46 protein-coding genes and 1 riboswitch (1 of these 47 running past the window's edge) are annotated in these 57,671 nt (G+C 70.1%); of the genes, 17 read left to right on the plus strand and 29 right to left on the minus strand.

The window, feature by feature from the left end; genetic code table 11:
* The 8 genes from E1291_RS06790 to E1291_RS06825 form a co-directional block, all read right to left on the minus strand.
* Window positions 1-201: hypothetical protein (locus E1291_RS06790; protein WP_131736867.1), on the minus strand; the 201-nt coding region annotated here is incomplete at its 3' end.
* 468 nt (window positions 202-669) lie between these two features.
* The gene (locus tag E1291_RS06795; RefSeq protein ID WP_131736868.1) at window positions 670-1,470 is read right to left on the minus strand and encodes a hypothetical protein; all 801 of its coding nucleotides are present in this window, start codon (window positions 1,468-1,470) and stop codon (window positions 670-672) included.
* Between the two features lie 237 nt (window positions 1,471-1,707).
* Window positions 1,708-2,409 (minus strand): class I SAM-dependent methyltransferase, encoded by a 702-nt coding sequence (locus E1291_RS06800; RefSeq protein WP_131736869.1) that lies wholly within the window; start codon window positions 2,407-2,409, stop codon window positions 1,708-1,710.
* A 272-nt stretch (window positions 2,410-2,681) separates the two neighbouring features.
* Window positions 2,682-3,926 carry an ABC transporter ATP-binding protein gene (locus E1291_RS06805; RefSeq protein ID WP_131736870.1) on the minus strand — a complete coding sequence of 415 codons (1,245 nt, stop codon included), beginning with the start codon at window positions 3,924-3,926 and terminating at the stop codon, window positions 2,682-2,684.
* Window positions 3,927-3,942: 16 nt separating this feature from the next.
* The gene (locus tag E1291_RS06810) at window positions 3,943-4,773 is read right to left on the minus strand and encodes a carbohydrate ABC transporter permease (RefSeq protein WP_131736871.1); all 831 of its coding nucleotides are present in this window, start codon (window positions 4,771-4,773) and stop codon (window positions 3,943-3,945) included.
* Entirely contained in the window at window positions 4,773-5,738 is a 966-nt protein-coding gene (locus E1291_RS06815) for a carbohydrate ABC transporter permease (RefSeq protein WP_131736872.1), read from the minus strand. The genes E1291_RS06810 and E1291_RS06815 overlap by 1 nt, the downstream gene beginning before the upstream one ends.
* 11 nt (window positions 5,739-5,749) lie before the next feature.
* Entirely contained in the window at window positions 5,750-7,012 is a 1,263-nt protein-coding gene (locus E1291_RS06820; protein ID WP_207400601.1) for an extracellular solute-binding protein, read from the minus strand.
* 1,094 nt (window positions 7,013-8,106) lie between these two features.
* Window positions 8,107-9,126 (minus strand): hypothetical protein, encoded by a 1,020-nt coding sequence (locus E1291_RS06825; protein WP_207400602.1) that lies wholly within the window; start codon window positions 9,124-9,126, stop codon window positions 8,107-8,109.
* A gap of 440 nt (window positions 9,127-9,566) precedes the next feature.
* Here E1291_RS06825 and E1291_RS06830 point away from each other — a divergent pair, with 440 nt between their 5' ends.
* Window positions 9,567-10,601, plus strand: coding sequence for a hypothetical protein (locus tag E1291_RS06830; RefSeq protein ID WP_131736875.1), 1,035 nt, complete (start codon window positions 9,567-9,569; stop codon window positions 10,599-10,601).
* 759 nt (window positions 10,602-11,360) lie between these two features.
* Window positions 11,361-12,512 (plus strand): quinone-dependent dihydroorotate dehydrogenase, encoded by a 1,152-nt coding sequence (locus E1291_RS06835; RefSeq protein ID WP_131736876.1) that lies wholly within the window; start codon window positions 11,361-11,363, stop codon window positions 12,510-12,512.
* Window positions 12,513-13,284: 772 nt separating this feature from the next.
* Here E1291_RS06835 and E1291_RS06840 read toward each other — a convergent pair.
* From E1291_RS06840 to E1291_RS06850, 3 genes are all read right to left on the minus strand, one after another.
* Window positions 13,285-14,121, minus strand: a complete 837-nt coding sequence (locus E1291_RS06840) for an SDR family oxidoreductase (protein WP_242613987.1) — start codon at window positions 14,119-14,121, stop codon at window positions 13,285-13,287.
* A 192-nt stretch (window positions 14,122-14,313) separates the two neighbouring features.
* Window positions 14,314-15,831 (minus strand): DUF7059 domain-containing protein, encoded by a 1,518-nt coding sequence (locus E1291_RS06845; protein ID WP_131736877.1) that lies wholly within the window; start codon window positions 15,829-15,831, stop codon window positions 14,314-14,316.
* Between the two features lie 133 nt (window positions 15,832-15,964).
* Entirely contained in the window at window positions 15,965-16,348 is a 384-nt protein-coding gene (locus E1291_RS06850) for an ArsR/SmtB family transcription factor (protein WP_131736878.1), read from the minus strand.
* 156 nt (window positions 16,349-16,504) lie between these two features.
* On the opposite strand from E1291_RS06850, the gene E1291_RS06855 reads away from it, so the two are divergent.
* Window positions 16,505-17,962 (plus strand): MFS transporter, encoded by a 1,458-nt coding sequence (locus E1291_RS06855; protein WP_131736879.1) that lies wholly within the window; start codon window positions 16,505-16,507, stop codon window positions 17,960-17,962.
* A gap of 59 nt (window positions 17,963-18,021) precedes the next feature.
* On the opposite strand, the gene E1291_RS06860 is transcribed toward E1291_RS06855, so the two are convergent.
* The 3 genes from E1291_RS06860 to E1291_RS06870 form a co-directional block, all read right to left on the minus strand.
* Entirely contained in the window at window positions 18,022-18,870 is an 849-nt protein-coding gene (locus E1291_RS06860) for an N-acetylmuramoyl-L-alanine amidase (RefSeq protein ID WP_306434449.1), read from the minus strand.
* 214 nt (window positions 18,871-19,084) lie between these two features.
* A complete protein-coding gene (locus tag E1291_RS06865) occupies window positions 19,085-19,321 on the minus strand; it encodes a hypothetical protein (RefSeq protein ID WP_067451750.1) in 237 nt (78 codons plus the stop codon).
* A gap of 554 nt (window positions 19,322-19,875) precedes the next feature.
* Window positions 19,876-20,988 carry a LacI family DNA-binding transcriptional regulator gene (locus tag E1291_RS06870; protein ID WP_370770957.1) on the minus strand — a complete coding sequence of 371 codons (1,113 nt, stop codon included), beginning with the start codon at window positions 20,986-20,988 and terminating at the stop codon, window positions 19,876-19,878.
* 281 nt (window positions 20,989-21,269) lie between these two features.
* Here E1291_RS06870 and E1291_RS06875 point away from each other — a divergent pair, with 281 nt between their 5' ends.
* Window positions 21,270-21,965: a TetR/AcrR family transcriptional regulator gene (locus E1291_RS06875; protein ID WP_131736880.1), complete on the plus strand. Its 696-nt coding sequence runs from the start codon at window positions 21,270-21,272 to the stop codon at window positions 21,963-21,965.
* Between the two features lie 915 nt (window positions 21,966-22,880).
* Here E1291_RS06875 and bldC read toward each other — a convergent pair.
* Both bldC and E1291_RS06885 read right to left on the minus strand, forming a co-directional pair.
* The gene (bldC, locus tag E1291_RS06880; RefSeq protein ID WP_012850682.1) at window positions 22,881-23,084 is read right to left on the minus strand and encodes a developmental transcriptional regulator BldC; all 204 of its coding nucleotides are present in this window, start codon (window positions 23,082-23,084) and stop codon (window positions 22,881-22,883) included.
* A gap of 273 nt (window positions 23,085-23,357) precedes the next feature.
* Entirely contained in the window at window positions 23,358-24,266 is a 909-nt protein-coding gene (locus tag E1291_RS06885) for a DUF8083 family protein (protein WP_131736881.1), read from the minus strand.
* A gap of 174 nt (window positions 24,267-24,440) precedes the next feature.
* Here E1291_RS06885 and E1291_RS06890 point away from each other — a divergent pair, with 174 nt between their 5' ends.
* On the plus strand, window positions 24,441-25,523 hold the full coding sequence (locus E1291_RS06890) for a Glu/Leu/Phe/Val family dehydrogenase (RefSeq protein ID WP_131736882.1): 1,083 nt from the start codon (window positions 24,441-24,443) through the stop codon (window positions 25,521-25,523).
* Window positions 25,524-25,824: 301 nt separating this feature from the next.
* Complete coding sequence (locus E1291_RS06895) at window positions 25,825-26,031, plus strand: DUF3073 domain-containing protein (RefSeq protein WP_131736910.1); 207 nt, start codon at window positions 25,825-25,827, stop codon at window positions 26,029-26,031.
* Window positions 26,032-26,085: 54 nt separating this feature from the next.
* Here E1291_RS06895 and E1291_RS06900 read toward each other — a convergent pair whose 3' ends face one another.
* The 4 genes from E1291_RS06900 to purF form a co-directional block, all read right to left on the minus strand.
* Entirely contained in the window at window positions 26,086-26,685 is a 600-nt protein-coding gene (locus tag E1291_RS06900) for a SanA/YdcF family protein (protein WP_242613990.1), read from the minus strand.
* Window positions 26,686-27,302: 617 nt separating this feature from the next.
* On the minus strand, window positions 27,303-27,518 hold the full coding sequence (locus E1291_RS06905; protein ID WP_131736884.1) for a hypothetical protein: 216 nt from the start codon (window positions 27,516-27,518) through the stop codon (window positions 27,303-27,305).
* A gap of 460 nt (window positions 27,519-27,978) precedes the next feature.
* The gene (purM, locus tag E1291_RS06910; protein ID WP_131736885.1) at window positions 27,979-29,004 is read right to left on the minus strand and encodes a phosphoribosylformylglycinamidine cyclo-ligase; all 1,026 of its coding nucleotides are present in this window, start codon (window positions 29,002-29,004) and stop codon (window positions 27,979-27,981) included.
* Between the two features lie 57 nt (window positions 29,005-29,061).
* Window positions 29,062-30,603, minus strand: a complete 1,542-nt coding sequence (gene purF, locus E1291_RS06915; RefSeq protein ID WP_131736886.1) for an amidophosphoribosyltransferase — start codon at window positions 30,601-30,603, stop codon at window positions 29,062-29,064.
* A gap of 82 nt (window positions 30,604-30,685) precedes the next feature.
* Here purF and E1291_RS06920 point away from each other — a divergent pair, with 82 nt between their 5' ends.
* Window positions 30,686-31,078 carry a DUF4190 domain-containing protein gene (locus tag E1291_RS06920; protein WP_131736887.1) on the plus strand — a complete coding sequence of 131 codons (393 nt, stop codon included), beginning with the start codon at window positions 30,686-30,688 and terminating at the stop codon, window positions 31,076-31,078.
* Here the strand turns inward: E1291_RS06920 and E1291_RS06925 are convergent.
* Window positions 31,075-31,320: a protein kinase domain-containing protein gene (locus tag E1291_RS06925; RefSeq protein WP_131736888.1), complete on the minus strand. Its 246-nt coding sequence runs from the start codon at window positions 31,318-31,320 to the stop codon at window positions 31,075-31,077. The genes E1291_RS06920 and E1291_RS06925 overlap by 4 nt on opposite strands.
* A 39-nt stretch (window positions 31,321-31,359) precedes the next feature.
* Here E1291_RS06925 and E1291_RS06930 point away from each other — a divergent pair, with 39 nt between their 5' ends.
* Window positions 31,360-31,665, plus strand: coding sequence for a hypothetical protein (locus tag E1291_RS06930; protein WP_131736889.1), 306 nt, complete (start codon window positions 31,360-31,362; stop codon window positions 31,663-31,665).
* A 993-nt stretch (window positions 31,666-32,658) separates the two neighbouring features.
* Here the strand turns inward: E1291_RS06930 and E1291_RS06935 are convergent.
* Window positions 32,659-33,102: a sterol carrier family protein gene (locus E1291_RS06935; RefSeq protein WP_131736890.1), complete on the minus strand. Its 444-nt coding sequence runs from the start codon at window positions 33,100-33,102 to the stop codon at window positions 32,659-32,661.
* Between the two features lie 152 nt (window positions 33,103-33,254).
* Here E1291_RS06935 and E1291_RS06940 point away from each other — a divergent pair, with 152 nt between their 5' ends.
* From E1291_RS06940 to E1291_RS06950, 3 genes are all read left to right on the plus strand, one after another.
* The gene (locus tag E1291_RS06940) at window positions 33,255-35,891 is read left to right on the plus strand and encodes a serine/threonine protein kinase (protein ID WP_131736891.1); all 2,637 of its coding nucleotides are present in this window, start codon (window positions 33,255-33,257) and stop codon (window positions 35,889-35,891) included.
* 178 nt (window positions 35,892-36,069) lie between these two features.
* Window positions 36,070-37,242, plus strand: a complete 1,173-nt coding sequence (locus E1291_RS06945; RefSeq protein ID WP_131736892.1) for a S8 family peptidase — start codon at window positions 36,070-36,072, stop codon at window positions 37,240-37,242.
* A gap of 163 nt (window positions 37,243-37,405) precedes the next feature.
* Window positions 37,406-37,575: riboswitch (cyclic di-AMP (ydaO/yuaA leader) on the plus strand.
* 78 nt (window positions 37,576-37,653) lie between these two features.
* On the plus strand, window positions 37,654-38,625 hold the full coding sequence (locus E1291_RS06950) for a coiled-coil domain-containing protein (protein ID WP_131736893.1): 972 nt from the start codon (window positions 37,654-37,656) through the stop codon (window positions 38,623-38,625).
* A gap of 97 nt (window positions 38,626-38,722) precedes the next feature.
* Here the strand turns inward: E1291_RS06950 and purL are convergent, their stop codons facing one another.
* The 4 genes from purL to purS form a co-directional block, all read right to left on the minus strand.
* A complete protein-coding gene (gene purL, locus E1291_RS06955; RefSeq protein ID WP_503108236.1) occupies window positions 38,723-40,963 on the minus strand; it encodes a phosphoribosylformylglycinamidine synthase subunit PurL in 2,241 nt (746 codons plus the stop codon).
* 1,094 nt (window positions 40,964-42,057) lie between these two features.
* Window positions 42,058-42,738: a phosphoribosylformylglycinamidine synthase subunit PurQ gene (purQ, locus tag E1291_RS06960; RefSeq protein WP_131736894.1), complete on the minus strand. Its 681-nt coding sequence runs from the start codon at window positions 42,736-42,738 to the stop codon at window positions 42,058-42,060.
* A 98-nt stretch (window positions 42,739-42,836) separates the two neighbouring features.
* Window positions 42,837-43,277: an ATP-binding protein gene (locus tag E1291_RS06965; RefSeq protein WP_242613991.1), complete on the minus strand. Its 441-nt coding sequence runs from the start codon at window positions 43,275-43,277 to the stop codon at window positions 42,837-42,839.
* 273 nt (window positions 43,278-43,550) lie between these two features.
* A complete protein-coding gene (gene purS, locus E1291_RS06970; RefSeq protein ID WP_131736896.1) occupies window positions 43,551-43,793 on the minus strand; it encodes a phosphoribosylformylglycinamidine synthase subunit PurS in 243 nt (80 codons plus the stop codon).
* 94 nt (window positions 43,794-43,887) lie between these two features.
* Here purS and E1291_RS06975 point away from each other — a divergent pair, with 94 nt between their 5' ends.
* Together E1291_RS06975 and E1291_RS06980 are read left to right on the plus strand one after the other, a co-directional pair.
* Complete coding sequence (locus E1291_RS06975) at window positions 43,888-45,507, plus strand: hypothetical protein (protein WP_131736897.1); 1,620 nt, start codon at window positions 43,888-43,890, stop codon at window positions 45,505-45,507.
* 108 nt (window positions 45,508-45,615) lie between these two features.
* Window positions 45,616-47,988 carry a hypothetical protein gene (locus E1291_RS06980; RefSeq protein ID WP_131736898.1) on the plus strand — a complete coding sequence of 791 codons (2,373 nt, stop codon included), beginning with the start codon at window positions 45,616-45,618 and terminating at the stop codon, window positions 47,986-47,988.
* A gap of 27 nt (window positions 47,989-48,015) precedes the next feature.
* Here E1291_RS06980 and E1291_RS06985 read toward each other — a convergent pair whose 3' ends face one another.
* A complete protein-coding gene (locus E1291_RS06985) occupies window positions 48,016-49,113 on the minus strand; it encodes a hypothetical protein (protein WP_131736899.1) in 1,098 nt (365 codons plus the stop codon).
* Window positions 49,114-49,547: 434 nt separating this feature from the next.
* Between E1291_RS06985 and pdhA the strand changes: the two genes are divergently transcribed.
* From pdhA to E1291_RS07000, 3 genes are read left to right on the plus strand one after another with little or no spacing between them, the layout of a single operon-like run.
* Window positions 49,548-50,681, plus strand: coding sequence for a pyruvate dehydrogenase (acetyl-transferring) E1 component subunit alpha (pdhA, locus tag E1291_RS06990; protein WP_131736900.1), 1,134 nt, complete (start codon window positions 49,548-49,550; stop codon window positions 50,679-50,681).
* Entirely contained in the window at window positions 50,678-51,655 is a 978-nt protein-coding gene (locus E1291_RS06995) for an alpha-ketoacid dehydrogenase subunit beta (protein WP_131736901.1), read from the plus strand. The genes pdhA and E1291_RS06995 overlap by 4 nt, the downstream gene beginning before the upstream one ends.
* Window positions 51,656-51,660: 5 nt before the next feature.
* Window positions 51,661-53,037 carry a dihydrolipoamide acetyltransferase family protein gene (locus E1291_RS07000; protein ID WP_131736902.1) on the plus strand — a complete coding sequence of 459 codons (1,377 nt, stop codon included), beginning with the start codon at window positions 51,661-51,663 and terminating at the stop codon, window positions 53,035-53,037.
* A 101-nt stretch (window positions 53,038-53,138) separates the two neighbouring features.
* Here E1291_RS07000 and E1291_RS07005 read toward each other — a convergent pair whose 3' ends face one another.
* Both E1291_RS07005 and E1291_RS07010 read right to left on the minus strand, forming a co-directional pair.
* Window positions 53,139-54,680, minus strand: coding sequence for an OmpA family protein (locus E1291_RS07005; RefSeq protein ID WP_131736903.1), 1,542 nt, complete (start codon window positions 54,678-54,680; stop codon window positions 53,139-53,141).
* Between the two features lie 188 nt (window positions 54,681-54,868).
* The gene (locus tag E1291_RS07010; RefSeq protein ID WP_131736904.1) at window positions 54,869-56,707 is read right to left on the minus strand and encodes an acyl-CoA dehydrogenase; all 1,839 of its coding nucleotides are present in this window, start codon (window positions 56,705-56,707) and stop codon (window positions 54,869-54,871) included.
* Window positions 56,708-57,304: 597 nt separating this feature from the next.
* Here E1291_RS07010 and E1291_RS07015 point away from each other — a divergent pair.
* Window positions 57,305-57,671 carry the beginning of a glycosyltransferase family 2 protein gene (locus E1291_RS07015; RefSeq protein ID WP_131736905.1) on the plus strand. It continues 902 nt past the right edge of the window, so 367 of the gene's 1,269 nt are visible here — the first part of the coding sequence; the start codon lies at window positions 57,305-57,307; its stop codon lies beyond the right edge, outside the window.

Raw genomic sequence — 57,671 nt, forward strand, 5'->3', positions numbered from 1 at the left:
GGTGACATCGACTCGGGCGACCAGGCCCGACAGGGCGCTCTCGCACAGATCCACCGTCCGGCCCAGACTCTCGGCCAACTCCATGCACACCGCACCACTCTCGGGCGCGTCCCGGCGGGCGAGCTCGGACGCGATCGCGACAGCCGCGTCCACCAACTCCATGGTGGACATCGACTCCACATCGACACGACTCGAACTCATACAGCTATTTTATCGAACACGCTATCGACTGTGAACACCGGTGGCGGTGACAGAATTACAGCCAGGTGGACACATCCGTGAGATCGAATGGAAGCGCGAGCCGGACAGGAAACAAAGTCCTCTTTGTCGAGCTTGTCGCGTTTTCTTTCTTGCTGATAGTTCTAGGCCAAGGGGAGCAGGAGGGGCCCAGCCGGGGCATCTGAGACTCGAACAAGGAACATCAGCCGCAAAGCCGAGCCGAAGTGGCAGCAACCGGCGGCAAGGCCCGGTTTGATCACCTGGCCGCAGTGCCACCTCATCCGTCACTTCACATCAGCCACGTATTGGCGATAGAAGAGACCGTTGAGAATCGCCGAGAGTTACCGTCGCGACAATCGTCCGTGCCGAAAGAAACGGCCGCTTAGACAGCGATGGTGATTCGCAAATTCGAGGAACAACCTAGGGCATCAGACCAATACCGCCCGGATCTCAGCGGCGCAATTCGGGGAGCAGTTCGGAAAGCACCGGGCATCGGTGCGCGTCCTCGTAGTGGTGGCTGCCTCGCAGGGCCGCGACCAGCAGCGGGCCGAGGAGACTGTGATCTCTCGCCGGCGTGGTCGGCGCGCTCGCGTCTCGCGGTGGCTGGGGCGTGGGAGGGGTGACCCAGGCCAGACAGCGAGTCTCCTTGTTCACGACGCTGATCTGCTGGAACTCGGCGGGGTCGATCAGGCCGGGGCCCCAGCTGATCACTCTCTGGTAGACGGCGTTGGAGGCGATCAGCCCTAGGTCGCCGTCCTCGAACGAGGCTCTGAACTCCGGCGCGTCCAACAGCCGGAACAGGTGGTTGAGGTCGGCGCCGACATATCCGTGCTCGTCGCGGTAGACGTCACCGGCGTGGACGGCCATGCGCAGTCTCAGCTGGTTGTCTGCGTGGAAGGTCTTGTTGAGCCGACGGAGCCCCGCGCGGATCAATGCCGCCAGCGGATCGATCAGCGTCTGCACACTGACGCGTGCCGGGGCGAGGAGGTAGAGCCCGTCCCCGCGGTCTTCGTAGTGGCATTCGTCCCACGACAGTCCCGTGGTCGCAACGGCGTCCTGGACGACCTGATACAACGTCTGCCGCATTTGCTGGAGGACGTCGGGATCGTTGTAACGAGAAAAAGAAACGATGTCGAAGGCGACCATCGCACGGTGCTGGGCCGTTCCGTGCATCGCCGAGAACGTTTCCGGCTCGGCGTAGGCGGGCACACCGTTGGGGGTGAATTGTTCAGGGGGCTTGATCTCACTCACCGTCCACTGAGATTCTCACTGTTGCGGCGCATGCCCATCGTGCCACACGTCGATACCCCCGCACCCTTCACTCCACAAAACTCTCACTTGATCATTTTTAGTGGACATTTTTGGAGCAAACAGACTCTAGCGGAACAGATCAGTCAGCCCCGATCCGCAGGACCGCATGGGCGATGAGAGCGTTCGGGGAGCCAGAGCAGGCACCGAGCGAGAGCGGATGGCGAGTGAGGGCAGCGATCAGCGGGGATCGGGGATCAGGCGAAAAGCGATGAAGGCGGGGAATTGTTCTAGTTTCGCGTAGTCCTCCGGAAAGCGGTCGGCCATCTCGGGGACGGGTCTCGGCTCGAGGAGTTCCTCTACGAGGAATCCGGCCTCGCGGAACTCCTGGAAGGTCACCGTGAGGGGACGCGTCCATGCACGGATGGGCCAGTCGGCCTCCTCGCTGAGGGACTCCTCGACGGGTTCGGTCGTGAAGTAGGAGCCGCCCAGGCGCAACCACGTCGTGCTGGGGTGCTCAGTGGACAGGGCCAGGGCGCCGCTCGGCTTCAGAATGCGGCGAAGCTCTTTGAGGAGGGCCACGCGGTCGTCGATGTAGTGCACGGCCAGGGCGAGGACGACGAGGTCGGCGGAGGCGTCGGAGACCCAGGTGAGGGGTTCGGTGAGGTCGTGGACGCGCAGGTCCGCGCGTCCGGCGGTGCGTTCGCGGGCGAGGGCGACCAGGGTCGGGGACGCGTCGCAGCCGGAGACGCGGGCGCCGCGTTCCAGCAGTTCGGCGGCGTAGAAGCCGGGGCCGCAGGCGGCGTCGAAGACGCTCTTGCCCGACACGTCGCCGACCAGGCCGAGGACGGCGGGACGGTCGTACAGGGCGTTGTAGGCACTGTTCTCGGCGTGGGCGGCGTACTCGTGGGCGAAGCGCTCGTACATGGGTCCGGCGGGCATGTCCCGATCGTGCCAGACAAGATCAAGTAACGGGGACGAGAGGGCGGCTCGACATCGCGTGCCAAGACCATTCACAAGGGCGAGACCGTGCAAAAGAGAGCAGAGTTAAGAAGCGGGTGGCGTGGTCGTGGGACTAGTCGCCGACGTGGAGGCCGGCTCCTCGTGCGGGAGAGCCGGCTGTGTGGCGCTCTGAGCAGTTCCCGGGGCCGACCCTCCGGACCGTTGGCGCCGACATCAGCGAATGGTGCGTCGGTTTCGACGGGTCCGTCCGGTCAGGGCTCGGTGGGCTGCTGGGTGCTGCGCTGGGCTGCTCGGGAGGGCTCGGCGGCGCGGGTCAGCCTCGCCGCGTGGTCCTCGTCGCGGGTCAGGTTCTCGCCGGTCGCCGGATCGAAGAGGTGAATGCGGGAGGTATCGATCCACAGGGCCGCTTCGGTGCCCTCCGCGATGAGGCTCGACGCGTCCAGTGAGACGACGGCCTGGGTGCGGAGCTGGTCGCTGTCCAGTTCCCGCGACAGTTCGCGGAGCTGGGCGGCAAGGTCGGCCGGGGCCTCGTAGGGGACGTAGGCGTACAGCTCGTTGCCCAACCACTCCGTGACGTCCACCGGTACTTGGACGATGCTGCCCCGCGCGCGCTTGTCCTCGCTGACGAGTGAGGCGTCCTCGAAGTGTTCGGGGCGGACGCCTACGAGCACCACGCCACGGTCCCCGACCGCTGCGGCCGCCTGCTCTCCGGGCATCTCGAAGCGGCCCAGAGGGGTACTCAGCGACGTGCCGTCCACGGACGCGGGCAGGAAGTTCATCGACGGGGAGCCGATGAAGCCGGCCACGAACAGGTTGACGGGCTGCTCGTACAGTTCGCGTGGGCTTCCCACCTGTTGCAGGACGCCCTTGCGGAGCACCGCGACACGGTCGCCGAGGGTCATCGCCTCCGTCTGGTCGTGCGTGACGTAGACGGTGGTGACGCCGAGGCGCCGCTGCAGGCGGGAGATCTCGGTGCGCATCTGGCCGCGGAGCTTCGCGTCCAGGTTGGAGAGCGGCTCGTCGAACAGGAACGCGTCCGCCTGCCGGACGATCGCGCGGCCCATCGCGACGCGCTGGCGTTGCCCGCCGGACAGGTTCGAGGGCTTGCGGTCCAGGTGCTCGGTCAGTTCGAGGAGCCCGGCGGTCTCGGTGACGCGGCGGCGCACCTCCTCGTCCGGGCGTTTGGCGAGGCGCAGCGGGAACGCGATGTTCTCGTACACGGTGAGGTGCGGGTAGAGCGCGTAGTTCTGGAACACCATCGACAGGTTCCGTTCGCGGGGCGCGATGCGGTTGACGATCCGCTCGCCGATGAGCATCTCGCCGGACGTGATGTCCTCCAGTCCGACGATCATTCGCAGCAGCGTCGACTTGCCGCAGCCGGACGGCCCGACCAGGATCATGAACTCGCCGTCCCGGACGTCCAGGGACACGTCGTTCACGGCCGGGAACCCGTCGCCGTACCGCTTGACGATGTTCTTCATGGTGATGGCGGCCATGTGCTCCCCTTCGGGCTCAGCCCTTGACGGCACCGGACGTCAGCCCGGCCACGATGCGGCGCTGGAACGCCAGGACGATGACGACGACGGGGACGGTCACCACGACCGCCGCCGCGCAGATCGCGGTGGTGGGCTGCTCGAACTGCGACGCCCCGGTGAAGAACGCCAGCGCCGCCGGGACCGGGCGGGCCCGGTCGGACGAGGTCAGCGAGATCCCGAAGACGAAGTCGTTCCAGCAGAAGAAGAAGGTGAGGATCGCGGCGGTGAACACGCCCGGCGCGGCCAGCGGCACGATCACCTTGCGGAACGCCTGCCAGGAGGTGGCGCCGTCGACCTGCGCGGCCTGCTCCATCTCCCAGGGGATCTCGCGGAAGAACGCCGACAGCGTCCAGATCGCGAGTGGCAGCGCGAACGAGATGTACGGGATGATCAGGCCGGGCCAGGTGTCGTACAGGCCGAGGTCGCGCCACAGGTCGAACAGCGGGCCGACCAGCGACACGACCGGGAACATCGCGATGGCCAGGGCGAACGACAGGATCAGCTTCTTGCCGGGGAACTCCAGCCGGGCGATCGCGTACGCCACGAGCGTCGCGAACACCACCCCGGCGAACGTGGCGATCATTGAGATGCCGATGGAGTTGACCAGCGCGGCGGTGAACAGGTCGGTCCGGAAGACGGTGCGGTAGTTGTCCCAGGTCCAGTGCTTGGGCAGGAACCCCTTCTGGTTGCCGACCTCGCCGGGCCTCTTGAACGACAGCATCACGATCCACAGGATCGGGAAGATCGTCCAGACGAGGATGAGCGCGGACGCGACGATCCACGGCCATTTCGGTCGGGTGCTCTCCATCACCGGTCACCTCGCACTCGGGACAGGTCCACGCGGAACCCGCGGATGAACACGACCGCGATGAGCACCACCGACAGGAACAGCAGCACGCCGACGGCGTCGCCGAGCCCGATCGCGGTCCGGGTGATCGTCTGCCGGTAGGTGAGGAACGACAGCGTCTCGGTCTTCTGCTGTCCGGCGGTCATGACGAAGACGTTGTCGAAGATCCGCCACGCGTCGAGCGTCCGGAACAGCACCGCGACGAGGATGGCGGCCTTCATGTTCGGGACGGTCACCCGCCACAGCCGCTGCCACGCCGTCGCGCCGTCCACCGTCGCGGCCTCGCCGAGGTCACGGGGGACCTGCGCCAGCCCGGCGAGCAGCAGCAGCGACACGAACGGGGTCGTCTTCCAGATCTCCGACAGGACGATCACCGACAGCGATGACCAGCGGCCGGAGAACCAGGCGTAGTCGCCGAGCCCGAGCCAGGTGTTGACGAACCCCGACTGCAGGTCGAAGGCGTACCGCCAGGCGAACGCCGAGATCACCGTGACGATCCCGTAGGGCAGCAGGATCGCGGTGCGGACGGTCCGCCGTGCGAACACCGCCCGGTGCATCACCATCGCCAGGCCGAAGCCGACGACGAGCTCCACGACGACGGTGACGGCCGTGACGATGAACGTGGTGGTCACGTCCTGCCAGAACAGGGAGTCCGTCAGCGCCGTCGCGTAGTTGCGCAGGCCGACGAAGCGGCGGTCGTCGGGGGCGGTGATCCGGTAGCTGAACAGTGACAGGTACAGCGCGTTGACCAGCGGGTACGCGGTGACCATCAGCATGACGATCACAGCGGGGGCGGACAGGAGCAGGCCGAGCCGGCGCTCGGCGCGGCCACGGTCGGACAGGTCGGCGCGTCCGGCACCGCGTCTTCCGGTACCGCGTCTCCCGGCACGGCGTCCGGCGGCCGGGGCGCTCTCCAGTGTGGTCATGGTCCCTCCCCTCAGAGCAGTGCCTGGTCGCGCAGAACGCGTCGGACGAACGACTCCGACCGGCCCGGCGTCGTATTCGGGTCGACGGACGCGGGCGGATGCCACCGGCTCTGCACGGCGCCCGACACGTCCGTGTAGTACGGGGTGATCGGACGGGGCGCGGCGACGCCGATCGAGTCGCGGATCAGCCCGGCCATCGGGAACTGCCGGACGATCTCCGGGTCGTCGAAGACCTCCGCGCGGGCCGCCGGGTTACCGGAATCGATCATGTACTTCTTCATGTTCGGTGTGGAGGTGATGCACCTGACGGCGTCGACCGCGAGCGTGTCCTTGTGCCTGCCGTACGCGCCGATGCCGACCTCGATGCCGCCGAACGGGGGCTTGGCGTCGCGGTCGGGGCTCACCCGCGGGTAGCGCGCCCAGCCGAGGTCGGACGGGATGTTCCGGGCGATGACGCCGTCCTTGGCGTCGCCGTTCTCGGCCCGCCAGATGTAGCCCCAGTTCACCATGAAGCCGCCGCGCGAGCCGTTCAACAGCGCGCGCGCCTGTTCCTCGATGTCGGTGGACAGCGTCGGGCTCGCCGCACGGGACCGCGCCAGCCTCGAAATGATCTCCGCGGCCCGCCGTCCGGCGGGCGAGTCGATCTCGATCGAGGCGTCGTCGCCGCGCTCGGCGCCACCGACGATCCTCCCTCCGGCGGACGCGACGAGGGCATTGATCCACACCATGTAGCCCTCGTACTTGCTGCCCTGCACGCCGACCGTCGTGCCCGTCCGGACGGCCGCGTCGATGAGCCGGTCCCAGGTGAAGCCGGGCGCGTTCGGGTCGATGCCGGCCTTGCGTGCGACGGACTTGCGGTACCAGAGAAGCTGCGTGTTCGCCCAGAACGGCGCCGCGTAGAGCCGGCCGTCCCACGTCGAGCTCTGCACGGCGGGCGGGAACACGCCTTGGGTGAAATGCGCGGCCTCGGCCGCGGGGAACGCGCGCAGGAACCCCGCGGCGGCGGCCTCGGCGACGAACACCGGGTCCAGGCTCATGATGTCGAGCCCCGAGTCCTTCGCGGCGAGCCGCCGGACGAGTTGCTCACGCTGCTGGGTCGCGTCGTTCGGCAGCACCGAGGTCGTGATCCGGTACCGGCCGCCGGACGCCTTCGTGCACGCCGCGGCGAGCCTGGTCTGGCCGCCGTCGTCGGGGTTGGTGTACCAGGTGAGCGTCGGCGTCCCGCCTTCGGCCGAGCAGGCACCGAGCCCCGTGGCCAGAAGCGCCAGCGCCACTAAGCCCCGAGCGGCACCCGGCGGGCCGTGCCCCCGACCGGCGCGCCCGACTCCTTTCGCGCGCCCCTGTCTTGGGAGGCTCGCTTGTCTTGGGAGGCTCGTCTGTCTTGGGAGGCTCGCCTGTCCCGGGCATTGCTTCTGTCTTAGGAGACGTGTCTTTCCTGGGAGACTCGGTTGCCTTGGGAGACTTGCCTGCCCCGGGAGGTGCGTCTGTCCTGGGAGGTGCGTCTGTCCTGTAGGGCCTGGGAGACGTGTCTCTCCGAGGGGACGTCTCCGTCTAAGGACACGTACCTGACTCAGGAGGCGTCCCAGTTCAGGTAGGCGTGCTAGTTCAGGTAGGCGTGACTGTCCCGGGCGGCGTGACTGTCCTCGGAGTCGTGTCTGTCCTGGGGGACGGCCTCGTCCACGGAGACACGCTTGTCTCAGGAGGCGGGCCAGTTCGGGTAGGCGGCCCCGTACGGCTGAGCGTTTCTGTCCGGGGCGTACTTCGCCCGGATGTGCTCGTTCGGAGCACGCTCCTTCGGGGTGGGCTGTTCTGGAACCACGTGCATGTCCGGAATTTCGCGTGCCTCTGGAACCTGGAGTGCGTCCGGAATCTGAAGTGCGTCCGGAGCCTCGTGCGCGTCCTTGACGCGGAGTGCGTCCGGCTTGTCCGACTCGCTTGACCATCGGGCCTCCCGAAGCCAGCCACCATGTGCGGGTGCGCTGTGCGGGACCGCTGTGCGGGGGCGCTGCGGGGCGCTTCGCTGGGCCGCGTCCATGGCGGATCCGCCCCCATTCGAACACCGGAACGGGTAACTGTCGAGATGCGAAGAGTGATCGGTGAGGGGAACCGAACCCGTCGGGAACAATGTTCACACCCGAACCACACGCGACCGTCCGGGCCGCGGACTCTCGGTTCGTCACGGAAGCTGAGCACGTTCGCGCAGGTGAGGAACACGCGAAGAAGGCGCGGGAGTCTCTCGGGCCCCGACCGGCCGTTGAGACTCCCGCGCCTTCGTCCAGGAGGCCGCGTCCAGGGGGCCATGTGGAGGGGCCGCGTGTAGGGGCGGCGTCTGGCCTTCCCTAGGCGACAGCGCGGGGGCGGTACCGGCTCAGTAGCCCCCGCCCGTCCCATAGCCACCGGAGCCCGAGCCATAGCCGCCTCCGCCACCGGAGCCCATGGCCTTCTTGCCTTCGGGGGTGGTGGCCCACCAGACTCCGCCGACGCCCTGGCCGTTGGTGTCGCCGGGCCGGGCGTCCTTGGCGTAGTAGTACATCGGCCAGCCGTTGATGGTGAGCTGGCAGGCGCCGTCGTCCTTGCGTTCGATGAAGCCGACGACCTTCTTGCTGACGCCCTCCAGCTTCAGGTGCGTCCAGCCATTGAAGACGGCCGGCGGCCATGCCTTCTTGCACGCGCCGAAGCAGGTGGAGGTCGGCGGCTTGCTGGTGTCCTTGTCGTAGCGGTAGAGCGTGCGGCCTTGGCCGTCGGTGAGGATGAGTCCGAGTTTGGGGTCCTGTTTGGCCTTGACGACCGTCCAGCCCTTCCACCGGCCACCATTCCCGTTTCCGGACGGATTCTTCGGCGCGGCCTCGGGTGCCTGCGGCGCGGCGAGCGCGCCCGCCTTCTTACCTGTCGGCGCGGCGGCGAACCAGGTGCCGTTCACGCCCTGCCCCTTCACGTCACCGGGGCTCTGATCCTTGGCGAACCGGTACAGCGGCCACCCACCGAGCGTCACCTGCCACTTGCCGTCCGGCCGCTTGACCTTGCCGACCAGCGACTGCTCGACGCCCTTGACGGGAGTGTCGCCGGAGCCGGCCCAGACCGGCGGCCACGTCATGGCGCAGGCTTCCAGGCAGGTTGACGCGGAGGGTCGCGCGGTGTCGTTGTCGAAGCGGTAGAGCGTCTTGCCCGCGCCGTCCGTGACGACCTTGCCGAGTTTCGTGACGCTGGCCACCTCCAGGGCGGTCGTCTCGGTGGACGGCGTGCTGGACGGCTCGGACGAGGGTTCGGCTCGGCTTCCGGCCGCGGCGTTCCGCTGCCGTCCGGCGTCCTCCTGCCCGCAGGCGGTGAGCACCAGTCCGGTCGCGGTCAGGGCGGCCGCGGCGGGGATCGCCCAGCGAGGGAAGTGCATGTCGTGTCCTCCATGTCGATCCGGTCCCGGCTCGGGGCCGGCCCGTGTGGTCGATCGAGGCGGAGCGGCCGCACCGTTCTCCCCCATCTCGGAGGGCAGTACGGTGGGCGACACGTACCGGGTTCAACCCGACCAGCACCGATCAGACTGGGTCAGTCCGGAGCCGTGGGGAACCGGCGAGGCTCGCCGCGAGTCGTACCTTGCAAGATCGACCAGCGGCCGCGAGGTATGAAGTGTCCCCCGCAGAACCCCCTACGGAATCCACGGCAGACTCCACCGGCCCCCGCCTATACGGCGTTCCGGATGCGCGCCCTGCGGTCGACCTGCGCAAGGACCGTCCGGGCTCGCCGGTGGGGTCGACCCCTCCGGGGCGGGACGCGACGGGGCCGGGCACGGTGGGACGAGAGCCGGAGCGCCCTCCGGGGCCGGCGTGGATCGTCGTGCCGGCGCGCGTCATCGCGGTGCTGGCCCTCGTGCCGCTGCGCCTCGTCCACGACCTGGTTTTGCTGGTCGGACGGGGTCTGCGCGTCCTGCTGCGGGCACCGGCGGGATTCGTCCGGTTGCTGGGGCGGTTGCTGGGCGCCGTGTGGGGCGTCCTGTACAGCGGGCTCCTGGCTCCGTTCGGACGACTGGTGGCCGCCGCCGTCCATGCGGTCGCCGACGGGATCGGATGGCTGGCGAGCGTCCTTCTTCTCCGGCCGCTGCGGTGGCTCGGGATCGTCGTGATCCTCGGCGCGCTCCGGCTGATCGGCCGTGGCACGGGACGCGTGGCGCGCTGGATCTACCGCGTTCTGCTGGCCCCCACCGGACGGTTCCTCACCATGCTCGCCCGCGGCCTGGGGGTCGTGCTCGAGATCCTTCTCCTCCACCCACTGCGCCTCCTCGGCGTTGGGCTCGCGTGGTTGGGGCACGCGGCCGCGATGATCGCCCGCGGTATGGGGGCGGGGCTCTTGTGGCTGCTGACCGTCCTCGTGGTCATGCCCGTCGTCCTGCTGTGGCGTCATGTTCTGTGGCCCTATGTCCTGCGTCCGCCGCTGCTGGTGGCTGTATGGCTGGTCCGGGGGACTGGTCGCCTAGTGGCCGCATTCTGGAACGTTCTCGCGACGTCCACAGCATGGTCGTGGCGCCTCCTAGGACGGGGGCTCGCCCTCCTTGGGAGAGCGCTCGCGCTGCTGGGACGGATCCTGTTCGTGCTCCCCGCACTTGCAGTCTGGCGCTACGCACTTGCCCCGATCGGCCGAGGCATCGCCGGGACGTGGCGGCTCACGGCCCGCGTGCTGCGCCGACTCTGGACGACCTTCGCCATCGTGCCCACCCGCTGGATCCGCAGGAGCGTCCTCGCCCCTGTTGGGCGCGGGGTCCGCGACACATGGCGCGTCGCCGTCCGGGAACCGATGCGCAGCGTCCACCGGACAATGCGCGAGACGAGCACAGAAGTCCGCCAAACGCTCCGCCGGACCTTCCGCGGCCACTGACCCGGCCCGCCCGAACACCCTGCCAACCAGAAACGCTCCCGGTCAGAGGCACCGCTGATCAGGGACGGCCACCAGCCAGAGGCACCGCCGGCCAGAGTGCAATGCCTGCCACGGGCGCTTGCCCGCTCAACGCTCTCTGCCAGCCCGCAACGCTCCCCCAGGAACGCACCACCGCCCGGCGGCACTCCGTCAGCCGGGGCCGCCGGAAGGCACGCTTGCTGAACGCCCCACCCGCAGGGAACGCCCTGCCCACTGGGAGGACACGACCCCCACTGAGAACACTCAGCCAGCCGGGAACGCACTGCCCCGGGAACGCTCAGTCTGCAGCGAACCCCCTACCCGCTGAGAACGTTGCCCGCTGGGGACGCACCGCCAACCGAACACGCACCGCTCGCTAAGACGCACTGCACCCAGGTCCCCGAGAAACGCACTGCCCACCGGGGACGCTGCCCTCAGGCACACACCGCCAACTGAACACCCATCGCGCCCTGAAGCGCACTGCATCCAGAGAACACACCGCTTCCCCAGAGAAGCGCACTGCCCGCTAGGGACGTTACCCACAAGAACGCACCACCTACCGAACGCGCACCGCCCGCTGGGACGCACTGCACCCAGGGAACACACCGCTTGCTGGGAACTCTCTGCCTCCAGGGGCGGAGCGCACCGTCCGCAGAAACACACCACCCACAGAAACGCAGCATCCTCCTGGGGACACTCCGGCTGTCGGGGGTACTTCGCCTGCTGGGATACTGGCGGGCGATGTATCGAATCCTGTTCTCAGTGGTCCTCACCCGGATGCAGGCGGAGACCGTGCACCACCTGACGTTGCGGCTGCTCCGCGCGATCCAGGCCGTGCCGGGCGCCGCCGGGTTGCTGCGCCGTGTCCTCGCGCCCCGCGACCCGGGGCTGACCGTCCGGGCGCTCGGGCTGGAGTTCCCGAGTCCTCTCGGCCTCGCCGCCGGTTTCGACAAGGACGCCGTCGCCTACGACGCGCTGGGCGCGTTCGGCTTCGGGCATGTCGAGATCGGCACGGTCACCGGACGCCCCCAGCCCGGCAACCCGCGGCCCCGGTTGTTCCGGCTCGTCGCCGACCGGGCGGTCATCAACCGGATGGGGTTCAACAACCTCGGCTCGGAGGCCGCCGCCGCCCGGCTGCGGAACCGGGACGGGAGCACGACCGGGAGCACTGGCAAGAGCACGGCCGGGAGCACGGTCGTCGGCGTCAACATCGGCAAGACCAAGGTCGTCCCTGAGGCGGAGGCCGCCGCCGACTACGTGGCGAGCGCTGAGCGGCTCGCGCCTCACGCCGACTACCTCGTGGTCAACGTCAGCTCCCCCAACACGCCGGGCCTACGCGACCTCCAGGCCGTCGAGCACCTGCGGCCGCTCCTGACCGCCGTCCGCGAAGCCGCCGACCGCGTCACCGTCGGCCGCGACACCACCGGCTGGGACAGGGCGGTCCATGGCGGTGCCCGCCGCGTCCCGCTCCTGGTCAAAATCGCACCGGACCTCGCGGACGTAGACATCGACGCCGTCGCAGACCTCGCCGTCGAACTCGGGCTGGACGGCATCATCGCCACCAACACGACCATCGGCCGGACCGGGCTGCGCAGCGCGGCGGCCCTGGCCAAGGAGACCGGCGGCCTGTCCGGCGCACCGCTCCGGGACCGCTCGGTGGAGGTGCTGCGCCGACTGCGCGCCCGCACCGGCGACCGGCTCGTGCTGATCTCCGTCGGCGGCGTCGAGACCGCCGACGACGTCTGGGAGCGCATCCGCGCGGGCGCGACCCTCGTCCAGGGGTACACGGGGATGATCTACGGCGGTCCGTTGTGGGCGCACCGCATCAACCGCGACCTGTCCCGCCGCCTGCGCGCCAGCGCCTTCCCGACCCTCGCCGCCGCCCGCCGGTAACCCCCGCCCATCGGGCGGAACCCCTGACACGATCCACCGACCGCTTCGGCCACACATTCATGGCCGTCTGGTCATGGCTCCACAACCAAAGCCCCACCTTCACGCCCCGCGCTCCCGGCCTGTGTTCATAGCTCGCGCATGTGAGCCCCTGTTCACGGCCCAGTGGCGCAACCCGTGCACACGGGTCCTTCCACGCAGCCCGGCCACGCGGGTCCATCCACGCGGCCCGTGCAGGCAACCCGCGCAGGCGGCCCGTGAGGCGTCCCGCGCACCCGGATCCACGTTCGCGGCCCGTGACACGGCCCGCACCCGGGGTCCGTGTTCGCAGCTCGTCCATGCACGCCGTGGACGCAGCCGGTTCCTACGCGTCCGTGTACGCGGCCTGGTCACGCAGCCCTTGGGCGTGGCCCGTGCCTACGGGTCCCTTTTCGCGGCTCGTACACGCGGTCCGTGGGCCCACGCACCCAACCTGTGAACGCGGCTCGTCCACGCGGCCCCTCCACGCGGGTCCGTGTTCGCGGCTCGTGTACCCAGCCCGTGGGCGCAGCCCTTGGACACGACCCGTGCACGCGGCTCGCCCACGCAACCCGCGCACCCAACCCGTGCACGCGAGTCCGTGTTCGCGGCTCCGGCACCCAGTCCGTGGACGCAGCCCATGGACGTGGTCTGTGCTCGCGGAGCCTTGGACGCGACCCGTGCACGCAACCCGTGCACGCAGCGCATGAACGCAGGCTGTGACTGCGGGGCCTGGTTGTGGTCTGTCCAGCCGGCGCTACGTCGTCCAGCGGCGGAAGCCGCCTTCGGAGTTGATGATCTGTCCGGTGATCCATGCGGCGTCGTCCGAGGCCAGCCAGCGGACCAGGCGGGCGGCGTCCGCCGGTTCGCCCCAACGGCCCGTGGGCGATGCGCGGCTCACCTGCCGGGTCAGGTCGGCATCCGCCCAGCCGGTGTCGACAGGACCGGGGTTGACGGCATTGACTGTGATGCCCCGGTCTGCGAGCGCGTCGGCGAGGCTGAGCGTCATCTGGTGAATGGCTCCCTTGCTGATCGCGTACGGCAGTTCGCCGGACATCGGGCCCAAGTGCTGGCCCGAGGTGAACAGGATGACCCGGCCGCCCGGCCGCCGATCGTCGTGCCGGGTGGCGAAAGCCTGGGTCAGCAGCACGCTCGCCCGGGTGTTGACGGCGAACGACAGGTCCAGTTCGGCCGCCGTCACCTCCGGGAGGGACTGGCCGGAACTGCGGGCGTGATTGGCCACCAGCACATCGACATGGCCGAACCGTTCACTGGCCTGTTCGACGACCTGGGCCGGCGCCTCCGGATCGGTGAAGTCCGCCTCCATGTGATGGAGGTCCTCTCCCACGCCCCCCAGCGCGTCCAGGACACCCCGCATGCCCACCGGATCGGCGCCCCAGGGCTGCCCTGCGTCGTGACGCGTCCAAGACTGCACCAGTACCCGAGCCCCGGCGGCGAGCAGTTCGCGCGCGATGGCGAAGCCGATCCCCGCTCGGCGGCTCACCCCGGTCACCACCGCGACACGATCGGCCAGCGGCCCCGCCTGCCCATCTCGACCTGCCTGCGTCACCATCCGGCAATCATCGGCGATCACGTGTTCCGCTCGCCGCCCTGTCCGAGAAGGCCTCGACCATCTACGGCGCGGCCATCTACGGCGCGACCGGCCGAGATCCCGAGTACACGTCCTACGCCGCTGCCGCGAAGCACTTTCCCGCGCGGTCCTCGCACGTGATGCCGTCCACCGCGCGGCACTTCCAGGGGTCGGCCACGGTCAATGGCTCAGGTGTCAGGCGGGTTCGAAGAAGCCGTCGGCGATCAGCTCTGGCAGGACGATGCCCGCGTGCGCCCGGACGTCCGCCGGGTCCTGGCCGGTGAGCTGCGCGATCGCGTCCAGCAGCGGGTCGAGCGGCAGGGTGCCGTCGCAGACCCCGGCGAGCGCCGCCTCGACCGTCCCGACCCCGGCGGCACGGCGCAGCCGCCCGGTCTGGCGGAGGACGATCCGCTCGGGGTCCTCGGCGCCGGGCTCTCCGATCTGTTCCTGGACTATCCCGGACGCGACCCGGAGGACTCCCTGTCCACAGGCTGTGGAAAACCCTTCGGCCGCGACCAGTCCGTCAAGGACCCGTTCGGCGTAGGCGCCGACGGGCTCTTCTACGGCGTGTCTGATCTCTTCCACGCGCACGGCGGGACGCTCCGCGCCGGAACGCCGCAACGTGATCCACCCGAATCCGACACCGGTGACGCCGTGCCGCTCGAAATGGTCGAGCCACGCCCCGTATCTGGCCCGATATTCGGGTGTCCCCATTTCGCACGAATCGCGTAGCCACAACTCCGCGTACTCGGCCGGGTCCTGGACGTCCCGCTGGACGATCCATGCCTCGCAGCCCGACGCCTCAGCCCACGCGCCGACCCGCTCCTCCCACGGCACGCCTTCGACGTGCAGCCAGTTGGCCAGCAGCTGGCAGCGGCCTCCCTCGTTCAGCAGCGCGGGCGCCTCGCTCACCAGCCGCCGACAGAAATCGTCCCCAGGGAGGCCAGACTCCCGATACGTGAACCGGCGGTCTCCGGACGGAGCGACGACGAACGGCGGATTGGACACGATCAGGTCGAACGTGCGTCCTTGCACAGGCTCCAGGAGCGACCCCTCAAGGAGCTCCGCTCCCCGCACTCCGGACAGGGCAAGGCTCATCTGGGCCAGCCGGAGCGCGCGCGGGTTGACGTCCGTGGCCGTTATCCGCGCACTGGGGTTCCGGGTCGCCAGATGGACCACCTGGACGCCGCATCCCGTCCCAACATCCAGAAAGTTATCCACAGGGCTGTGGGTAACCAGCCGAGCAAGACTCCCCGACGCTCCGCCGACACCGACCACGTGATCGTCCGGGACGGCCGCGTCCGGCCCGGGCCGCACCTTGAGATCGGACACCGCGTAACCCACATGTCCGTCACCGACCACGGCCTCCAACGGCTCCACATGAAGCAGCGGCCTGACCTCCTCGCCGGACGCCTCGACGAGCCCCGCACCGACCAAATCGTCCACGATCTCCTTGACGGCGCCCGCGTCCACCGGGACCTGCAACCAGAACAACCGCGTCAGGGCCTCGATCGGCGACCCGCCCCCGGTCGCGCGCAGCGCCGGGACGATCTCGTCACGCGCCAGCGCCCCACCCGCCACGGGGCCGAGCAGCTCCCTGACGCCCGCGACGGTGTATCCCGCCTCGTTCAGAGCGGCACGGACGCGCGGGAGGGGGTCACGAAGATCAGCCACCCGCCCATCTTCCCCTCTCCACGCACCCCCGGAACCCATCCGCGCCCCACGTTCACACGGGTCCCGCCTTGCACGCACCATCCCGTCAGTAGGGCTCTATCTCGTTCCTAGAGCTCCGTCCCACTTCCAGGGCTCTATCCCGCTTAGAGAGCCCGTCTCGGACGGGCTCAACTCACGCCAGGGGGCCGGACTCCCAGGCGGCGACGAGGTCCAGGAGGCCGGGGAAGCGGGCGTTGAGGTCGTCGATGCGCACCTCGCTGCGGCGTTCCAGTCCGTACTGGCGCTGCCGGATCAGCCCGGCGTCGCGCAGGGCCCGGAAGTGGTGGGTGAGCGACGACTTCGGCCGGTCGAGGCCGAACCAGCCGCACGGGTGGTCGAACTCCTCCCGATCGAGGAGCAGCTTGCGCACGATGAGCAGCCTCAGCGGGTCACTGAGCGCTCCGAAGACCGACTCCAGCCGCAGGTCCGCGACCGCGGGCTCGGCGAGCGGAGCGGGTGCTCCGGGCGGCTCCGGCAGCACCTTGATCACTGGCAGCGGACGCGCGGTCGAGGCCATCGCCGCACCCCTTCCTCATCCCATCCCGTCCTGTACGAGATTTATCGTACAGCATGCTATGTTCGAAAAAAGTCGTACAGCACAGGTCGTGCAAGCACAGGTGTACGGCCAGCCGTGTAGCGGTTCGGCTGTGCGACGCCTTGAAGGGAGACCTTGATGTCCGAGACCAGGACGATTCCCCTGGAAACCACCCACACCACCGATGAGCCACCGCCCCGCGGCGGAGCGCGGTGGATCTGGCCGGCCGCCTGGCCCGTCACGGCAGTGTTCGTCCTGTCGAACGCGGCGACGCCGCTGTACGTGCTCTGGCAGCGCGACCTCGGTTTCTCCCGCGGCACGCTGACCGTGATCTTCGCCTTCTACATCGTCGGGCTGCTGGGATCGCTGCTGGTGTCCGGAGTGCTGTCCGACCGGGTGGGCCGCAAGCCCGTACTGCTGCCCGCGATCGCCCTCGCGATCGTGGCCTGCGTGGTCTTCGCGACGGCCGCGAACGTGCTCGCGCTGATCGCGGCGCGGCTGCTGACGGGCATCGCGGTCGGCGCCGTCGTCTCCGCGGGCATGGCCGCCGTGACGGACGTGGCCGGTCCGGAGCGCCGGCGGCTCGCGGCCCTGGCGGCGTCGTCCGCGATGGTCTTCGGCGCCGGACTCGGCCCCTTCCTCGCCGGAATCCTGTCCGAGACGCTGCCCGCGCCCACGGTCACGGTCTTCGTCGTCGAGATCGTGCTGCTCGCCACCGCGTTTCTCGTCACGCTGCGGATGCCGGTGCCGCGCCCCGGACCCGCTCCCACGACCGGCCCTGGTTCCACGACCAGCCCTGTTTCCACGGACGGCCCTGCTTCCACGAACGGGTCCGCTCCCAAGGCCGGCTCTGCTCCCACGAACAGTTCTGCTTCCACGAACGTTTCCGCTCCCACAAACGGCTCTACTCCCGTGAACAGCCCTGCCTCCTCACGCAACGCCGACCCCGAGGACGGGGATCGGGACGGCGCGCCGGGCTCCGGCGGCTGGATCCGGGTGCCGCGCGTGCCCAAGGGCGGCGTTCTGCGGCTCGTGCTCGGGATCGCCGTGTTCGCCCCCGGGATCACCGCGACGTCCTTCGTCCTGTCGCTGGGCCCGTCGCTGCTGTCCGGCCTGCTCGACACCCGCAACCGCGCGGTCGCGGGGAGCATGGCCTTCGTGATGTTCGCCGCCGCCACCGGCGTGCAGTTCGCCGTCCAGCGGCTGCGCAGGCCCACGATCCTGCTGGCCGGGGCGGTGAGCACCACCGCCGCCATGGGCTCGCTCGTCCTGGCGGTGCACACCTCGTCCGTCCCGGCGCTCGTCACGGCGGCCGTCCTCGCGGGCGCGGGGCAGGGCATGGGCCAGCTCGGCGGACTGTCGCTGCTGAACTCCGGCGTCCCGGCACGGCGCCTGGCGGAGGCGAACGCCGCGCTCAACATCGGCGGGTACGTGCCCGCGGGGGCACTGCCGGTGGCCGCCGGCTATCTCAGCGACGCCACCGGGCTGACGACCGGCGCGACGGTCTTCGGCGCGGTCCTCGCCGGGCTCGCCTTCACCGGCGGCACCGTCGTCCTCGCCACCCGGCGGAGGATCACCGAGGGGCGGCCGGCATGATCCCGCCCTTTAATAGGGGCCGCCGGTGGGCGGACGGGCCTGGGCCCGGCGGCGGGGAGTCAGCCGAAGAAGCCGTCGAAGCCCTTCGCCAGCGACTCGGCGATGCGCTGCCGGAAGTCGCCGCTGGACAGCTTGGCCGCGTCACCGGGGTTGCGCATGTTCCCGCACTCGATGAAGACCTTCGGGATCGTCGACAGGTTCAGCCCGCCGAGGTCGCTGCGCCGATCCAGCGCCTTCTCACCGATGTAGTTCGAGTAGTCGATGCCCGTCCCGGAGTGGTAGGCGTCGCGGAGGGCGAGACCCAGCTTCAGCGACGCGGGCACCGCCTTGGCGTTGTGCCCCTTCACCGCGATCGGCTCGATGATGTGGAAGCCGTGCCCGGACGCGGACGCGCCGTCGGCGTGAACGGACAGCGCCGCGTCCGCGTTCAGCCGGTTGCCGATCGCGGCCCGCTCGGTGATGCACGGCCCGACGCTCCTGTCGTCCTTGCGCGTCAGCGTCACCTTCGCGCCCCGGTCGCGCAGCAGTCGCGCGAGGCGGTTCGAGACGTCCCAGGTGAAGGCGTGCTCGTCGTACCCGGCGTTCGTGCTCGTGCCGGTCGTGTCGCACTCCTTGCTGCCGTTGCCGATCTGCACCTGCCTGCCGATCTCGGACGGATGCGAGGCGTTGCCGCCGTTGTGCCCGGGATCGAGGACGATCACCTTGCCGCGCAGCCCGCCCCCGTCCTCGGTCTTCGGCTCGGCGGGCTCCTCCGGCGCCCCGGTGGTCCCGGTCGGCGCGCCCCCGGCCTTCGGCGGCGGCGCGAGCTCGCCCTGCCCCGCGTCCTTGGAGGACCCTCCGCATGCGGCGAGGGCGCCGACGCACAGCGCGAGACCGGCGACCGCGGGGCCGCCCCTTGGGATGCGCACAGGCCGTCCTCCGTGATGACTTCGTTACCGACCCTGACAGTCTGCACGCCGACAGGGCTTCGTCAAACGAAGTCGGAGAAATGGGGCCGGCCCCTGCGCGTCCGAACCGGTCATCACGGGCGCCCTGGCCGTCGTCCACCCGGCGGGCCGGCCGGGAGCCAAAGGGAGACGGAGCCAGAGGGGACGGAGCCAGAGAGGAGCGGGAGCCGGCGGCTCAGCGGAGGGGGTCCTCCTTGCCGAGCAGCGCGGCGAGGGCGCGTGCCTCGTCCGCGTCCAGGCCCAGCACCACGCGGGGCCGTCCCCACGGGTGGTCGATCGAATGGGCGACGTAGCTGGCGACGGACTCCGACACCTGCTCGGCCAGCCCGCGCGCGTGCCGCCACTCCGACCAGGCACGTTCCAATTCGTTCGCCGCGCGCTGCGCGCACGACACCAGTTCCGGATCACGCACGACCTGAACCCCCCTGAGTGAACCTCGCTGTGGACATCACTGTGAACCTCGTCGTGAAGCAACGCTGTGAACACCGCCGTGAGCAGCACGGTGAACACCGTCGCCAGCAGCGCTGTGGACACCGCGGCGGACACTGCGGCGGACCCGCGGCGGACATCGCGGCGACATCACGATGAAGCAGCACGGCGACCATGACACAGCGACCACGACACAGTGACCACGACACGGTGACCGACACGCCGGACCTGTCACCGACCGTGTCCGCCCGGCGTCGCCGGGCCCGGGCGGCCTCCCCCGAGACCACCCGGGCCGGGTGCCATCGGCACGCCGGACGATCGAGTGTCCATTAACCCCCCGGCGACGTCCGGGAGTCCGGCGAATGCGCGAGGCTTGGCCAGCCCCTTACTCGGCGCGCACCAGTTCGAGGAACGATCGACCCTGCCCGTACCGCGTGCGGAAGCGCGAGGCTTCGGGGACGCGGGCACGGGCCACGATTGCGGTTGGCGGGATCGGGAGCCGTGCGGGCGATCGTCCGTCTGGGAGCGGGGTGCGCGCTACAGGCTGGGGGCCGGGCCCGTCGTCGACCGCACGACCAGGTGCGGGACGACCAGGTTCTGCCGCGCGTTCCGGGCCGGATCGCCGATGCGCGCCGTCAGCAGTTCCGCCGCGACGCGTCCCATGTCCCGGCGCGGCTGGTCCACACTCGTCAGCGAGATGTGCCGGATCGCGGCGAGATGCGTGTTGTCGTACCCGACGATCGACAGCTGCGTCGGCACCCGCATCTCCAGCTCGTCCGCCGCCGACAGCGCCCCGGTCGCCACCAGGTCGTTCGGCGCGAAGATCGCGGTGGGACGGCGGTCGCGGCGCAGCAGCGCCCGGGTCGCCCGGTAGCCGCCCTCCTCGGTGAAGTCGCCCGGCTCGACGACGATCTCGTCGGTCAGGCCGTGCCGCCGCATCGCCTTCTCGTACCCCGCGCGCCGGTACCGCGCCGTGGTCGACCGCGCCCCCTCGATGTGCGCGATCCGCCGGTGCCCCAGCTCGACCAGATGGTCGACGGCGAGGCTCGCGCCGAGCTCGTCGTCGTCCACCACGATGTCCACCCCGACGACATCGCGTTCCCCGACGACCACCACCGGCACGCTCGCCGCGGCCTCCTTCAGCGACTCGGGGACGACGCTGAGCAGCACCAGCCCGTCCACCCGCATCTCCAGGAACGCCTCGACCGCCTCGGCCTCGAACAGCGGATCCCAGCGGCCGCTGCCTACCAGCATCCGCAGCCCGGCACCGTGCAGGCTCTCCTGCAACCCGTCCAGGAACTCGGCGAAGAACGGGTTGTGGAGGTCGGCCACGATCGCGCCGATCAACCGCGTCCGCCCTTCCACCAAACTCCGCGCCACCGCGTTCGGCCGGTAGCCGAGCTCACGCGCGGCCTGCAGGACGGCCTGCCTCCGGCGTTCGCTCACGTGCGGTGACCCCCGCATCACCAGTGAGACCAGGGACTTGGAGACGCCGGCCCGCTCCGCGACGTTGCGGATGGTCGGTTTCGGTGCGGGCAGGCTTCTCCCCTCCTCTCCTCGCGCTGGAGGAGAGGGACTACGCGGCGGGGGAACCGCGCCCTCTCCCAGCACCGTACTGTCGTGCGGGGGGTTTCCTTCACCAGCTGACATGGCACTCCGTCCAGGGGGCCTGCAGGACCTGCTGCCACGGCGCTCCGGGGTGGGTCATAGGGAGTCGTCGCGCCTCCTCCGCTCGGGAGGAGATGCCATGATGCCTCGCCTTCACCCCATATCGTCGCAACAGTGAGTAACGGGCATCCGCCAATGGCAGTTCGGGGCAGTGGTGTTCCGGATCACAGGGTCGCGGGGAGCCGATCACGGCCCCGGGAAAAGGCCGCTGCGACGCCTGTGGACACGGCCTGCGCCCGTCCGCGCTCGGATACGCTGCCCAGGTGGGAGATCGCGCGGTGGCCGGTGGAAAGGCGCGGAGCCGGCAGAGCGGCGGGCGAGGGCGTCGCAGGCTCAGCGTCGACGAACGCCGGGAGGAACTGATCGAGGCGGCGCTGCAGCTGTTCAGCACCCGTCCCCCCGAAGACATCTCGATCGACGACGTCGCCGCCGCCGCGGGCGCCTCCCGCGCATTGGTCTACCACTACTTCGGCGGAAAGTACGAGCTGTACCTTGCGGCCCTCGGGAGCGCCGCGAAGCAATTGTCGGTCCTGCTCGAACCGCCCGCGGAGGGCCGGCCGCTCGAACGCCTCCGGATCTCCTTGGAACGCTACTTCGACTTCGTCGAGAGCCATGCCGCCGGCTACACCGCTCTGTTGCGCGGCGGGCCCGCCGACCGCTCCGGCGAGGTCGGCGAGATCGTGGACGGCATACGCCAGCTCCTGCTCGACCGCATCCTCCACGCACTCGGCGTGGAGTCGCCCCAGCCCATCCTGCGGATCACCCTGCGCTCCTGGATGGCCGTGGTGGAGACCGCCGGGCTCGACTGGCTGGAGAGACGCGACCTCACCCGTCCCGATCTGGAACGTCTCCTGGTCGACCACCTGGTGGTCATGCTCCACGTTGCGGGCCGCCACGACCCCACGACCGGGGCCCTCTTCGACCGGCTGGCCCAAGAGGAACTCCACCCCAACCCCTGATCGTCCGTCCGGGGTTCGTCGGCTTCACAGAAGCGACATTTTGTCCTCTTGTGGACTTCTAACTCTCACCTGTCCCAAAAGCCCTACCAGCCCGCCACACCTAAACCCCCGCCTCACCAGGCCATAACCGGGCCCCCACCACGCCGTGCCGTCCCTCACACCCAGCGACCTGGCTCCGTGAGACCCGCCGCAGAGGCACCGCCCCCATTCCAGGGCACGTCCCCAAGCAACCGGCCCAACCGCCCGACGCGCCCGCCGACAGCGGCGAGCTTCACAGTGCTCCCGGCAGGGCGCCGTTGGTTCGTATGGCAGGGGCCGGTCCGGCGATCGGGGGATGGATCGGTGGGATCGGTGGGATCGGTGGGCGCGTGGGAGGGGGCCGGGCCGTCGGTTCGGAGGGGAGGTGGTCCAGAGCGGATGGCGGGGGGCGCCAGGGGGCGGTCAGTACTTGGGGGGCAGGGAGTGAGGAAGCAGGTACGGGGTGGGGGGTGGTGTCGTTCTTCGTGGGTGGGAGGCAGAAGCGGGGTGGAGGCGAGCGTGGGATGAACGGGGAGATGAGGCACGGAGATGAGCAGTGGCGAGTGGGGAGGTGAGCGTGGAGGCGAGCAGAGAGGCAGGCAGGGCGGTGAGCAGAGAAATGAGCAGGGCGGTGAGCAGAGAGGTGGGCGCTTGGACGCGCGGATGTCCCGCCCGCGGTTGCGGGCGGGACGTCCGATCGAACGGTGCGCGTCGTACGGTGCGCGGTCCGGGACCGCGATTCTCGGATGACCGTGGTCCCGGGCCGTTCGTCCAGGAGGCCTCCGAAGCGTCCTCGCCCGAAGTCGGCGTGCGAGGTCGCTCAGCGGCCCCCTGACCCCCAAACATCCCGCCGGTCCGTCCGGCGGTTCCGGCGAACCCCCCGCCGGGCCGGACTCGTTACTCCGAGCGCTGTTGCGGGATTCCCGCCAGCAGCGCCCGCACCTCCGCCTCGCGGTAGCGCCGGTGCCCCCCGAGCGTGCGGATGGACGTGAGCTTCCCGGCCTTAGCCCAGCGCGTGACGGTCTTGGGGTCGACGCGGAACATCGTCGCCACCTCCGCCGGCGTCAGCAGGGGCTCGGCCTCTGGCGTACGTGCTGACATGTTTGCGGCCTCTCCTCCGTGGACCGATGACAGCGATCCTGCGATTGATCCTCGCGCGGTCACTGATGTCCCCTATGGCCCGAAAGAGCCACTATGACATCACAACGTGTAACCTTGCCACCACTCAGCGCAACAAGCAAGTTCCTGGCGGTAGTTGCGTGCAAACATCCCCGCGAGCGCGGGGAGCTGCGCGTGTTCGGTGTGCACTGGGTCACGCTGCGTGATTCTAGCGACACGTATAGTCGTATCGCGCGCGGATTCGGGAAATTTGTTTTAGTTCGCCGCTTCGAGGGCCCTCACGGGGCGCCACCGGGCCCGGAGCCGCTTGTACATCGCGACCGCCAGCTCGGCCTCGCCCCGCGCGCCCGCGGCGAGCGCCACGGCCATCTCCGCGACCGACTCGTCGGCGCTCAGGGTCTGGTCGTCCAGGAGGTGGACGAGCCCGCCGTAGTCCAGCTCCACGAGTGCGCGCGGGTGGAAGTCCCCCAGCCACCGGCCGAGCGTCTCCAGTCGTCCGGTGGACGGGGAGACGGCGCCGTCCCCCAGGTCGTCACGCACCGCCACCAGGGCGGCCGACACCCTGCGTCGCGCCTCCCCCATCGGGGTGACGTAGATGAGGGTACGCGTCGGAGCGGCCGTCGCAGGGCCATGACCTGCATGTTCTTGGAGAGCGTCGTCCGTTTTGCGGTAGCCGGTGCCCGGTGCGCCGAGCATCAGGCAGCGCTCGGCGCCCGCGAACGGCACGAACCACTCCAGCGGAACATGCCAGGTGCTCGTCTGGATGTGGGGGCGCAGCGGCCGGCCCGACCGCTTCCAGTGCTCGAAGTCCCGGGCGACCCTCTCGCCCACGGGAGGCGGGACGAACGCCGCGGCGACGCTCGCGGACCGCTCGTCCCGGAAGCGCTCGAAGGCGAGCCAGGAGCGCAGCCGCGTCTCCCAGGGGCATACGTAGATCATGTCGCCGGAACGCCGGACGTAGGCGTCCCTGCTCTCGCGGTCCGGCGCCACCTCGGGCGGGGACGCGGTGAGCCGCCGGGCCGCCTCACCGTGCTCGGCCATGAGCGCGTGGATCCGCCGTGGGCGTCGCTTGGAGTCGGCATAGACGGTCCACAGGGTCCGCGCGGGCTCCGGGAAGGCGGTCACCGGTTCATATACCCGTAGGTACGCGGCGTACGGAAACACACCCGCATCGTGACATGAGACCAGCTCCCGCGATGCCCTGTCATCGCCACCGAGACAGCCGCGTTACCTGCGGGACCATCGAGAGGCCGCGTCGCCACTGAAAGCACCCCAGGACGGTCATCTGAACATCGCGCCCCTCTAGGCTGATCCACAGACAGAGAGGAGGGCACTACCGTGCCTAATGTCTTCGGTTCGCCTCACAAGGGCTCAGAACCCCGACACGAGCAGGTCGTCTTCTGCCAGGACGAGGCCAGCGGCCTGCGCGCGATCATCGCGATCTACTCCACGGCGCTCGGCCCGTCCCTGGGCGGCACCCGCTTCTACCCGTACGGGTCGGAGGAGGAGGCGCTCACCGACGTGCTGAACCTTTCCAGGGGCATGGCTTACAAGAACGCCCTGGCCGGGCTGGACCTCGGCGGAGGCAAGGCCGTCATCATCGGTGATCCCGCCATTGACAAGTCGGAGGCGCTGCTGAGGGCGTACGGGCGCTTCGTCCAGTCGCTGAACGGCCGCTACTACACCGCGTGCGACGTCGGTACCTACAGCGAGGACATGGACGTCATCGCGCGCGAGTCCCGTTACGTGACCGGCCGGACGGTCGAGCACGGCGGGGCGGGCGACTCGTCCATCCTCACCGCGTTCGGTGTCTTCCAGGGCATGCGGGCCGCCGCGGAGACCGCGTGGGGCGTCCCAACCCTGCGGGGCAGGCGCGTCGGGGTCGAAGGCGTGGGCAAGGTCGGACACCGTCTGGTCGAGCATCTGCGCGAGGACGGCGCGGACGTCGTGATCTGCGACGTCAACACGGCGGCCGTCGAGCGGGTACGGTCCCTGCACCCGGAGGTTGAGGTCGTCGCGGACAGGGACGCGATGGTCCGCACCGAACTCGACGTCTACGCCCCCTGCGCGCTCGGCGGGGCCCTGAACGACGAGACCGTTCCTGTACTCACTGCCCGTGTCGTGTGCGGCGCCGCCAACAACCAGCTCGCCCACACGGGCATCGAGAAGCGCCTCGCCGACCGTGACGTCCTGTACGCACCCGACTACGTCGTCAACTCCGGGGGCGTCATCCAAGTGGCCGACGAGATCGATGGTTTCGATTTCGATCGTGCCAAAGCCCGTGCCACCGGGATCTTCGAGACCACTCGCAAGATCTTCGCGCTGGCCGCCGACGAGGGCGTCCCGCCGGCGGTCGCCGCCGACAGGCTCGCCGAGCGGCGCATGTCTGAGATCGGACGTCTGCGCGGCATCCTGCTCTGACCAAGCGGTTTCCAAGGCCGCCGTGGGCTGCTGGCCCCTTGGTCCCACGGCGGCTATGGCGTTGCCGGCGGCTCGGCCCGCCGGAGGGTTCTGGAACCATGTCCTCCCCTGGCAGGGTCCAGATACACTGGTGTTCTCCGCAACAAGAGCGCCGCCACGTACCGTCGATGTACCGAGCCGGGCGCAAAACGGGTACGGTTGTATCCGTGACTGACGCATGGCTCATCAGGCACCGGTTCGTGTGGTACACGCGCGCGTTGATGGGCCCACGAAAGCCCTGACCATCGAGGGGGTCGAGCCAATGGGTCGCGGCCGAGCCAAGGCCAAGCAGGTAAAGGTTGCCCGACAGCTCAAGTACAACAGCGGCAACACGGACCTCGACCGCCTGAAGAGCGAACTGGGAGTCAACGACTCCGGCGAAGACTCCTATGACGAGCTCGCCGAGAAGTACGCTGACTTCGCAGAGGACTACGGCACGGAGGACCGCAAGGACGGCACCTCCGGTTGACCGGATGACATGGCGCCACTGCCCGGGATCCGGGCAGTGGCGTTCGTTTGGGCGTCAGGGGGACGCCAGGGCCTCGCTCACACCGGGCTCTTTCCTGCCGAGCAGTGCGGGATCGGGCTGGAGGGCCAGGTTGCCCATGGCCTTCATCATGGCGAGCGGCTCTCGCATATAGCCGGAGATCGTGGAGTCCGTGTACGGGCTGCCCATGCTGTCGTCCCCGACTCCCCACGCCTGGATCCCCGCGGCCCGGCACAACGCGACCGCCCGGGGCAGGTGAAAGCTCTGCGTGACGACGGTCAACCGCGTGACGCCGAAGATCCGTTTGGCGCGCGCACAGGAGTCCCACGTCTCCAGTCCCGCGAAGTCACGCACGATCTTGCGCTCCGGCACGCCCTTCCTCATCAGGTAGGCGCGCATCACCGTCGGCTCGTCATAACCCTTGACCCGGTTGTCACCGGAGACCAGCACCACCTTGACCTTCCCCCGCCGGTAGAGGTCAACGGCCAGATCGAGGCGCCGCGCCAGGAGCGGTGACGGCTGATCCCCTCCGATCCCCGCCCCGAGCACGAGCGCCACCGGCGTCTCGGGCACCTTCTCGACCGAGGACCTGTACCGAGCGGTGTCGGCGTAGGCCCAACCCGTCGGAATGAGCACCGCATACACCCCGAGCCCCCCAAGCACGCCCAGAGGGCCCGCCCAACGCCTCACCCATCCCCAGACTCCGCCTAGCCGCCAAAACCGTCCCACAGCCCACTGAGCCCCTTCGATGAACCGCACACCGGATCCGACGTCTCACACTGATCCAAAGTTCGCAATCCGCACCTCCACGAGCCCACCCAAACGCCCACCCGGCGACAAGGCACTGAACACCGCAGCGACGATCCGGGCAGCTCAACCACAGGCCCGGAGAGCGTCAAACTGATCGTCCCGCGCGACCGTCTCCCCTGCGCCTCACTCCCCCCAGCGCCCCCCAAACCCCTCACGGCCACCACGGGCACCACGAGCCCGCCGACGCCATGGCCGAGGCATCATGCCGACGCTCGGCGAACAGCCCCATCACGGGCTCCGCCGACTCCACCCGCACCACCACCGCACCCGTTCCCCAGCCTTGCCCTCCTTTCGCCAACGCTAGGAACGCCCAGAGCGCTCAGGCTGAGGCCCTCTCGCTGGATGGCGACTCACCGTCAGCGGTCGCGCCCCTCTCGTGCCCGCCTTCACCGTTCGGGGTTTTCTCCAGGCTGGCCCCATGCCGTGGGGAGCAACGCACGGCACTATTCCCGACCGTGGCCAGACGGCGTCGGCACCGAAGCTGGGAGCCATCGGGTCCACTCGACCTGCGGTTCTGGCCGCCGCAGCCGCTCCTGCTCGGTCTTGGCCAGTTCGTCCCAGCGCAGGATGTCGGCGCCCTGCTTTCCGAGGGCGGGCCGGGTCACGTTGCGGAACGCGGTGGCGTGCCGGGTCCTCGGGTACGGGTGCCGCGCCGGCACGCCCTCGCAGGTCCCGCCATCACTAAGGGGCTGTTCGGCGAAAGGATCATCGCCGAACAGGCCAACTTCTTCGGCAAGAACCCCACAGCGGCGTCGAGAGCATCAGCTGGTGTGCGAGGGCGGCGGTACGTTCCAGCACCTCGCGCGGCTGGCGGCCGCTGGCGAACTGCGTGGCGAGGCCGGGGCATCCGGCGGGCTGGCCACGGCCGCCGGGGCGCTAGGAGGCGGGGACGGCTCGGTGAAGGGAATCAGGGCAGCCGGGACGGTGACTGATGTGTGACGGCCTGGCCATCGGCCGCTTGCGGCGTTCGAGACGTCCATGCCGGGACGGCGGGCAGTGGGGCAGTGAGTCCCCGTGGGCAGGTGGGCGTCGAGTTATCCACAGAATGCGGTTCTACTGTTCTTGGCCGTCGCCGAGCGTGAGCATGGGTGGCAGCGGAGCTCGCTCAGATCGGGCGGCTCAGGAGAGGGTGGTGGTACCCGTGCCAGTGGTGATCTCGCCCAGGTGCCAGGAGGGGACGCCTCGGTCTCCGAGGAGGCGGAGGGCCGTGTCGGCGGCCTCGGGGCTCACGATGGCGGCCATGCCGACGCCCAGGTTGAACGTCTTGTCCATTTCGGCCTGTGGAACGCCGCCCCGGTCCTGGAGGGTCCGGAAGATGGCGGGGACCTCCCATGACGACCGGCTGAGCACGGCGTCCGCGGTCGGTGGCAGGGAACGGGCCAGGTTCGCGGCCAGACCACCGCCGGTGATGTGGGCGAACGCCCGGACGCCACCGGCGCGGGTCAGCGCCAGGCAGTCTTTGGCGTAAATGCGGGTGGGGGTGAGGAGTTCCTCGCCTAGCGGACGGTCCAGCTCGTCCGGCTGGGATTCCAGCGTCAGGTCCGTCGTAGCCAGGATGTGACGGACGAGGGAATAGCCGTTGGAGTGGATGCCGGACGACGCCATGGCGATGACGGCGTCCCCGGGGCGAACACGATCGGGTCCCAGGAGCTCGTCGGCCTCGACGACGCCCGTTCCGGCACCGGCGATATCGAACTCGTCCGCCTCGAGGAGACCCGGGTGCTCCGCGGTCTCCCCGCCGACCAGGGCGCAGCCCGCGAGGGCGCAGGCGTCGGCGATGCCGCCGACGATGTCTGCGATCCGCTCGGGGACGACCTTGCCGCAGGCGATGTAGTCGGTCATGAAGAGAGGTTCGGCGCCGCACACGGCCAGGTCGTCGATGACCATGCCGACCAGGTCGTGCCCGATGGTGTCGTACACGCCGAGGCGGCGGGCCAGGTCGACCTTGGTGCCGACCCCGTCGGTGGAGGTGGCGAGGAGGGGCCGCCGGTAGCGCAGGAACGCCGAGGCGTCGAACAGTCCCGCGAAGCCGCTGGCGTCGTCGACGACCTCGGGCCGCCGCGACCGGGCGACCCTCGATTTCATCAGCTCGACGGCGCGTTCGCCGGCGGCGATGTCGACTCCGGCGGCCTCGTACGAGGTCATCTCATCCTCTCGACGTGATCGGGAACGTTCCGGGACCGTCCCGGAACGGTGATCCGCTCAGGAGCGGCCGGCCTCCAGGAGGTGCTTGCCCCGGGCGTCCTGCTCCACCTCGATCGGGTAGACGCCGTCGAAACAGGCCCGGCACAGGTTGTCCTTGGGGATGCGGGAGGCGGAGATCAGCTCGTCCAGCGAGATGAAACCGAGGCTGTCGGCGCCGATGGAGTCGCGGATCTCCTCGACCGAGAGGTTTCCGGCGATCAGCTCGGCGCGGGTGGCGAAGTCGATGCCGTAGAAGCAGGGCCACGCCACGGGCGGGCTGGAGATCCTGACGTGCACCTCGGCGGCGCCGGCGTCGCGGAGCATCGAGACGATCGCGCGCTGGGTGTTGCCGCGCACGATCGAGTCGTCCACGACGACCAGGCGTTTGCCCTCGATCGTTTCGCGGAGCGGGTTCAGCTTGAGGCGGATGCCGAGCTGGCGGATGGTCTGGGACGGCTGGATGAACGTGCGCCCGACATAGGAGTTCTTCACCAGCCCCTGGCCATAGGGGATGCCGGACGCCTCGGCGTACCCGATCGCGGCCGGGGTGCCCGACTCGGGAGTCGGGATGACCATGTCGGCCTCGACGGGATGCTCGCGCGCCAGCCGGCGGCCGACCTCCACGCGGGTCGCCTGGACGCTGCGTCCGGCGATCGTGGTGTCGGGCCTGGCCAGGTACACGTACTCGAACAGGCAGCCCTTCGGCCGAGCCTCGGCGAAGCGCTCGGACCGGACACCGGCACCGTCGATCGCGACCATCTCGCCCGGCTCGATCTCCCGGACGAAACGGGCGCCGACGATGTCGAGCGCGGCGGTCTCGGACGCGACGACCCAGCCCCGGTCCTCCAGGTTGCCGAGGACGAGCGGACGGATGCCCTCGGGATCGCGGGCGGCGTACAGGGTGCCCTCGTCCATGAAGACCAGGGAGTACGCGCCCCGCGTCGCCGGAAGGATCTCCCGGGCCGCCGCCAGCGGCCCCGGGTCGGCCGTGTCACCGGCGGCCGGCGCGTCCTCGCCCGCGGTGCCGCTGGTGGCGAGAAGCGCCGTCAGAACCTCGGTGTCGGTGGTCGCGGTCAGCACGCCCGGCTCCAGCCGCGCCGCCAGCTCCGGCGTGTTGATCAGGTTGCCGTTGTGGACGAGTGCGAGCCCGCCGGTGTCGGTGGACCTGAATGTGGGCTGCGCGTTCTCCCACGTCGGCGAGCCGGTCGTGGAGTACCGGCAGTGGCCGACGGCGATGTGGCCGCGCAGCGTGTTCAGCACCGACTCGTCGAAGACCTGGGCGACGAGGCCCATGTCCTTGAACACGACGATGCGTGAGCCGTCGCTGACGGCGATTCCCGCCGACTCCTGCCCGCGGTGCTGGAGCGCGTACAGCCCGTAGTAGGTGAGCTTGCTCACCTCCGCCCGCGACGCCTGGTCCGCGGGGACCCAAACGCCGAAGACCCCGCAGGCGTCCTGCGGGGGGCGATCGGAGGGATCGATGTCGTGGCTCAGACGTCCATTACGGAGAGGCACGTTCGCCAGTCTAGATGCCCGGTTCACCTGCTCCGATCGGCGCATCTCCTTAAACGACCTTTACCCCCTGGGACCACGGCGTTCGCGCCGGGCGCGGGAATGTGGGGGGCGACACGGGGAGGTACGCATGACGATGCCTGGATACCGGACCTATTCGCCCCCGGCCCCGCCGGCGCGGAGCAGGCCGGCGAGGGTCTCCTTGGTGCTCGGCATCGTCGGCCTCGTGGGCCTCGCCGCCTGCCTGCTGGGCATGATCCCGGCGACCGTCGGCCTCGTCCTCGGCACGATCTCGCTGACCCGTCCGGACGCCGAGCGCGGCCCCGCCCTCACCGGCGTGATCTGTTCGGCCGTCGCCCTCGTCCTCGGGTCCGTGATCCTCCTCTGGCTGCTGAGCAAGGCCGCCCAGTGCGGCGACGTGTCCAAGTACCCGACCGACGCCGCCCGCCGCACATGCGTCGAACACGAGTTCCCCTTCGCCCAGCCCCCGAAGGTCCCCCCGTCCCAACCCGAAGCCCCCTAACCCGTCAGGACGTTGCCGGGTTTGAGGTCGTGGTGCAGGGCACCCGCCCGGTGCACCGCCGCCAGCGCGACCGCCATGCCGACCGCCAGGCGCTCCACGACGGCCCCACCGCGCACGCCCTCCTCGTCCACGAGCTGCTGCAGGGACGGACCGTCCACCCACTCGCTCACCACGTACGCCCGGTCACCCTCCACATCGGCGTCCAGGATCGCCGCCGTGCAGAACCCCGACACCTTCCGCACCGGTGTGAACGCGCACGCAGTTCAGGCAGTCGGGCCTGGTTGACGGGCGAGCTCACGCGGTGGACGTGCGGTGAGTCGCTGCGGGGCGGCGGCGAGCTGAAGCTCGGCGGCCGGGTGCTGCGAGACACGCCGCTCGCGGTGCGGCGGGGGACGGCCCCGGGCCGGTACCGCGCGTTCACGTCCCTGCATTACTGGGAGGACGCGGACGTCCGGCGCGCGGCGTCGATCGTGCCGTCCTGCCATGTGGTGGAGGTCCTGACCGGGGCCGGCGGCACGACCGGCGCGCGGGTCGTGCATGGCGGCCGCCGCACCGCCCGCCTGTTGTCGTCCCCGATCACTGGTTGATCAGCGCCCGCTCCCCGTCGGCCGATCACCGAGTTGCGCCCGATCACTACGAGGAGCCCCTCAGACACACCCACACCCGCGCCCACGCCTAATGGCGCAGGCCGCGCGGCGCCCCCAGCCCTGAACCGCCCTCGACAACAACCAGAGCACCTACCGAGCCCAGACAGGTCCCCTGCCTCGGCAGCCCCCGCGCACATCCTCACCCACGCGACCACCACCCCTTAGGCGCCCCGTACCACCGACGTCCACCAGCTCAGGGCCGCTCACCCCGGCAACCAGACTCCCCAACCGGGGCACCCACCAAGCCCAAACAGGACCACCGCATCAGCAACCACAGACACCCGTCACCCGCACGACCACCATCCCCTCAGGGCCCCGAACCACCGGCGTCTGCCAGCCCAGAGCCACCCACCCCGACAACCAGACCCCCAACCGAGGCACCCACCAAGCCCAGACAGGACCACCACTTCAGCAACCACAGACACACCCACACCACGCGACCACCGCCCCCTCGACGCCCCGAACTGCCGAGGCCTGGCAGCCCAGAGCCACTCGCCCTACGACCGGACCGTCCAACCGGGGCACCCACCAAGCCCAGACATGGCCACCGCTTCAGCAACCACGGGTGCCTGTCACCCGCGCGACCGCCCTCCCTCAGCGCCCCGAACCACCGGCATCTGCCAGCCCAGAGCCACCACCCCGACAACCAGCCCGCCAACCGGGGGCACCCACCGAGCCCAGACATGGCCACCGCTTGAACAGCCACAGGCACACCCGCACGACGACGACCCCCTCGGCGTGCCGAACCACCGACGTCCCGCTGCCCGGAGTCATCCACTCGACAGCCAGACCACGCAGCCAGACCAACCGCTGGGGCGTCCATCAAGCAGCGGCACCCAGCTGCCACACGACGCCCGCAGACACGCGGGGTGGAGGTCGAGCTTTTAGGTGGTGACTGGGCGGGGTTCGGTGGGCTGCTGTGGGCTGGGTGGCTCAGGGAAGGGGGAGGGGGAGGACGGCGGACAGGTCCGCACGGGAGCCGCTGGCGCGTACGCGGTTGGTGGTGAGGGCTTCCTGCCAGGTCAGGCGGCCGGTGGCCAGGCCGATCCAGGTCTCGGCGTCCATCTCCACCACATTCGGAGGGGTTCCCCGGGTATGGTGCGGCCCGTCGATGCACTGGACGGCGGCGTGCGGCGGGACGCGGACCTCCACCGATCGGCCGGGCGCCAGGTCCGCGAGCCGGTCGAGCAGGTAGCGCACCGCGCCCCTGACGACCGGGCGGGACGGTTCGGCGGTCCCGGCCTCGAGTGAGGCCAGGACGGTGTCGAGGGCGGCCCGGCGCAGGTCGGCGGGGTCGTCCGCGCCGGAGTACGGGGGCAGGCCGAGAGCGGCGCGCTCCTCGTTGAGGACGGCGGGGGAAAGCGGTGTCCGGGGCATCGCGACCGACGCTACCGGGTCGGCGGGCCTGGGCGTCCGGCCACCTGCGGCGCCGGAGGCGGTAACAATGGACCCCGGTGCCAGGCTTGGCCGAGTGGGAGCGACGAGTGGGAGCGGGACGGCGGTCCCCGGAGGACACGGAGGTTCGTCAGATGCCCGAGGCGCTGCCCTTGCAGCCCGGTGACCCGCGGAGACTCGGCGCGTACGAGATCACGGGCCGGCTCGGCGTGGGCGAGCAGGGCGCCGTGTTCCTCGGCAGGGACGCGGCGGCCCGGGTCGTGGCCGTGAAGTTGCTGCACGTGCGAATGAGCGGCGAGCCCGTGGCACGGTCCCGGTTCGCTGGGGCGTTCACACCGGCGCGGAAGGTGTCGGGGTTCTGCACGGCGGCGATTCTGGACGCCGATGTGGAGGGTGACCGGGCGTACGTGGTGAGCGAGTGGGTGGACGGTCCGTCCCTGCGGCAGCTCGTGGACGAGGAGGGCGTGCGCGGTGGGGCCGTCGTGGAGCGCCTGGCGGTTGGCATGGCGGTCGCGCTGGCGGCGGTGCACCGGGCGGGTGCCCTGCACCACGACCTCAAACCCGGCAACGTGCTGCTGGGCCGTGGCGGACCGCGGATGGGCGATTTCGGTATCGCGCACGCCCTGGAGGCGGTGAACGCGGCGTCCACGGGTGCGCTGGCGGAGGCTCCCGCCTACCGGGCTCCCGAGCAGCTCAGCGGCCAGGGCATCGGTCCCGCGGCCGACGTGTTCGCGTGGGCGGCGACGCTGTTGTTCGCGGCGACGGGCAAGCCGCCGTTCGGGGACGACTCGCCGTCGGAGGTCATGCAGCGCATCGTCTACGACGACCCCGACCTGTCGGCCGTCCCCGACTCCCTGCGGGAGGTCATGGCGGACGCGCTGGCGAAGAATCCGGCCGAGCGTCCGACGGCCAAGGGGCTCTTGGAGCGGCTTCTGGGCCAGGGGGGCGTGCTGGCCGGGCGTATGCCCGCCTCCATGGTGGAGGAGGGGCGCGCTCTCGTGTCCGGGGCGGTTCAGCCCCGCCCCGTGGAGACGCCACCCCGAGCAGCGGGGACGCCGCCCCAGCCGGTGGAGACGCCACCGCAGCCGGTGGAGATGCCGGCCTGGGCAGTGGAAGCGCCACCCCCGGCAGCGGGAGGGTCGCCACAGCCAGGGGAGACGCCACCCCGGGCAGCGGAGATGCCGCCCCAGCCAGGGGAGACGCCACCCTGGGCAGCGGGAGCTTCGCCACGGCCGGTGGAGACGCCATGGGCAGTGGAGACGCCACCCCGAGAAGCGCAGATGCCGCCCCAGCCGGGAGAGACGCCGGCCTGGGCAGGAGAGGCGCCGCCCCGGGCAGTCGAAGGGTCGCCTCGGCCGGTCGAGACGCCACCGCAGCCGGGGGAGATGCCGGCCTGGGCAAAGGAGACGCCGGCCTGGGCAGCGGAGATGACGCCCCAGCCGGGAGAGACGCCAGCCTGGGCAGAGGAGGCGTCAGCTCGGGTGGTGGAGACGCCGTCTTCGACTGCGCCGACCGGGTTCGGGTCGGGTGGCCAGAGTGGTGGTGTGCCGAGCTCCGGCTTCGCTCCTGCGGGTGGTTCCGTCCTGGAAGGTTCGGACGCTTTGGGGCAGGGGCCTATGGGGCCGCCTTCGGTGAGTTCCGGCTTCGGTGCTTCAGGATCTGCCGGCAATGGCAGCCAGTGGGGCCCTGCTGCGGGAGGTGGTTCTGGGGCCGGGGGTCCGGGAGCCGGGTTCGCGGGTCCGGGCATGGGGTTCGCCGGTAGCGGTGGCCCTGCGGCCGTCCCGGAGAGTCAGTTCGGTGGGCCCTGGCCCGTGGCGGACCTGCCGCGCTCCCCCATGGGCGCGCCGCCGCCTGGGCCCGGCCTCGCGCACTCGCCGGGGAACGCGGAGGCGCTCGGCCAGGGTAGGCCGAAGTCAGCGAAGCCCGCGAAATCCGCGAAGTCAGCGCCGGAGGTGGTCGAGCTCGACCCGACGGCGTTCGAGTCGACCGCGATGTTCGGCGCGGTCGGGGAGGCGACGACCGCGTTCGACGCGGTGGGGCCCGCCGCCGAGCCGACGGCGACCTTCGACGCGGTCGGCGGGGCGACGACGACGTTCGACGTGCTGGACGGCGGCCCGCCGCCCGGCGGAATGAACTCCGCGCCGGACGGCGGGGCGACCGCGGTCTTCGGCGCGATCGGCCCCGGAGAACCCGCCGGACGGCCGTCCCCGGCCCCGCCCCTGATTCCCGGGATGGCGCCGCCGCACGGCGGGGGGCGGCACAAGACGGGCGGACTGCCCTCGGTCCGGCTGCGCCGTCCGAGCAACCATGTGCTGGGGGTGGCGCTGTCGCTGACGATCGGGGTGGGCGTCGGCATCGCGATCATCGCGCTGGTGCTGTGGCCGCAGCTCAAGGACGACGGACCGGCGCCCACGGCCGGGAAGGGCCCCGCGCCGTCCGGGAACCGTCCGGTGACGGTGATCCCGCAGTCCTTCGCCGGGACGTGGAAGGGGACGGTCGTCAACCGGAACCGGAACGTGTCCTTCCCGATCGAGGTGACCTTCGAGAGCGGCGGCACCACGGCGCAGGCGCTGTACCCGCGGGAGAAGTGCAACGGCAGGCTGACGCTGAGCAAGGGGACGGAGCGGTCGCTGAACATGGCGCTGGCCGTCCCGCCGCCGTGCACGGACGGGACGGTGCAGATCACCCGGCAGCAGGACGGGACGCTCCAGTACACGTGGAACAAGCCCGGCACACAGCTCAGCTATGCGGGCCGCCTCAGCCGCAACTGAGTTGTGACAGGGCAAGATGCCCGCTTTACCAGCCTTTATCTGGACAGATCCGCTAGGGTGCCGTCGGTCGAAGCCTCGACGACCTCGCTCTCGACGACCCCGTGCTCGACGGCCCGGCCTCGATGGCCCGGCCTCGACGGGGCCCGCCGAGAGCGCCCCCACGACAGAAGGAGACGTCTTGCGGGCTGTCCACCGGAGGCTCTTGCTGGTCGGTACCGTCGCGGCCTGCGTGGGCGGCGCGGCGACGCTCCCGAGCCTCGCCGCCGACCCGTCCCCCTCACTCGTCCGGGTGACGGCCGCCGCGGGCACCCCGCTGCCCGGCCGCTACATCGTCACGCTGAAGCACGGGGCGTCCACCGACTCGACCGCGCGGAAGGTGCGCGCCACGGGCGTCCAGCGCTTCGACGGCGTCCTCAACGGCTTCGCCGCGCGGCTGGACGGCGGTCAGCTCGGCAGGCTGCGCCGCGACCGTGACGTCGCCGCCATCGAGCAGGACCAGGTCGCCAAGATCGCGTCCAAGACCCAGCGCGCCCCGCTGCCCTGGGGCCTCGACCGCATCGACCAGCGCAAGCGCGCGCTGTCGAAGACCTACACCTACAACTCCACCGGCACCGGAGTGACCGCCTACATCATCGACACCGGCATCGTGGCCGGGCACCCGCAGTTCGGCGGGCGCGCGTCCGTCGCCTGGTGGGCCAGCGGTTTCTCCAACGGCACCGACTGCAACGGCCACGGTACGCACGTCGCCGGGACCGTCGGTTCCAAGACCTACGGCGTCGCCAAGAACGTCAAGTTGCGGGCGCTGCGCGTGCTCGGCTGCGACGGCACCGGTGCGGTGTCCGGCCTGGTCGCCGCCGCGAACTGGTTGCGCACCCACGCCGCCAAGCCGGCCGTCGCGAACATCTCCATCGGCGCGCCGAAGTCCGCGGCGCTCAACACCGCGGTGACGAACCTGTCCAAGTCGGGCGTGTTCGTGTCCGTGGCGGCGGGCAACGAGAACGTGGACGCCTGCACGGCCTCCCCGTCCAGCGCCGGATGGGTCATGACGGTCGGCGCGACGACCACCTACGACAACCGCGCGGACTTCTCCAACTGGGGCAAGTGCGTCGACATCAACGCCCCCGGTTACGGGATCACCTCCACCTGGAAGAACAACGGCACAAAGACCCTCAACGGGACGTCCATGGCCACGCCGCACGTCAGCGGCGTCGCCGCGCTCTACCTGAGCACGCACCGCGGCGCGACCTTCCCGCAGGTGCAGAAATGGCTGAACGACAACGCCACCCGCAACGTCCTCGGCCGCCTGCGCGGCGGCCAGGCCAACAGGCTCCTCTACAAGGGGAACCTGTGAGTCCCGTCACGTAGGATGGCCCGGCTCCCAGCAAGGGGGCCGGGCTTGCCGGCTTCGAGCCGTCCCCGGCTGCGCCGGGGTCTAATCTTGGCCAGGCAACGGACGGATCAACCCAGTTCATCATCGTCCGGCGGCACGAGCCCGGGATCCGTCCCGGACGAGCCGGCCGGACGGGCCGAATCCCGCGGCGCGAGCCCGGGGACCGGGGACCCACTCTCCAGGCGGTCGGCGACCGCCTGGACGGGGTGAATTCGCGGGCCGCACGGCACGCGATAGGGCTCGCTCCAGCCCGAACCCGTCAGCTAACCCGGCAGGCCGATGAGGAGAGGAGAGCACGTGGAGACCCCCACCTCCACTGTTCGGCGCGGTGGACTGCGCCACGGTCGACGGCGCGGCCGACGGCGCGCCGCCGTGGCCCTCGTGGTCCTCGCCGCCTCCGTGCCGCTGACCGGCGGGGCCGTCCCGCCGGCGTCGGCCGACCCGTCCGCATCCGTGCTGACAAGATCCGTGCTGACAAGATCCGTGCTGACAAGCGCCGCGCTGGCGGCCGCCCTGCCGGCTGACCCGGGCGGCAACGGCAAGTTCGGCAAGCTCAACGCGCAGATCGAGCGGCTCGACAAGGCCTACGGCGGCGACCTCGCGAAGCTGAAGGACGCCCAGTTCGCGGCCAAGACCGCGCTGGACAAGTCCAAGGTGCTGCAAAGCGACCTCGACGGCGCCCGCGACCTCGTCGCGCGCATGGCCGCGAGCCAGTACATGACGGGCGGGCAGGACCCGACCATCGCCGTCCTCTCCGCGGACAGTCCGTCCGACCTGCTGAGCAACGCCACGCTGATCAGCCATGTCGCGCAGAACAAGGCGGCGAGGGTCGAGCAGATCAAGACATTGGTCGACCAGCAGTCCCAGGCCCGCAAGCAGGCCCAGGAGAAGATCGCGGAACTGCAGAAGGAGATCAAGGATCTGCTCTCGCAGAAGACCCGCATCCGCAACCTGGTGAAGAAGTACAAACCGGAGTCGCCGAGCGTCGGCATGGGCGGCGTGACGCCCCGGATGCTCAAGGTGAAGAACACCATCGACACGGAGATGGGCCCGTTCCCCACGATCGGCTGCGTCCGCACCGGCGGCGACCCGCAGGACCACGCCACCGGCCGGGCCTGCGACTTCATGGTGACGACGGGCGGCGTGATGGCCAGCGGCGGCGCCCAGGCCCTCGGCGACCGGACGGCCGCGTACGCGATCGCGCACGCGAGCGCGCTCGGCATCAAGTACATCATCTGGCGGCAGCGCATCTACGACCTGCGCAGCCCCGGCTGGCGCGGCATGGAGAACCGTGGCGGCGTGACCGCGAACCACTACGACCACGTCCACATCTCGGTCTTCTAAATGGCGCTCTTCTAGATAGCGGCTCTAGTCGCGTGGTTCAGAAACGCTATGGCGCCCCCTGGAAGCTCCAGGGGGCGCCGGTGCGTCTTCGCCAGGGTCAGCCCGCGTAGCTCGGCAGCGTCCGCTCGTGGGACTCGCGGAGCTCGGCCAGCGGGATCGAGAACAGCTCCTGCTGCTCGGAGGCGGACGACACGGTCAGCGCGTCACCGCCGGCGACGCCGAGCTGGGCCACGGGGACGCCCGCGGCCTCGCACATCGCCGCGAGGCGCGCCTCGGCGCCGGGCGTGACCGCCACCATCGCGCGAGCGACGGACTCGCTGAACAGCGACACGAACGGGTCGCCGGTCAGCGTGACCCGGGCACCGAGCCCGCCGCGCAGGCACGCCTCGACCAGCGCCTGGGACAGGCCGCCGTCCGACAGGTCGTGCACGGCGGAGACCAGGCCGTCCCGGACGGCGGCGACCAGCACGCCCGCCAGCGCCGCCTCGGCGGCCAGGTCGACCAGCGGCGGCAGGCCGCCCAGGTGCCCGTAGACGACGTGCGCCCATTCCGAGCCGCCGAACTCCTCGCGCGTCTCGCCGAGCAGCGCGAGCGTCGCGCCGTCGGAGGTGAGCGACATGTTCACCCGGCGGCGGACGTCGTCGTGGACGCCGAGCACGCCGATGACCGGCGTCGGGTTGATCGGCGTGGTGCCCGTCTGGTTGTAGAAGGACACGTTGCCGCCCGTGACCGGCACGCCGAGGTACTGGCAGGCGTCCGCCAGGCCCTCGACCGCGCGGGCGAACTGCCACATGACGCCCGGGTCCTCCGGGGAACCGAAGTTGAGGCAGTTGGTGACCGCGAGCGGCCGGGCGCCGGTGGCGGCGACGTTACGGTACGCCTCCGACAGCGCGAGCTGCGCGCCCGCGTACGGGTCGAGACGCGCGTAGCGTCCGTTGCCGTCCAGCGACAGCGCGATGCCGAGGCCCGACTCGTCGTCGATCCGGACGACGCCCGCGTTCTCCGGCATGGCCAGCACCGTGTTGCCGAGGACGTACCGGTCGTACTGCGAGGTCACCCACGTCTTGCTCGCCAGGTTCGGGGAACCGGCCAGCCACAGGACGGTGCGGCGCAGCTCGTCCCCGTTGGACGGGCGCGTCAGCCGCCCCGGCGTGTCGGCCTGCAGCGCGCCCAGGTCGTGCGGGGGCGCGTACGGGCGCCGGTACACCGGCCCCTCGTCGGCGGCGGTGACCGGCGGGATGTCGACGATCGTCTCGCCCCGCCACGTCATGACCAGCCGGCCGGTGTCGGTGACGGTGCCGATGACGGTCGCGGGGATCTCCCAGCGGCCGCAGATCTCCATGAAGCGGTCGACCTTGTCGGGGGTGACGACCGCCATCATGCGCTCCTGCGACTCGCTCATGAGGATCTCCTCGGGGAGGAGCGTCGCGTCGCGCAGCGGGACCGTGTCGAGGTCGACGTGCATGCCGCCGGTGCCGGCGGCGGCCAGCTCCGTCGTCGCGCACGACACCCCGGCCGCGCCGAGGTCCTGGATGCCGACCACGAGGTCCTCGCGGAACAGCTCCAGGCAGCACTCGATGAGCAGCTTCTCCATGAACGGGTCGCCGACCTGGACGCTCGGCCGCTTCTGGTGCGACTCCTCGTCGAATGTCGCCGACGCCAGGACGGACGCGCCGCCGATGCCGTCCGGGCCCGTCCGGGCACCGAACAGGATCACCTGGTTGCCGGGGCCGGGCGCCACCGCGCGCTTGATGTCCTCGTGCTTCATCACGCCCACGCACAGCGCGTTGACGAGCGGGTTCTGCGCGTAGCAGGCGTCGAAGACCGTCTCGCCGCCGATGTTGGGCAGGCCGAGGGAGTTGCCGTAGCCGCCGACTCCGGCGACCACGCCGGGCAGCACGCGCTGGGTGTCGGGGGCGTCCGCCGGGCCGAAGCGCAGCGAGTCCATCACCGCGACCGGCCGGGCACCCATCGACATGATGTCGCGGACGATGCCGCCGACACCGGTCGCGGCGCCCTGATAAGGCTCGACATAGGACGGGTGGTTATGCGACTCCACCTTGAAGGTGACCGCCCACCCCTGGCCGACGTCCACCACACCGGCGTTCTCACCCATGCCGACTAGAAGCGCATCGGTTTTCGGGGCCTTGTCGCCGAATTGGCGCAGGTGCACCTTGGAGCTCTTGTAGGAGCAGTGTTCGCTCCACATCACCGAGTAAATGGCCAGCTCGGCGGACGTGGGACGGCGCCCGAGGATGCTGCGGACCCGCTGGTACTCCTCATCGTTCATGCCCAGCTCGGCGTACGGCTGCGGCCGCTCCGGCGTGGCCGCGGCGATCGCGACGGTGTCGGTGCCGAGCTCGGCGGCGGGGAGGGCGGGGCGTCCGGCCGCCCCGGGGGCGACCGGCTGCGGGCCGGTGCCGGGGCCGTCGATCATGCGCTGCGGGCCGGTGCCCGCCGCGTCCACCGCCGGCTGGGGACCGGTGCCCGGTCCGCCGACCGCGGGCTGCGGGCCGGTACCCGAGCCGACTGCGGGCTGCGGGCCTGTGCCCGTCCCGACCGCGGGCTGCGGGCCCGTCCCAGAACCGCCGGCGGGACCACCGGCAGAGCCGAGCACAGGGCTGGTGGCAGGGCCGGTGACAGGGCCGGTGACAGGGCCGGTGACGGTCGGCAGGGGGCCGGTGCCGCTGACGGTGGGCAGGGGACCGGTGCCCGTCCCGACCGTGGGAAGGGGGCCGGTAGCAGGGCGGTCACTGTCGAGGGGGTGCTGCGGCGCCGGTACGACGGCGGGCAGCGGACCCGTCCCGAACGTGGGCTGGGGGCCCGACCCGGGACCGGCGGAAAGCGGCGGAACCGGACTCGGGCTGACCGCGGGAAGGGGGCCCGTGCCGTACCCGACGGCGGGCAGCGGGCCGGTTCCCAGCGCGGGCTGGGGGCCGGTGTTCGTCCCGACGGCGGGCTGCGGGCCCGTCCCCGGGCCGACGGAGGGCCGCGGAGCGCCGGGGGGCTGCGGCACCGGGGAGATCGCGGGCAGCGGGCCGGTCTGGTAGCCGGGGGCGCGCTGCGGACCGGTGCCGTTCTCGGGCGCGACGGGAAGCGCGGGCGCGCCCGGCTCGGACGGCGCATCCGACCGCTCCTCGGCCAGTGCGCGCGCGAACTCCGGCGCCGCGACCGCGGACGGCACGCCGCCGAGCGGCACGCCCGCGGGGTCGCCTGCGCCGGACTGGACGCCGGACTGGACGGGGGACTGGGCGGCGTCGCCCTCCTCCAGCATGGCCTCGAAGGCCTGCGTCACCGCCGGGTCGACGGGCTGGAGCTCGGGGTCGTCGGCGTCGGACTTGAGCTCGCCGAGCCACTCCAGCGAGGGCTCGTCCGAGGTGTCGCGGGCGCCCCGGCCGTCCGGCCGTCCGGACGCGTTGGGCCGTTGCTCGCTCATGCGTTGACCAGTCTCTTGACGATCGAGGTGAAGAAGCCGAGCCCGTCGGTGGACGGGCCGGTCAGGGACTCCACGGCATGCTCGGGGTGGGGCATGAGCCCGACCACGTTGCCGGCCTCGTTGCAGATCCCGGCGATGTCGTCGAGGGAGCCGTTGGGGTTCAGGTCGAGGTAGCGCGCGACGATCCGGCCCGAGGCGGCCAGTTCGAGCAGCGTCTCCCGGTCGGCGACGTAGCGGCCGTCGACGTTCTTGATCGGGATGACGATCTCCTGCCCCTCCCGGTACTCGGCCGTCCAGGCGGTGCCGGTGTTCTCGACGCGCAGCCGCTGGTCGCGGCAGACGAAGTGCAGGCCCGCGTTGGGCAGCAGCGCGCCCGGCAGCAGGTGCGACTCGCACAGCACCTGGAAGCCGTTGCAGATGCCGAGGACGGGCAGGCCCGCCTTGGCGGCGGCCACCAGCTCGACCATCAGCGGCGCGAACCGGGCGATCGCCCCGGCGCGCAGGTAGTCCCCGTAGGAGAAACCGCCCGGCAGCACGACCGCGTCGACCCCTTGCAGGTCATGGTCGGCGTGCCAGAGGGCGACCGGCTCCGCGCCGGCCAGCCGCACGGCCCGTGCGGCGTCTCTGTCGTCCAGGGAACCTGGGAAGGTGATGACCCCAACCCGGGCAGCGTCCATCTGTTCTGTTCCTCCGAAATGAGGTGCGGCCGGGACGGGCGGGTCTCATCCGCCGATCACCCCGCTACGCGTCGCAATCCCCCCGCGCGCGTACCAATCTACCCGGCGCTGTGCATGAGCCTGCGCTCGAGGCGCCGTACCAGCGCCTCGTCACGCCAGGTCAGCCGCTTCCGCAGGTGAACGACGGTGCCCCGGCCGGGCGTGGAGTCGATGTCGAGATCGTCCACCAGCGCCCGCATGATCTTAATGCCGCGCCCGGACTCGCTCAAAACCCCCCGGTCGGCGGGAGCCGGGCGCGAGCCGCGGCCCCAGTCGGTGATCTTGAGGGTGCAGGCGTCCTCGTCCACCTCGCCGACGACCTCGTAGTCGCCCGACGAGCGCGCGTGCAGGACGACGTTCGTGCACGCCTCCGACGCCGCCACGACGAGATCGGCGACGCAGTCCTCGGCGGCCCCGAGACCCCGCAGGGCGTCCCCCACCACCCGCCGGATCACCGGGATGCTCAGTGCGTCGCGCGGCAAAGCGAGCGAGAACCGCATGTCCACCCGGCACCTCGTGTCATGCCCCGGGCTTCCTGGTCAAGCCCCCGGTCCCGGAGCGTGCTCGACGACTCGACGCAGCTAAGGCTTCCCCGGCGGAATCTTCCGTAACCGCTACAGTGCCGGGTCTTTGAGTGAAATCTCGTCGGCACCGGCAGGGGACCTGGAACGCGTGGAACGCACCACCACCATGCGACTACCGCGCAATTTCATCCCAATTCCGGCCGGAGGCATCTCACACGATAAACCGGTCCAGGTCGGGAGCTATACCGGTCAAATAACGCGAACCTCGAAATTCTCAATGACCGGGTTCGCCAGCAGCGTCTCGGCGATCTTGTGGACGCGCTCCAGCGCCTCCTCGTCCGCCGGCCCCTCGAGCTCCACCTCGAACCGCTTGCCCTGCCGGACGGCGACGACGCCCTCGAAGCCCATCTGCGGCAGCTTCCTGGCGATCGCCTGACCCTGCGGGTCGAGGATCTCCGGCTTCAGCATGACGTCGACGACGACACGCGCCACATCCGCCCCCTCACTGGTCTGCGCCTTCCTTACGATCCTGAAGGGTACGGCACCATGGGCCTCAACACCCCACCCGCACCCCCGGAGCCGCCCGATGAACATCGAGGACCTCACGCCCTCGGAGCGTCGCCTCTGGGAGGCGTTCCCGCGCGGCGAATCCATAGACCTGTCCACGGGCGACCCCACCCTGGACGACCCGGCCAACACCACCCAGTGGGGACACGACCGCCTGGTCCGGGCCGAAGTCCTCGTCGCCCTGCTCGTCGGCGCCGTCGAACCCGAAGCCGGCCAGGTCCCGGCCGTCCGGCTGAGCGGCGCCCGGATCACCGGCTCCCTGAACCTCGGGCACGCCGAGGTCCACGTCCCCCTAGCGCTCACCAACTGCTCCTTCGACGAGGCGCCCCACCTGTACTGGGCGAGCATGAACAGCGTCCACCTGATGCGCTGCCGCCTGCCGGGCCTCGTCGCGTCCGGCACGCGCGTGGACGGCCACATGTGGCTGGAGGGCAGCCGGATCTCCGGCGGGCTGTGGCTGGACGGCGCCAACATCACCGGCATCCTCAACATGTCCGGCGTCCAGCTCACGAACCCGGGCGGCGACGCGCTGCTCGCCGACCGCCTCACCGTCGAGGCGAACGTGTACTGCGACCAGGGGTTCACGGCCAACGGCGAGGTCCGCCTCCCGGGCGCGCGCGTCGGCGGCCAGCTCATCTTCCGCGAGGCCCGCCTGTACAACCCGACCGGCGCCGCCCTGTACGCCAGCCGCCTCGACGTGGCCGCGAACGTCTTCTGCGACGGCGGGTTCGCCGCCGAGGGCGAGGTCCGCCTCCGCGGCGCCCGCGTAGGTGGCTACCTCTCCTTCGTCGGAGCCCACCTCACCCACCCCGAGCGCACCGCCCTCAACGCCGACGACCTCGCCGTGGAGACCGACGTCTACTGCTCCGACGGATTCACCGCCACCGGAGCCGTCAGCTTCGCCGGAGCCCGCATCGCCGGCCAGCTCAGCCTCCGCGGCGCCCGCCTGCAGCACCCGCAGGGAACCGCCCTCAGCTTGCAGCGCCTCCAGGCAGAAGAGGTCCTGCTCCGTCCCGCGGAGCCCATCCAAGGCGTCGCGGACCTCTCCTATGCCCGCATCAACCTCATGCGCGACGACGCCAAAACCTGGCCCGACCGCCTCCAACTCGACGGCCTGCAGTACGAGACCCTCGACCCGCCCCTCACCGCCCGGGTTCGTCTCGCCTGGCTCCGCCGTGACAACGATGGCTACGCCCCCCAGCCCTACGAGCGCCTCGCCCAGACCTACCGCTCCCTCGGCCTGGACGCCGACGGCCGCTCCATCCTGCTCGCCAAGGCCCGCGACCGCCGCCGCACCCAGGGCATCCCCCACAAGGTCGTCGGCTGGTTCCAGGACATCCTCGTCGGCTACGGCTACCGCCCCTTCCGCGCCGCGAGCTGGCTGATCGGCCTCCTCGCCTTCGGGACGATCGTCTTCTCCGTCCACAAGCCCGAGGTACTGGACGACGGCCACCGCCCCCATTTCAACGCCTTCTTCTACACCCTCGACCTCCTGCTCCCGATCGGCAGCCTCGGCCAAGAGGTCGAATTCGCCCCCAAGGGCATCTATCAATGGATCGCCAACTTCATCGTCGCCGGCGGCCTCGTCCTCGGCCTGACCGTGGCCGCCGGCGCCACCCGGGCACTGTCCCGCGAATAAAACACCATTCGCCCGTTTTATTCTTTCGCCCTTCAAAAAAGTCGATACACCGGTCAATGGCCCCCCTCTAGGCTGTTCCCGCGCACATCGGCGAAAGGGCGGGCGGGAATGGTCATCAGGGTCGACGCGCGGGCCGTCCAGTCCGAGCTCGGTGCCGTGTCGAGCGCGATGGCCGAGGTGACCCGCCTGATGGGCCCGCAGATCTGGCAGGGCGGCTCGGCCGCCGCCTTCACCACCGACCTCCAGGGGCACAATCGGTCGCTGAACCGGATGATGCGGGAGATCATCCGCACCGTCGTACACTTCAACCGCACACCGTCCAACCTGGAATTACCGACCATTCCCGGCGTCACTCCCGCCACCGGCCGCCCCGGCGTCGCCTCCGTCTCCCCCAACGGCCTCGAACGGCTCGAAACGGCTCTGAACCGCGCGGCCGACCGCCTGCCGCAATCGGGCAAGATGATCCGCGGCCTCCTCGCGGTCGTCTATCCCGACATCCCGAGCACCGCGGCCTGCGACCGCACCGCCTCATGGTGCCGCGACCAGGCGTCCCGCATGCGCACCCGCATCATGTACGCCCTGGCCGAGAACCAGGTGAACCCCGTCCTGCTCATCAGCTCCCCGCTCTCCCCCGTCCCCGACACCGAACGCTTCGGCGCCAAGGAAATGACCGACCTGGGCCGCCTCCAAGCCCTCGCCTGGAACAAGACCCGAAGCGACCCGACGGCGTCCACCCCCGAGCTCATCTCCGAGATCACCCGGACCCTCCGCGCGAACACCAAGGACGAGGGCTACCTCAACGCGTTCTTCAACAACGTCCCCAAGGGCTCGATGGGCAAGCTCGCCTACGACCTCCACCGCCGGCACGGCGGCAGCGGCCTCACCCCTGAGGACAAGAAGACCGTCGGCGACATCGGCACCGCCCTCGCCTCCCTCTCCCGTACAAAGAACGGCCAAGCGGCCGTAGCCAACGCCCTCGGCCCCATCGGCGCCGACATGCCGGGCCAGGCACTGTTGGTCAGGCTCAGCGCCCCGAACGTCAAATGGAGCTCCGCCGTCCTGGCGGACATGGCCAGAGCCGCCCTCCGCTGGCGCCAGCAATACCCGTCCTACGTCATCACCAGGAAGGTGATCATCGACCACACCGTGGTCAGGACGGCGGCCAACCAGCCGGACCACCGCCGGTGGTGGAACGACTGGGACCTGGACCCCTCTGGTGACCCCTCGGACCTCAGACCGTACGACCCCGCACTCAACGTTCTCGGCCGCATCTCCCAGCAGCAAGATCTCACTGCGGCCCGCACTCTGGCCGCCACGAACCTGGAGTCTGCCTTCAGCATCAAGGACGCCGAAAAGGCGGACGCCCTGACCTGGCTCACCCGAGGCAACGGCGGCACCTACGCGTCGCTCCTCACCGCTCCCGACTGGCCGGACGGCGGCAAGGCGGCCGGCTCTGTCATAGCCCTGGCCACCACACCCGAAAGGGGCCATGAAAAAGAGGCCGCACTCAACGCCGCTGAGATCATGAAGACCGTGGCCTGGTGGAACGACAAAGGCCGCGAAAAGCTGGACAAGGACCTAAGGCAGGATGGCCCACCGGATCTGCTCCCCTGGTTCGACATCCTTCCCAGCCAGAGTGAAACGGCCCCCGGCATGGCCCACACCAAGCACTACGCCGCTGAACTGGGGCCCGGCCTCCAGAGTGGTCTCCTGACAATGACCCGTATGCACATCCCCATGATCGCCGATGCCGATGCCTCCAGCGCCGGATCCGGGCTTCCGAACCGGGATCACGCAACCGGACGCACATATGTCGATATCGGTGGACAGGATGTCCAGCAGTTCCTTCGAACGTTCGCGGCGGACGACAGGAGTTGGACTCAAATCGCCATGGACACACAGAAGTTCCGTCAACTGCTCTTCACGTGGGGCCTACGCGACAGGCGATGGCCGACGGCACAGCGAAGGGCCGGGCAAATGGAAGGAAACCTCATAGCGGCGTTCGGTAAGGAGCGGCTCACTCGAGAGGCCCTCACCCAGCAGCAGTACGACGAGGCGAAGAAGCATCTGGGGGTCCTCCGCGACCTCGGCGCCACCGTACTCGGCAGCACACAGGTCGGCGCGGTCCCCGGAGTGACAGACGCCTACACCATGGGCACCGACCTGGCACTGGACAAGATCAAATATGCACCCTACGAGAAAAAGGTTCAGCAAATCCATTCCGCTTACTCGAACTATTCCGACCAATTATATCTCGATCTTGCGCGTGCAATTCGGTCTTGGAAAGGAGAACACACGGGCGACCCCCAGCTCGACAGGGCACTCAAAGAGTGGTCGTCATCTCCGGAAGGCAACAGCCAGATCATTAAGGCGGTCAAAGACTTCATCGTTTCCGCCCCCAAGGCAGGACCCGTCACAAGTGGGGAGGATCTCATCGCCACCTCCGAAGGAGGATCGGACCATAACACCGGGCACGAGTGACGACGAGGCCGACCACCGATGCCCTTGTCAGCCAGAAATATGATCGGGCAGTCGGAACGAGTAGATGAGCCCACAGTACTTATCGCCCATCACATACGCCCCGTCAGCCGACTTCACCATGCCAGTGGGCTTGGCCGAGGCGACGGCAGCCATCGACCCATTAAAATCATCACACTTCTTCTGCGTCCCGAAAGAGAGCGACTCCAAACTGCCGTCCAGTTTCAACAACGTGGGACGCGGCCGCTGCTCCAAGGCGGACACCCCACCGAGCAAGAGAATCGAGCCATTACTCAATGGGGCCATCTCCGTCCAGGGGGGCATTTTTTGGACGGTGGCCGGGAATCTGAATCCACGGGACGCTCCGTCATCGCCGACACGCAGCAGCCCAGTATGCCCCAAGGTGACAATGCCCCGCCGACCATCCGGAATCAGGCCAGTGGGCTGAAAAGGTGCGGGCGCGGCCTCCGATAGCGCCTTCTCATAGCCCTGGGGCCGCCATCGCCTTAGGGCATTTCGACCGACAACCTCAAAGAGTTGTCCAGCACTCGAGATCAGGACCGGGACACCGTCACCACGGATCGTGAACAGCGAGCCCTTCCAGTGCTTGCCCAACTCGTCGCGCTCTTCAGTCGAGACCACTTTGGCCAAGGGGTCGAGCACCTCGAAGCGGGTTCTCGCTTCCCCGTCTGCACCCAAGACGTCGGTCTTCTCAAGAGTGGATAGGTTCACCTTGACCAAGTGAACCCCCGCCGAAGAGAGCATCATCCACAGTTGGCCACCCGCCGCAAACAGTTGATCAGCACCAATGCCGATGGGAAGTGCGGAGATGCTTCCGTTCCGCTCGAGTCGGGCTACGACCTTGCCCATCTCACCCGTGACAGGAAAATAGACGGCGCCGGTCCGCTGGTCGAGCGCCAGACCGCCGTTCGAATGGGCGCTGGCACGCAGCGCGTATTCCCCGTCCCGAGGTGGGCGGTGGATGTTCGGATCCCCCGCAATGATCACGACCTGGCCGGGGTGGGTGGGTTTGGGGGTGGGGTTGAAGGACGGGGTGTGCTTGCCCGTCGTGCAGGACGCCAGGGTTGCGGCTAGGGCGACAGCGGCGGTGACGCGGGTGTGACGCACCTGTTGATGATGCCAGCAACGGGGGCGTGGGACGAGCGTTCTGCTTTGAGTTCGTCACGGTGCGTGCTCGCGTCCACGTGTCTTTGGGGGGTGGCGGGGGTGATGGGTCGGCCTGGCGAGGAGGCATGGGGCGGACGCGTCCGTCCCGCCGAGATCGGCTGGGGGTGATTCGTGGGGCGGGCGGCTGGGGTTCGGTGGTTGCGAGCTTCGTGGCTCTGGGGGGTAAAGGGATGGGTGGCGTGGGGTAGGTCACGTTTGGGCGGGGTGTGTGGGTTTCGCGGGTAGGAGGGTGGGTGGAGGACTTGCATCACAGGGTGTGATGTCTGCCACGATGGCATTAGCGGCTTTTGGGGCCCCTACCGGGGCAGAAGGGCGCTGACACCGGCCGGCATGCGGCGATCCCGCGTACCGGCCCCGAACGAGGAGTGTCATCGATGACGATCGACTCCGTACGCGGCGCGCCGGACACCCCCGGGCTCGCCGAGCCCGAGCTCGTCCAGCTGCTGACCCCCGAGGGGGAGCGCGTCGAGCATCCGGACTATCCGCTGGACCTGAGCGCCGAGGAGGTCCGGGACCTGTACCGCGACCTGGTGACGGTCCGGCGCATCGACCTGGAGGCGGTGGCGCTCACCCGGCAGGGGGAGCTCGGACTCTGGGCGTCGCTGCTGGGGCAGGAGGCGGCGCAGATCGGGTCCGGACGGGCCCTGGGCGAGCACGACATGGTGTTCCCGACGTACCGGGAGCACGCCGTGGCGTGGTGCCGGGGTGTGGAGCCGGTGCGGCTGCTGGGGATGTTCCGCGGGGTGAACCACGGCGGGTGGGATCCCGCCGAGCACAAGTTCCACTTGTACACCATCGTGATCGGCAGCCAGACGCTGCACGCGACGGGGTACGCGATGGGCGTCCAGCGGGACGGGGTGCTGGGCACGCCGTCGGCGGGGGCGACCATCGCCTACTTCGGGGACGGGGCGACGTCGCAGGGGGACGTGAACGAGGCGTTCGTGTTCTCGTCGGTGTTCAACGCGCCGATCGTGTTCTTCTGCCAGAACAACCAGTGGGCCATTTCGGAGCCGTTGGAGAAGCAGTCGCGGATCCCCCTGTACAAGCGGGCGCAGGGATACGGGTTCCCCGGGGTGCGGGTGGACGGGAACGACGTTTTCGCGTGCCTGGCCGTGACACGGAAGGCATTGGAGAACGCCCGGACGGGGCAGGGGCCCACATTGATCGAGGCGTTCACCTACCGGATGGGCGCCCACACGACGACGGACGATCCCACGCGGTACCGGCTGAAGGCCGAGGAAGAGGCGTGGAAGCTGAAGGACCCGATCGAGCGGGTGAAGGCGTACCTCGTCCGGGGCGACCTGGCGGACCAGGCGTTCTTCGACGAGGTCGAGGCCGGGGCGAAGCAGATGGCCAAGGAGCTGCGGGCCGAGTGCCTGGCGCTGCCCGACCCCGGACCGATGTCGATCTTCGAGCACGTGTACGCGGAGCGGCATCCGCTGATGACCGAGGAGCAGGAGCAGTTCGCCGCCTACCTGGCGTCGTTCGAGGGAGAGGTGTCGCCGTGACCACCCTGACGCTCGGGAAGGCCATGAACGAGGGCCTGCGCAAGGCCATGGAGAAGGACCCGAAGGTCCTCGTGATGGGTGAGGACGTCGGGAAGCTGGGCGGCGTGTTCCGGGTGACGGACGGGCTGCAGAAGGACTTCGGCGAGGAGCGGGTCATCGACACGCCGCTCGCGGAGTCGGGGATCGTCGGGACGGCGATCGGGCTGGCGCTGCGCGGGTACCGGCCGGTCGTGGAGATCCAGTTCGACGGGTTCGTGTTCCCGGCGGCCGACCAGATCATCACGCAGCTCGCGAAGATGCACATGCGGTCGCTCGGGACGCTGTCGCTGCCGGTGGTGATCCGGATCCCGTGCGGCGGGGGCATCGGGGCGGTGGAGCACCACTCGGAGTCGCCCGAGGCGTACTTCACGCACACCGCGGGGCTGCGGGTGGTGGCGTGCTCGAACCCGGTGGACGCGTTCGCGATGATCCAGCAGTCGATCGCCTCGCCGGACCCGGTGATCTTCTTCGAGCCGAAGCGCCGGTACTGGGACAAGGCGGAGGTCGACGTCGAGTCGACGGACTGGGCGCCGCTGCACGACGCGAAGGTCGTCCGGCCGGGCGAGCACGTGACGCTGCTGGCGTACGGGCCGTCGGTGAAGACGTGTCTGGAGGCCGCCGCGGCGGCCGGCGAGGAGGGGCGGTCGCTGGAGGTCATCGACCTGCGGTCGCTGAACCCGCTCGACATCGACACGGTGGTGCGGTCGGTGGACCGGACAGGGCGGTGCGTGGTGGCGCACGAGGCGCCCGTGTTCAGCGGGTTCGGTGCCGAGCTGGCCGCGCGGATCACCGAGCGGTGCTTCTACCGGCTGGAGGCGCCGGTGCTGCGGGTCGGGGGCTTCTCGACGCCGTACCCGCCGTCCCGGGTCGAGGACGTGTACCTGCCCGATCTCGACCGCATCCTGGACGCGGTCGACCGCACCTTCGCGTGGTGACGCCAGTGAGTGGAACGAAGCAGTTCAACCTCCCCGACGTGGGCGAGGGCCTCACCGAGGCCGAGATCGTCAAGTGGCACGTGCAGGTGGGCGACCAGGTCGAGGTCAACCAGACGATCGTGGAGATCGAGACGGCGAAGGCGATCGTCGAGCTGCCCTGCCCGTTCGAGGGGGTGGTGACCGAGCTGCTGGTCACCGAGGGGCAGACCGTCGACGTGGGCGTGCCGATCATCACGGTGGACGTGGCGGGTGAGGGCGGCGCGCCGGCGCCGGCGGCGCCCGCCGTGCGGGAGGAGGCCGTTCCGGCGCCCGACGAGCCGGGCATCGTCTCGTCCGAGCCGAAGCGGCAGCCCGTGCTGGTGGGGTACGGGGTGAAGGAGGGCGCGACGAAGCGGCGTCCGCGGAAGGGCTCCAACGGTGCGCAGGCGCCGTCCGCCGTGCCGGCCGCCGTGACGGGCACAGCGGCGCCCGCCGTGCCCGCGCCCGCCGTGCCCGCGCCCGCTCGTCCACAGCCTGTGGACAACGGCCTTCCGCTGGCGAAGCCGCCGGTCCGCAAGATGGCCAAGGACCTCGGCGTCGACCTCGCGTCGATCACCGGGACGGGACCGAAGGGCTCCATCACCCGCGACGACGTCCTCGCCGCGGGGTCGGCGCCGGCACCGGTCGCCGCCGGGGCCCGCGAGGAGCGGGTGACGGTCAAGGGCGTGCGGAAGGCGACCGCCGCCGCGGTCAGCGGGTCGGCGTTCACCGCCCCGCACGTCACCGAGTTCCTCCAGGTGGACGTCACGCGGACGATGGACGCGGTGCGGCGGCTCAGGGAGCTGCCCGACTTCGCGGACGTGAAGGTCTCCCCGTTGCTGCTGGTGGCGCGCGCGCTGCTGACGGCGGTGGCGCGCAACCCGATGGTGAACGCCGCTTGGGCGGACGGGCCGTCCGGCGCGGAGATCGTGGTGAAGCGCTACGTGAACCTGGGCATCGCGGCGGCCACCGAGCGCGGGCTGATCGTCCCGAAGATCAAGGACGCGCAGGACCTCACCCTGCCCGGTCTCGCGCGCGCTCTGAACGAGCTGACCGCGAAGGCGCGCGCGGGCAAGGCGTCACCGGCCGACCTCTCGGACGGCACGATCACGATCACGAACGTGGGCGTGTTCGGGGTGGACGCCGGGACGCCGATCATCACGCCGGGCGAGGCCGCGATCCTGGCGTTCGGCCAGATCCGGGACCTGCCGTGGGTGCACGAGGGCGAGCTGGCGATCCGGAAGGTGACGACGCTGTCGCTGTCGTTCGACCACCGCATCATCGACGGTGAGCTGGGGTCGCTGGTGCTGCGCGACGTCGGCGCCATGCTGGAGGACCCGCTCCGCATGCTCGCCTGGGGCTGACGGCCCGGGCGAGCGGACGGAGCACGCTCGCGGGCGTCCGGTGTCGCACGACACCGGACGCCGTTCCCGTCATGCCCGTTCCGTGGTCAAGACACCGGCCCTCAGGACACGGGGACGCTGTTGACCTTGCCGAAGGGGCCGCCGTCGAAGACCACGGACGTGACGTTCCCGGGCGGGGCGGGCATGTAGGCGAACCCGCGCACCGGCTCGTTCACGGCGGTGCGGTAGGCGGCGCCGCCGGTATCGACGTAGGCGGCGTCGCCCTGTCCGTCCGGGGTACCGACGCGGACGGCGCGGAAGACGTCCGTGCCGCCGGGCGCGAGGATCGAGAACGAGGTGAACACGCCGCCCGGGTAGTCCTTGTGGGGGTAGTCGGCGTTGGCCGGGAGCGTGCCGGGGCCCTCGTCGACGATCTCGAACACGGCGACGATGTAGGCGCCGTCGCGGTAGAACGGCTTGACGTCCAGGCGGCGCTTGTCGGCGCCGAAACGGCCGAAACGGCTGGCGACGGTGGTGCCGTCCTGGGCGCGGAACGGGGCGGGGGCGGCGGTGCCGCCGCGGCCGCCCGCGGCGGCGGTCGAGGACCCGGAGGTGCCCGAGGTCTGCTGCCGGACCTGGTAGGAGATCTCGACGCGGCGGTTGCGGGCGCGGGCCTTGGCGTCGTCCGCGCCGCCCTCCTTGGCGATGAGCTCCGCCTCGCCCTTGCCGTGCGCGGAGTACTTGTAGGCATCGCCGAGCCGGGTCTTCATCTCCTTCATCACCGCCTCGGCCCGGTCGCGGGACAGCTTGAGGTTGTAGGAGTCGCTGCCCTTGCTGTCGGTGTGCCCGTCGAAGGTCAGCGGCCCCTTGGCGGGGTCGGCCTTCTGCTTGATCTCCGTGGCGGCGTCGTCGAGGACGGCCTTGGCGCGGGACGACAGCTTGGCGGAGTCGACCGCGAACAGCACGTCGGTGCGCAGGTTGACCTTCACGTCCGAGCCGCTGGAGGTGACGTCCTTGATCTCGCCCTCGGTGATGTCGTACAGCTCGGCGGGGTTGGCGCCCGCGTCAGTGCCGGTGCCCGTGCCAGTGCCGGAGCCGGTGCCCGTGCCGGAGCCGGAGGACGAGGCGGGGGCGTCGCCGGTGCCGGTGACGGGGATGCCGGTGAACTCCCCGGCCGTCCCCGGCGTCAGCACGGTGATCTTGTCGATGCCCGCGGGGAGCGGCGGGAACTCGGCGGTCAGCTCGCGGGCGGCGCCCGGCTGGAACTGCTCGGCGGTTCCGGCCTGCGCGGTCTGCCGGTAGAGCCGGCGACCGACGGGGTCGAGCAGCCGCACGCCGAACGGCGCGGAGCGGGCCGCGGTGTCCAGGGACGTGACGGTGTAGCGCAGCACCGCCTTGCCGGGCTGCCGCTCGACGCCCCTGATCTGGACGCGGGCGTGCAGGCCCCCACCGAACCAGCCCTCCCTGCCGTAGGCGCCGCCGGTCTGGGCGACCTGCGGCCGCGGCGCGGGCGTGGTCGCATCGCCCTTGACCTTCGGCGGGTCGCTCTTCTCGGCCTTGGAGGAGTCGGCGCAGCCCCCGGCGAGCAGCAGCCCCGCGACGGCGACGGCCAGGGGCACGGCGAGGGGAACGCTCAGGGGGACGCGCTGTCGGCCGGGCGGCATCGGCACTCCCGTTCGGGACGAAGGGGGCGGGGAGGTCCCGGCCCACAGTAATGATCCCAGCGGGGGGGACGCAGCGGGAGGAACACAGCGGCAAATCAGAAATACAGCGGCGAATCAGAACCACGGCGGCGCATCAGAACACAGCGAGCCCCCGCCTCCGGGAGGCGGCGGGGGCCGGCGGGGACGGCTCAGAAGGCCTCTTCGGGCACGTCCATGACGTCCAGGGTGGTGGCCTCGGTGACGGCGCGGTCGGCGGCCAGGCGCGGCAGGACGCTCTGGCAGAAGAACTGCGCGGCGGCGACCTTGCCGGTGTAGAACGCCGTGTCGGAGGGGGACGGGGCGTCGGCGGCGCCGAGGCGGTCCAGGGCGATCTCGGCCTGGCGGCACAGCAGCCAGGCGACGATCAGGTCGCCGAGGGCGAGCAGGAGGCGGGAGGTGTTGAGCCCGACCTTGTAGAGCTCCCTCGGGTTCTCCAGGGAGCCGAGCGCCCACCCGACCATCGGGGCGAGGATGCCCTCGGTGTCATCGAGGGCCCGGCCGAGCAGGGCGCGCTCGTTCTTGAGGCGGCCGTTGCCGGCCTCGCTCTCGGCGAACGCCCTGATCTCCCCGGTGAGCGTCCGCAGCGCCGCGCCGTTGTCCCGGAGGATCTTGCGGAAGAACAGGTCCTGGCCCTGGATGGCGGTGGTGCCCTCGTACAGGGTGTCGATCTTGGAGTCGCGGATGTACTGCTCGACCGGGTACTCCTGCAGGAAGCCGGAGCCGCCGAGGGTCTGCAGCGACTCGGCGCCGAGGAGCGCGTAGGCCCGTTCCGAGCCGAAGCCCTTGACGATCGGCAGGAGCAGGTCGTTGAGCTTCTCGGCCCGCTCGTCCTCGCGGCCCTCGTGCTCGGCGATCTGGACGGCGTCCTGGTAGGACGCGGCCAGCAGCACCATCGCGCGCATGCCCTCGGCGTAGGACTTCTGCGTCAGCAGGCTGCGGCGGACGTCGGGGTGGTGCGTGATCGTGACCCGCGGAGCCGTCTTGTCGGTCATCTGCGTCATGTCGGCGCCCTGGACCCGCTCCTTGGCGTACTCCAGCGCGTTGAGGTAGCCGGTGGACAGCGTCGCGATGGCCTTGGTGCCGACCATCATCCGGGCGTACTCGATGACGAGGAACATCTGCCGGATGCCCTCGTGCACGTCGCCGACCAGGTAGCCGACGGCCGGGTGCCGTTCGCCGAAGGTCAGCTCGCAGGTCGTGGAGACCTTCAGGCCCATCTTCTTCTCGACGTTGGTCACGTAGGCCCCGTTGCGCTCCCCCAGGGCCCCGCTCTCCAGTTCCACCAGGTACTTGGGGACCAGGAACATCGATAGGCCCTTGGTCCCGGGCCCGGCCCCCTCGGGACGGGCCAGGACCAGATGGAAGATGTTCTCGGCCATGTCGTGCTCGGCCGAGGTGATGAAGCGCTTGACGCCCTCGATGTGCCAGGTCCCGTCGGGCTGCCGGACGGCCTTGGCCCGGCCGGCGCCCACGTCGGAGCCCGCGTCCGGCTCGGTCAGCACCATCGTGGCGCCCCACTGCCGCTCCAGGGCGAGCTCGGCGAACCGCTTCTGCTCGGGCGTGCCGATGCGGCGGAGGATCTGGGCGAAGCCGGGGCCGGAGGCGAACATGTACACCGCCGGGTTGGCGCCCAGGACCTGCTCGGCGACCGCCCAGGTCAGCGAGCGCGGGGCACCGCTGCCACCGAAGTCGGGGGCGAGGTCGAGGCGGTACCACTCGGCGTCCATCCACGCCTTGAACGACTTCTTGAAGCCCTCGGGCATCGTCACCGTGCCGGTCGCGGGGTCGAACACCGGCGGGTGGCGGTCGGCGTCCTCGAACGACGCGGCGAGCGGGCCCTCGGCGAGCCGGTCCACCTCGTCCAGGACGCTGCGCGCGGTGTCCTCGTCCAGTTCCGAGTACGGCCCGCTGCCGAGGACGTCCTGGCGCCTGAACACCTCGAAGAGGTTGAACTCCACGTCCCGGAGGTTGCTCTTGTAGTGCCCCATTCGAGACTCCGTCTGGTTCCGCGGCGGCCGGGGGCCGCGCTGCCGTACTGGTCGGTAACTCCTCTTGATGCTACCCGGCGGTAACCAGTCCCGACCACCCGCGGACCTCTGATCCACGGGACGCAGGCCACATCCGACCCCAGCTCAAGATCTTTTGTGAGGCAAATCACACTGATTTCTGGCACCATCTACTGTTAAGTAGCCAAAACCAGACACTAGATGACATACCGGACTTCGAGTCATATACAGGACTATCAACTTACAGTCGGGAGTTTCAAAATCATGTCCACCATGGGTCCTGCACGTTGCACATCCATCGGTTGACCAACGATTCCGCGCAAACGCTTGACGCGTGATCAGCCTGACCGATATAGGACAGCACCCCAAATGACCAGCAGGTCTTGCATGACCGGATCTGGCAAGAGTGAACCGTTTGCTGGTCTGCTCCCTCTTACTTGAGGTGACACGGGGGCGCAAGGGTCCATTGGTCAGAGTCCACGAGATGGGCTCCGCGGCACTGGGACCCGGCAAGACAGGGTCCGCAGGCTTGGGTCCGCAGCACTCCTCCGTGACATAAGGGACAAGGGGAGGATTGAGTTGTCATCTGTCACGGGGTGGCTGAGCGACGCCTGGGAGTCGGTCTCGGGCGCCACGGCCGGGGGTGACTGGCGGAAGTTCGTGCCGCTGGGCTTCGCGGGACTGCTGGTCTGGGGCCTCTGGATCTACCGGGTGATCCTGTCCCGGATGGACAAGCCGGTGGTCAACAACTTCCGGACGACCGTGTCCGTGGTGGTCCCCTCCTACCGCGAGGACCCGGAGATCCTGATCCGCTGCCTGGAGAGCTGGCTGGCCCAGAACCCCAGCGAGGTCATCATCGTGATCGACGTCGCGGACACCGAGGCGCACCGCAGGCTCGCCCAGGTCACCGACCCGCGGCTGCACGTGCTGATCTACGAGCACTCCG

This window comes from Actinomadura roseirufa, assembly GCF_900659635.1.
Lineage (GTDB): Bacteria > Actinomycetota > Actinomycetes > Streptosporangiales > Streptosporangiaceae > Spirillospora > Spirillospora roseirufa.

Excerpts from the sequence above, each read along its gene's own strand:
- E1291_RS06935 (WP_131736890.1), bottom strand. The coding sequence starts at position 33,102 with ATGCCCCGGACACCGCTTTCCCCCGCCGTCCTCAACGAGGAGCGCGCC.
- E1291_RS06895 (WP_131736910.1), top strand. The coding sequence starts at position 25,825 with ATGGGTCGCGGCCGAGCCAAGGCCAAGCAGGTAAAGGTTGCCCGACAG.
- E1291_RS06940 (WP_131736891.1), top strand. The coding sequence starts at position 33,255 with ATGCCCGAGGCGCTGCCCTTGCAGCCCGGTGACCCGCGGAGACTCGGC.
- E1291_RS06835 (WP_131736876.1), top strand. The coding sequence starts at position 11,361 with ATGTATCGAATCCTGTTCTCAGTGGTCCTCACCCGGATGCAGGCGGAG.
- E1291_RS06980 (WP_131736898.1), top strand. The coding sequence starts at position 45,616 with ATGGTCATCAGGGTCGACGCGCGGGCCGTCCAGTCCGAGCTCGGTGCC.
- E1291_RS06825 (WP_207400602.1), bottom strand. The coding sequence starts at position 9,126 with ATGCACTTCCCTCGCTGGGCGATCCCCGCCGCGGCCGCCCTGACCGCG.
- E1291_RS06855 (WP_131736879.1), top strand. The coding sequence starts at position 16,505 with ATGTCCGAGACCAGGACGATTCCCCTGGAAACCACCCACACCACCGAT.
- pdhA (WP_131736900.1), top strand. The coding sequence starts at position 49,548 with ATGACGATCGACTCCGTACGCGGCGCGCCGGACACCCCCGGGCTCGCC.
- bldC (WP_012850682.1), bottom strand. The coding sequence starts at position 23,084 with ATGTCAGCACGTACGCCAGAGGCCGAGCCCCTGCTGACGCCGGCGGAG.
- E1291_RS06845 (WP_131736877.1), bottom strand. The coding sequence starts at position 15,831 with ATGGGTTCCGGGGGTGCGTGGAGAGGGGAAGATGGGCGGGTGGCTGAT.
- E1291_RS06870 (WP_370770957.1), bottom strand. The coding sequence starts at position 20,988 with ATGTCAGCTGGTGAAGGAAACCCCCCGCACGACAGTACGGTGCTGGGA.
- E1291_RS06805 (WP_131736870.1), bottom strand. The coding sequence starts at position 3,926 with ATGGCCGCCATCACCATGAAGAACATCGTCAAGCGGTACGGCGACGGG.
- E1291_RS07005 (WP_131736903.1), bottom strand. The coding sequence starts at position 54,680 with ATGCCGCCCGGCCGACAGCGCGTCCCCCTGAGCGTTCCCCTCGCCGTG.
- E1291_RS06815 (WP_131736872.1), bottom strand. The coding sequence starts at position 5,738 with ATGACCACACTGGAGAGCGCCCCGGCCGCCGGACGCCGTGCCGGGAGA.
- E1291_RS06810 (WP_131736871.1), bottom strand. The coding sequence starts at position 4,773 with ATGGAGAGCACCCGACCGAAATGGCCGTGGATCGTCGCGTCCGCGCTC.
- purQ (WP_131736894.1), bottom strand. The coding sequence starts at position 42,738 with ATGGACGCTGCCCGGGTTGGGGTCATCACCTTCCCAGGTTCCCTGGAC.
- E1291_RS06800 (WP_131736869.1), bottom strand. The coding sequence starts at position 2,409 with ATGCCCGCCGGACCCATGTACGAGCGCTTCGCCCACGAGTACGCCGCC.
- E1291_RS06965 (WP_242613991.1), bottom strand. The coding sequence starts at position 43,277 with ATGCGGTTCTCGCTCGCTTTGCCGCGCGACGCACTGAGCATCCCGGTG.
- E1291_RS06920 (WP_131736887.1), top strand. The coding sequence starts at position 30,686 with ATGACGATGCCTGGATACCGGACCTATTCGCCCCCGGCCCCGCCGGCG.
- purM (WP_131736885.1), bottom strand. The coding sequence starts at position 29,004 with ATGACCTCGTACGAGGCCGCCGGAGTCGACATCGCCGCCGGCGAACGC.
- E1291_RS07010 (WP_131736904.1), bottom strand. The coding sequence starts at position 56,707 with ATGGGGCACTACAAGAGCAACCTCCGGGACGTGGAGTTCAACCTCTTC.
- E1291_RS06975 (WP_131736897.1), top strand. The coding sequence starts at position 43,888 with ATGAACATCGAGGACCTCACGCCCTCGGAGCGTCGCCTCTGGGAGGCG.
- E1291_RS06850 (WP_131736878.1), bottom strand. The coding sequence starts at position 16,348 with ATGGCCTCGACCGCGCGTCCGCTGCCAGTGATCAAGGTGCTGCCGGAG.
- purF (WP_131736886.1), bottom strand. The coding sequence starts at position 30,603 with ATGCGCCGATCGGAGCAGGTGAACCGGGCATCTAGACTGGCGAACGTG.